The following is a 57,671-nucleotide window of genomic DNA, read 5'->3' on the forward strand; positions in this document are numbered from 1 at the left end:
GATTCGAACTGATTCCCCACGCCACCCGATTCCCTTCCTGTGGCGGCTGCCAAAAGCCTTGTTCAACCACTCATGAGTATTGCGAGCGAAGTGTTCGCGATCTTCCCATTCTAGGTCGTGCGGTACGCCTTAGCGTTTTGCTCAGGCGGGTTGGCTGCCGCGATTGTGGCAAACGCATGGAAGGCGGTCAGTTGGCTGGATCGCTATGCCCGCATGACGCGCCGCTTGGCCGATACGGTCATTCAGGCCTGCGAGCGCCTTCCCACTCTGCACGTAGCCCAGATGTTTGGGTTGCATTGGGACACCGTTCGGTTGCCTGGAGCGTCGTGCCTTGCAGGCGGTGTTGAGCGAGCTGCCAAAGGCGCAACCGCGACACCTGATTATGGACGAGTTCGCGTTGTTCAAAGGTCATCGTTACGCCAGCGTTGTGCTGGATGCCGATACACGACGAGTGCTGTGGATCGGTGAAGGCCGTAGCCGAGCGGCAGTCAGGCCGTTCTTCGAGGAGCTGGGGCCGGAGGGCTGCGCTCGAATCGAAGCGGTGGCGATGGACATGAATACTGCTTTTGATCTGGAGGTTCGCCAGCATTGCCCGAAAGCGCGAGTGGTCTACGACCTTTTCCATGTGGTGGCCAAATATGGCCGAGAGGTGATTGATCGGGTCCGCGTCGACGAGGCTAACCGGCTGCGTCATGACAAGCCGGCTCGCAAGGTCATCAAGCAGGCGCGATGGCTGTTACTGCGTAACCCGCAGAACCTGAAAACGCCGGAACAACAGGTCCATTTGCAGGATTTGCTGGCGGCCAACCAAGCGTTGATGACGGTCTATTTGATGAAGGCTGAACTCAAAACGCTCTGGACGCCGAGTGCTGCCTGGGCTTGGAGATCGGCCTGGAAGCAATGGCTGCGCCATGCACATGAAAGCGAAATACCGGCTCTGATCCAGTTTGCCAAACGGCTAAAAGCTTAACTGGCGGGGCATCGTCAGTCGGGTTCGCTGGCCGATGCACACCGGTCAGTTGGAAGGAATAAACAATCGAATAAAGGTCATCAAGCGGATGGCGTACGGTTACCGGGATAGCGAGTTCTTTTTCATGAAGATCAAGAGCGTCTTTCCCGGTAATCCGTGATGAACCATAAAAAAGCGCGCCACCCAATGGGTGGCGCGCTTTTTTTTATTGCGCCAGCGCTTAGCTGCCCGCAACTGTCATCCGTTCGATCAACACCGAACCGGTGCGAATGTTACTGCGCAGTTCCAGGTCATTACCCACGGCAATGATCTGCTTGAACATATCGCGCATGTTGCCTGCGATTGTCACTTCCTGGACCGCGAACTGGATTTCACCGTTCTCGACCCAGAAGCCCGCCGCGCCGCGAGAGTAGTCACCCGTGACCATGTTCAAACCCTGCCCCATCAATTCGGTCACCAGCAAGCCACGCCCCATGCGTCGCAACAGCGCCGCCTGGTCATCAAAGCCGTGGGTAACGAACAGATTGTGCACGCCACCGGCGTTAGCGGTGCTTGGCATGCCGAGTTTGCGTCCGGAATACGTACCCAGCACGTAAGACACCAACTCCCCCTTCTCGACGAACGGCTTGGCGTACGTCGCCAGACCATCGCCATCAAACGCCGAACTGCCCAAGGCGCGCATCAGATGCGGACGCTCATCGATAGTCAGCCATTCAGGGAACAGTTTCTGCCCCAGCGCGCCTTCGAGGAACGACGACTTGCGGTACAGATTGCCGCCCGAAATCGCGCCGAGGAAACTGCCGAACAAACCGCCCGCCAGTTCCGCGGAAAACAACACCGGCACTTCGCAGGTCGGCACCGGACGCGCGCCCAAGCGACTGGCTGCACGTTGCGCCGCACGCTGGCCAATGCTCACCGGATCGGCCAGCAAGTTACCCTGGCGATTGACGTCATACCAATAGTCGCGCTGCATCTGGCCGTCGGCTTCGGCGATCATCACGCAGCTCAGGCTGTGACGCGTCGACGCATAACCCCCGATAAAGCCATGGCTGTTGCCATAGACGCGGCAACCTTGGTGAGTGCTCAAGGTGGTGCCGTCGGCGTTCTTGATCCGGCTGTCGGTGGCGAACGCCGCCGCTTCACAGGCCAGCGCCCGCTCGATCGCTTGCTCAGGAGTGATGTCCCATTCGTGGAACAGATCGAAGTCCGGCAAGTCCTTGGCCATCAGCGCGGCGTCGGCCAGGCCCGAGTGTTCATCTTCGGAGGTGTGCCTGGCGATGGCCAACGCGGCGGCGACGGTTTCGCGAATGGCTTCGGGGCCACTGGCCGAGGTGCTGGCCGAGCCTTTGCGCTGGCCAACATACAAGGTGATGCCAAAACCCTGATCACGGTTGAACTCAACGGTTTCAACTTCCCGCTGACGCACCGTGGTCGACAGGCCTTGCTCCAGAGACACAGCCACTTCGCAGGCGCTGGCACCCTGACGCCTGGCTTCGGCGATGATCTGCTCGACTTGCTCTTGCAGTGCCGGCAACGCTTGTGGGCCGACGCTTTCAACTGCACTCATGCTGTTCTCCACTCAAATTCTGCTTTCGGTTAAGGTCATCGAGCGACCGGGCCGGACAAGCGGCCCCCGACTGGTTATCATGGCGGCGTTTCTTTGCGGACTGCCACCATGGTTGATTCTTACGACGACTCCCTCGACGGGGGAGAAAAAAGCAAATCCCAGGTCAAACGCGAGCTGCATGCTCTGGTTGACCTAGGCGAGCGCCTTACAACACTCAAGCCTGACTTGCTGGCAAAACTGCCGTTGACCGACGCCTTGCGCCGGGCTCTGGCCGACGCGCCCAAGCACACCGCGAACATCGCGCGTAAACGGCACCTGCAGTTCATCGGCAAGCTGATGCGTGATCAGGACACCAGCGCCATTTTGGTGCTGCTGGACCAACTCGATGCCTCCACTCGCCAGTACAACGAACGTTTCCACGGTCTGGAGCGCTGGCGGGATCGCTTGATCGCCGGCGACGATGCCGTACTGGAAAAGTTCGTCGTCGACTACCCGGAAGCGGATCGCCAGCAACTGCGCTCCATGATCCGTCAGGCCCAGCATGAGCTTGCCCAAAGCAAGCCTCCTGCTTCCAGCCGAAAAATCTTCAAGTACATCCGTGAGCTGGACGAGACTCAACGCGGTTTGCGTTAGTCTTCGACCGGGGTGTTCGGCCATGCCGCGCACCCCAGGCTCCATCCCTTACGCGCCCGTGCCACCCACGGTGATCGCGTCGATTTTCAGGGTTGGCTGGCCGACACCCACCGGCACCGACTGACCATCCTTGCCGCACGTCCCTACCCCACTGTCCAGCGCCAGATCGTTACCGACCATCGACACCCGGCTCATGGCTTCCGGACCGTTACCGATCAACGTTGCGCCTTTGACCGGCGCGGTAATCTTGCCGTCCTCGATCAGGTACGCCTCGCTGGTAGAGAACACGAACTTGCCGCTGGTGATGTCGACCTGACCACCGCCCAGGTTGGCGCAGTAGATACCCTTCTTCACCGAAGCAATGATTTCTGCCGGATCGCTTTCGCCGCCGAGCATGTACGTGTTGGTCATGCGCGGCATCGGCAGGTGCGCGTAAGACTCGCGACGACCGTTGCCGGTGCGTGCCAGGCCCATCAGGCGAGCATTGAGTTTGTCCTGCATGTAGCCCTTGAGCACGCCGTTTTCGATCAGCGTGGTGCACTCGGTCGGGGTGCCTTCGTCATCGATACTCAGCGATCCACGGCGACCGGCCAGTGTGCCGTCATCGACGATGGTGCAGAGTTTGGACGCAACCATTTCACCCATGCGGCCGCTGTACGCCGAACTGCCTTTACGGTTGAAGTCACCTTCCAGGCCATGGCCGACCGCTTCGTGCAGCAACACGCCGGACCAGCCCGACCCCAGAACCACCGGCAAGGTGCCCGCCGGCGCCGGAATGGCTTCGAGATTCACCAGCGCCTGGCGCAATGCCTCACGGGCGTAGCTCATGGCACGGTCTTCAGCCAGGAAATAGCGGTAATCGGTACGTCCGCCGCCGCCATGACCACCGCGTTCGCGGCGACCGTTCTGCTCGACGATCACGCTGACATTGAAGCGCACCAGCGGTCGCACATCCGCCGCCAGACCACCGTCGGTGGAGGCCACCAGAATCCGCTCCCAGACCCCGGCCATGCTCACCGTGACTTGCTGGATACGCGGATCGAGCGCGCGAGTGGCCACGTCGATACGCTTGAGCAGCTCGACTTTCTCGGCGCGGGTCATCACTTCCAGCGGGTTATCGGGCCCGTACAAACGGGCAACGTCCTGGGTACTGAACGCCTGCACCGTACCGTTTTGCCCGGCACGGGAGATAGAGCGCGCGGCACGGGCTGCCAGGCCCAGGGCTTCAAGGGTGATCGCATTGCTGTAGGCAAAACCGGTTTTTTCACCCGATTGCGCACGCACGCCGACACCCTGATCAAGGTTGAAGCTGCCTTCCTTGACGATACCGTCTTCGAGCGCCCAGGACTCGGAGATCTGTCCCTGGAAATACAGGTCGGCCGCATCAATGCCCGGGCCGGCCAGGTCACCCAATACGCTTTGCAGGTTCTCGATCGTCACGCCGCCCGGCGCAAGCAGATGTTCACTGACTGAGGACAACAACTCGCTCATAGGTTTTACGCCTTAATTCCACGTTCTGAGGCAGGTCGCTGCGCGCCCTGCGAGAAAAAGCGCCGGTGACTGGACACCGGCATCCGCGCCCGGATGGACGCCTGTTCGCTGCTATCGCGTTCGGCCAGCAGCACGGCCTCGCCTTGATCCTGTTCCGCCAGCACACGCCCCCACGGGTCAACAATCGCCGCATGGCCAAAGGTTTCACGCGGCCCCGGATGAGTTCCACCCTGAGCGGCCGCCAGTACGTAACACTGGGTTTCTATGGCCCGCGCGCGGATCAACACTTCCCAATGGGCCGCGCCTGTCACCGCCGTAAACGCTGACGGTGCAGTAATCAGTTCTGCTCCGGCGGCGCGCAATTCGCTGTACAGCTCCGGAAAGCGCAAGTCATAGCAAACCGTCAGGCCAACCCGACCGACCGGCGTATCGGCCACCACCACCTTACTGCCATGAGCATAGTCATCGGATTCACGGTAGCGTCCGCGATTGTCCGCCACATCGACATCGAACAAATGCAGCTTGTCGTAGCGCGCCACCGCTTCACCGTGCTCATCGATCAGTAACGAGCAGGCATTGGACTTCGCCTGCGGTTGATCCACCGGCGGTAACGGCAAGGTGCCGGCCACTATCCATAACTTGAGGTCACGAGCGGTCTGTTTCAACCAGGGCAGGATCGGGCCTTCGCCCAAGGCTTCGGCGCGACCGATGTCGGCGATGTCGCGACGGCCCATGGCCGCAAAGTTTTCCGGCAACACCGCCAGTCGCGCACCGCCCGCTGCCGCTTGCTCGAGCAGGTGCCGAGCCTGGATCAGGTTGGCCGGCACATCGCTCTGGCTGACCATTTGAATCACCGCAAGAGACATGACCCTTTCCTTATTTGATCTCTAATCGCTTTGCGTCTGCCTTGCAAATACCTGTAGCAGCCGGCGAAGCCAGCTGCCACAGGAAGCGTATGCAACGACATAAAAAAAGCGTACGGCCATGCTACTCCATAGGCTTGGAGAGTGCGTTCTGAAAAAGAGAGTCAAAAAGGTTTGTCGTAGGTGATTTTCGGCTCTTTCCACGGGCCTTTGATGGTGTATTTGACGCTGGCAAAGCGCGCCACGCGATCACCGATCAGCTTGTCGATCAGAAACAGTGCACCGCCTACCGCTGGCGCGCCGACGATCAGTGCGGCAATCGGCAGGTTGTTGGTCAACGGCAAGGTCACCAACAGATTTGCATCGACCCTGTCACCCACCAGGTCCAGCGTGCCGTTGAGCTCCAGGTTGCTCGACGGGCCAGTCATGATGATCGGCTCACGAGTGACGTAAACACCGTTGCTGGCCACCAACAGGCCCTTGACCCGGTCGTAACTCAGGCCTTTGCCGAACAGGTCGGAGAAGTCCAGACGCAAGCGACGGCCGATCGAGTTGAAGTTGAGCAGGCCAAACACCCGCAACGCCTGCGCCCCCCCTTCGACTTCGACGAACTGACCTTTGCGTAGCGTGGCATCCAGGCTACCGGAGTAACGCTTTGGTCCGACCCAGGCCGGCGAGCCAGGCCAACGGCCGTCGATGTCCATATGGAACTCTTCGCTGGTCACCGTCGGTGCGAACCCCCAGCCCTTGAGCACGTCACCGAGGTTCTTGCCCTCAATGCGTCCCTTGTACCAACTGCTGGTGGATCCCGGCACGCCTTCCCAGCCACCTGCGCCCTGCAACTGCATGCCCTTGAGGCCCAGATTCATGCTGTTGAAGGCAATGCCCTTGACGATCGGGCGGACCTTCAGCGACCAGGCACCTACCAGGTCAGGGCCCTGAAACAACTGGTCAATACTGATATCCAGTGCAGGAATTTTCGTTGGGTCGACCGACGCCAGCGGGTCTGGCGCATTCTCGTCGGCCTGCACCTTCGGATCAGGCGCCGGCAACCGCACGTATTGCAGGTTGATCGCAACCGGTGCGGACTTGGCGTCGGGAACCCCTACAGTGCCTTTGGCCTGCTGGCTATCGAGTTGCAACGCCCAGGCTGTCGGCTTGCGATCCAGTTGCAGGCGGGCCTGATCCAGCGTGGTACCAAACCCCGTGAGCGTGTCGACCTTGAAGTCTGCGCCACTGAGCAATTGCTTGGCACTACCGCCCGGATCCTGCCCGGCGTAACGATCAATCAGGGTTTTCCATGGCTCGACATCCAGCTCGGACAACACGCCCCGTATGCGCAGGCCTTTATCGCCCGGCAACTGCGCGCTGCCATTACCCAGGAACAACTCGCCACGGCCATCGGCAAAACTGCCGCTGGGTGCCGCGTAAGTGAAGTCCGCAAGATCACCATAGTCGAGCCAGTAGCGCCGCTCCGGCCCTTGCAGGGTCATACGGAACACCGTGTCGCGGCCTTGCGCGGCGGACATGCCGAACGGTGCCGGCAAGTCGACGGCTACGCCCTTGAGGCTGGAACTGACCATCAACTGGCTGTCGGGGCCATCGAGGTTGAGCTGCAACTGATAAGGGATCGTCCCGGAAACCGGCAATGGCTGAGTGACGCTCAGCCATTCAGTGAGTTTTTTCACCGCCACCTGGCCGTTGGCGGTGACCCGGGTGTTGAACTTGCCGGGACTGCCATCGGCATAGATCTGTGCACTGATCGGTCGCTCAAAGGCCTGTGCCGTAATGTTCTGACCACTGAGTCCCTTGGCGCTGTCAAAACGGAAATCACCTTTGAGCTGCGTCAGCTCAAGCACGGGATCACTCAACTTCAGACGCGACTTGGCGGTTTTGAAGTCGACCACAATCTTCGGCTCTTCGCCCTTGGCCAAGGGGATGTCCAGTTTCAGACTGCCCTGCAATTCACCCTCGCCCTGCCAACCGGCGAAGGTCGGACCGGTACCGATCGGGGCGTCCTGAAGAATCTTCAGGCCATCGCCCAGACCGCCGGCGAAAGTGCCGTCGAGGAACAAGTGAGGGTTCTGTCCGGCGGGCGCATGGGGAATGTTGACGTAGATATCGCGAACCTGGGTGTCGAGCAACTGGCCCTTGCTGGCCAGAATGCGCACACCACTGTCCTCGATGAACACATCGCCGCTGACCTTGCCGACATGCGGCCAACCCGGCTGGAAGGCCAGTTCGGCGTCATGCACTTTGAAAAACAGGCTGATGCTGCGCGCCGCGTCGACAGCATCGTGGTTCAGCGAACCCTGATACTGAAAGAAACCTTCATCCACCGCGCCTTTGAGAATCGCCGTGCGCAGCCACTCGTCGAGCGCGGGGCTCAAGACCTTGGGCAGGTACTTGGCAGTGTAGCGTCCATCACCTTCCAGCAGACCGACCCGCAGGTCCATATAGTCTTCCTGGGTGTGGTCGAAATGCAGGCGAATCAGGAAGTCACCAGCAATCTTGCCTTCTTCGCCCAGTACCTTCAGGTACGGCGCAATCAGGGTGAAACCTTGTTGATCGAGTTTCCAGGTCAGCCGGGCATTCGCCTGGATGTACTGCCATGGCTTGGCAAAGATCGGGTCCAGGTGCAGGGAAAAATCCTTGCTGTCCATGCGCAGCTCACCCTGACCGAGGTCACCGCTGATACTCCCGGAAACGTTACGCGCCGCCGGAGCACCGTGATAAGCATCAAACCCGACACGCTCCAGATTGGCGGCAAAGCTGAATTTGCTGTCATCGGTCGCCTCGGGCCGGACATCGATCAGCACGTTGCGCAACACGCCGGTGACCTTGAGCCGCTCGACTACGGTGGCAAAGTCTTTGGGCAGCGGCCCCAGGGCATTGAGCAAGGGTGTGATCGGAGTGAGGTCGAAGCGGTCGGCTTGCAGGTGCCAGAGCTCGGAGGTCGTTTCAGTGGTCGCGGTCTGCTGAAGTTGCAGACGGGTTTCCCAGCGGGTCTCCCCCAGGCTCATGGCCAGGGAATCGAAGGACACCTGGAAACCTTCGGTATTGCGCTGGAAATACCCATTGAGCGCCAGATTGTTGATCTGGATCGGCTTGCGCTCGGCGTAGGCACCGTTGAGTTGCGGCGCGTTGAGACGAACCGCGGCGCGCTGCAGGGCCCCCTTGCTCCAGTTAACCCAAAGCTCGCCACCGGCCTTGATCTCGGAAAAATTCCATTGCCCGGTCAGGCTCTCGGGTAACCATTTAGACCAATCACTTTGCGGCAAGCTCAGGTAGGCATCAATTTCAGCCTCTTTCCACTGACTGGCTTGAGTCCGGCTGCTCAGGCTCATGGCCAGCGGCTGGCCGTCAGGCAAGGTCAACCGGGCGTCGAGGCGCTGCTGGCTGATACCGGTTTTAAGATTCAGGCCAACATAGGTCAGGGTCAGCGGCACGTGGTCGTTCGGCAGCAAGGTGATCTGGCTGTCGAGTACCGACAGCTGCTCCACCATCTGCATGCGGTTGAGCAACTGCTCGGGGTCCAGCGGCTGATTTTCCTGCACCGGCAGGCCTTCGAGCGCCCATTGCCCCTGTGGGTCCTGCTTGAGGCTGATCTTCAGGCCGTTGAGCTCCAGGTGTTCGATCCGCACCGTGCGCGCCAGCAAGCTGGCCCAGACGTTCGGCACCACCCGTACCTGATCCAGGTGCAGGGCATTGGCACCCTCGCCGACCACCACGTCATGCGCCAGCAAAATCGGCGCCATGCCACTCCAGCGGCCCTCCAGGCTGCCGACGTGCAAGGGCATGCCCAGCGCTTCACGAGCCTTGGCTTCGACCTCCGCACGGTACTCGGCCACCAGCGGAATGAACTCACGACCGAGGCTGCCGTACAGCGCCGCCAGCACCAGCAATAACGCACAAAGCCCCAGCCCCCAGCGGGTCATTGTGGTCAATAGGCGGATCAGACGATCCATGTCAGTTGGCTCCCATGGCGAAATCGTGCAGCAAGCTGAGGCCGGCCGTTAGTAATGAAACACAGCGGATCAGAGCAGCACCACGTCGTATTGTTCCTGGGAGTACATGGTTTCGACCTGAAAACGAATGGTTCGCCCGATAAAACCTTCAAGTTCCGCGACATTACCCGACTCTTCGTCAAGCAACCGGTCAACCACTTTCTGGTTAGCCAGTACACGATAGCCTTCAGCCTGATAGGCGCGAGCTTCACGCAGAATCTCCCGGAAGATTTCATAACACACGGTTTCCGGGGTCTTGAGCTTGCCACGGCCCTGGCAACTGCTGCACGGTTCGCAGAGCACTTGCTCAAGACTTTCGCGCGTGCGCTTGCGCGTCATCTGTACCAGGCCCAACTCGGTGATACCGATGATGTTGGTCTTGGCGTGATCGCGCTCCAGCTGTTTCTCCAGCGTACGCAGCACCTGGCGCTGATGTTCCTCATCTTCCATGTCGATGAAATCGATGATGATGATCCCGCCCAGATTGCGCAGGCGCAACTGCCGGGCAATCGCGGTGGCCGCTTCCAGGTTGGTTTTGAAGATGGTTTCTTCAAGATTGCGGTGCCCGACAAAAGCGCCCGTGTTCACATCGATGGTGCTCATGGCCTCTGCCGGATCGACCACCAGATAGCCGCCGGACTTGAGCGGCACTTTGCGCTCCAGGGCCTTTTGAATTTCATCCTCGACGCCATACAGATCGAAAATCGGCCGCTCGCCCGGGTAGTGCTCCAGACGGTCAGCGATTTCCGGCATCAGTTCGGCAACGAACTGCGTGGTTTTCTGGAAGGTTTCCCGCGAGTCGATGCGGATTTTCTCGATCTTCGGGCTGACCAGATCGCGCAAGGTGCGCAGGGCCAGGCCGAGGTCTTCGTAGATTACATTCGGTGCGCTGACGGTCTTGATCTGCGTGCCAATCTGATCCCAGAGGCGGCGCAGGTAGCGAATGTCCATCAGGATCTCATCGGCACCGGCGCCTTCAGCCGCGGTGCGCAGAATAAAACCGCCGGCCTCCTTGATGCCTTCCTTCGCGACACAATCGGTGACCACTTGCTTGAGGCGTTCGCGCTCGGTTTCATCCTCGATTTTCAGCGAAATACCGACGTGAGCCGTGCGCGGCATGTACACCAGATACCGCGACGGAATCGACAGCTGGGTCGTCAGCCGCGCGCCCTTGGAGCCGATCGGATCCTTGGTGACCTGCACCACCAGGCTCTGGCCTTCATGCACCAGTGCGCTGATGCTTTCCACTGCCGGGCCTTCACGCTGGGAGATTTCCGAGGCGTGGATAAAGGCTGCCCGGTCCAGACCGATATCGACGAACGCCGCCTGCATGCCTGGCAGAACGCGAACGACCTTGCCTTTATAAATGTTGCCGACAATCCCGCGACGCTGGGTGCGCTCGACATGAACCTCTTGCAGGACACCGTTTTCGACCACCGCCACACGCGATTCCATCGGCGTGATGTTGATCAGAATCTCTTCACTCATGGCAAGGTCTCGTTCAGGCATATTCACGATTATGGCCGCATCAAGTCAGTACGGCGCTTGGCGCGCGATATGGTTTTGCCAACAGGGTATGCCGAAATGGCCGAGCAGTTCCGCGGTTTCGCACAGCGGCAGGCCAACCACGGCAGAGTAACTGCCGTTGAGTGCCGCGACAAATACCGCGCCAAGGCCCTGAATTCCGTAGCCGCCAGCCTTGTCTCGTGGCTCGCCGCTAGCCCAGTAGGCCGCTGCTTCTTTATGACTGATGAAGCGAAAACGTACCAGACTGCGCACCACGCGTGATTCGCAATATTGGCCATCAAGCACGGCGATGGCGGTCAGCACTTCATGTTCACGCCCCGACAGGCTCATCAACATGCTCAGCCCTTGCGCTTCGTCGAGCGGTTTGCCAAGAATCTGCCCATCGAGCACCACGGCCGTATCGGCACCCAGCACACAAATGGGCGCACCCGGCTGGTTGAGCGCCAGCAGCGCACGACCGGCCTCGGCCTTGTCGCGCGCCAGACGCTCGACATAGGCCGCTGGGGACTCGTTAGTCAGAGGGGTTTCATCGATGTCCGCGCTGATGGCGGTGAACGGCACGCCGATCTGCGTGAGCAGTTCACGCCGACGCGGCGAGCCTGAGGCGAGGTATAGCGGATTCATCAAGACATCTCCCTGTCGAGGTGCGGGCTAATGCCTGACCGAATAAATTAATTGATTTTGTAGCGGCGGCTCAACCCACGCAATCCGAAGCTGACCCAGGGCCAGAGCAAGGCGCTGATCAGTGCAGGCAAAAGTACGGCCAGCGTCTGACGATTACCGGTCAAGGCGCTAAGCCACAATTGCAGCAGTTGTGCGAGCCCCAGGATCACCAGGATCACCAGGCTTTGCTGCCACATCGGAAACATCCGCAAACGCGGTCGCAGCGTCATGATCAAAAAGGTGATCAGGGTCAGAATCAGCGCGTTGTGTCCCAGCAAGGTTCCGAACAGCACGTCTTGCGCCATGCCCAGACACCAGGCCGTGAGCATCCCGACTTTCTGCGGCACTTCCAATGCCCAATACGCCAACGGTAGCGCGAGGAACATCGGACGTAAAATCTCGACGTGCGGGAACGGTACGATACTGAGCAACAAGCCGATGACAAACGTCAGCCAGATCATCCAGCCATTACGAGAGCGGGTACTGGCCATTATTCTCTACCCTGAGTGGTGGCTTCAGGCGCCGCGGCAGGCGGTTTGGCCGCCGGCTTGACCACCGCTGCCGGTTTGACCGCTGCGGAATGCGCAGCAGGCTTGGCCGGGGTCGAAGGTTTGCTCACAGGCTTGGCCGCCGCGGGTGTTGCCGTTGCAGGCGCAACTGCCGTGGCGGCGGGCGCCGGGGCAACTGTGGCGGCAGGTTTTGGCACGGTGGCTGGCACGATTGCCGCACCGCCAGGGTGCTGCTCCGCATCCTGGGCCTGAGCGGCTTCGTTGGCGCGCTCTTCCGGGGTGCGGCTATCGCTGAACACCAGCAACATGTATCGACTGCGGTTGAGCGCCGCGGTCGGCACCGCACGCACGATGGCGAACGGCTGGCCGGAATCGTGGATCACTTCCTTGACGGTCGCCACCGGGTAACCGGCCGGGAAGCGCTGGCCGAGACCGGAACTCACCAGCAGGTCGCCTTCTTTAATGTCAGCCGTGTCCGCCACGTGACGCAACTCCAGACGTTCCGGGTTGCCGGTGCCACTGGCAATCGCCCGCAGACCGTTACGGTTCACTTGCACAGGAATGCTGTGGGTCGTGTCGGTCAGCAGCAACACCCGCGAGGTGTAGGGCATCAGCTCGACCACCTGCCCCATCAGACCACGGGCATCGAGCACCGGTTGGCCGAGTACCACACCGTCGCGCTCGCCTTTGTTGATGATGATGCGATGGGTGAACGGGTTGGGATCGACGCCGATCAACTCGGCCACTTCAACCTTCTCGTTAACCAGCGCCGACGAGTTGAGCAACTCGCGCAGCCGAACGTTCTGCTCGGTCAAGGCCGCAAGCTTTTGCATGCGCCCCTGCAGCAGCAGGTTTTCAGTCTTGAGTTTTTCGTTTTCGGCGACCAGCTCGGTACGGCTGCCAAACTGACTGCTCACACCCTCCCACAACCGCTCCGGCAGGTCAGTGATCCAATAGGCGTCCATCAAGACCAGCGACATCTGACTGCGCGCAGGCTTGAGCACTTCAAAACGGGCATCGACCACCATCAGCGCGACCGATAGCACGGCCAGCACCAGAAAGCGCACGCCCATTGAGGGGCCTTTGGCGAAAAGCGGTTTAATAAGCCGCTCCTCCCAGGCAAATGTTCTCTTTATTCATACGCCATCAAACCGGCCTGGATGCAGACTGACAGAAGATAAACGCCAACAGGCAGCACTGCAAAGTGCTGCCTGCGCGCGGAACAGCATAGAAGCATCCGGCGAAATTATTCGCTGGAGAGCAGGTCCATGGTGTGTTTATCCATCATTTCCAATGCACGGCCACCGCCGCGAGCAACGCAGGTCAGCGGGTCTTCGGCGACAATCACCGGCAGACCGGTTTCCTGGGCCAGCAACTTGTCGAGGTCACGCAGCAAGGCGCCACCACCGGTCAGGACCAGGCCACGCTCGGCGATATCCGACGCCAGTTCCGGCGGCGATTGCTCCAGCGCGCTTTTCACGGCCTGAACGATGGTTGCCAGGGACTCTTGCAGAGCTTCCAGCACTTCATTGGAGTTCAGGGTGAATGCGCGTGGAACGCCTTCAGCCAGGTTACGGCCGCGAACATCGACTTCGCGAACTTCACCGCCCGGGTAGGCCGTACCGATTTCCTGTTTGATGCGCTCGGCGGTGGATTCGCCGATCAGGCTGCCGTAGTTGCGACGCACGTAAGTGATGATCGCTTCGTCGAAGCGGTCGCCGCCAACCCGTACGGATTCGGCGTAAACCACACCGTTCAGGGAGATCAGTGCGATTTCAGTGGTACCACCACCGATATCGACGACCATCGAACCGCGCGCTTCTTCTACCGGCAGGCCGGCACCGATCGCAGCGGCCATTGGCTCTTCGATCAGGAATACTTCACGGGCACCGGCACCCAGCGCCGATTCGCGGATGGCACGACGCTCAACCTGAGTGGATTTGCATGGAACGCAGATCAGCACACGAGGGCTAGGCTGCAAAAAGCTGTTCTCGTGAACCTTGTTGATAAAATACTGCAGCATCTTTTCGCAGACGCTGAAGTCGGCAATAACACCGTCCTTCATCGGACGAATGGCAGCAATGTTGCCCGGTGTACGGCCGAGCATGCGCTTGGCCTCGGTGCCGACAGCAACGACACTTTTCTGATTACCGTGCGTCCGAATGGCCACAACCGATGGTTCATTCAGGACGATACCGCGCTCGCGCACGTAAATAAGGGTGTTGGCAGTGCCCAGGTCAATGGAAAGATCGCTGGAAAACATGCCACGCAGTTTCTTGAACATGGGAAAGGGACCCTAGGCAACGCGTGGGTAAAAAAGTGCGGCAAACTCTAACAACGACAGGGATTTTGGGCAAGGCGCCAATATGTTAAATTGGCCGCTTTTCTGTGCACCAACCCCCACAATCGCGGCCTTATGACCGTAGAAATGCGGTAGTGTTCCGACAATCTAACACACGGACAGCGTCCGTTCTGTTTTCCACTGGAGAATCCCATGGCGCTTGAACGCTCCGACGTGGAAAAAATCGCTCATCTGGCCAGCCTTGGCCTTAATGATGCCGATCTTCCACACATCACTTCGGCCCTGAACAGCATTCTCGGGCTGGTCGACGAAATGCAGGCGGTCAATACCGACGGTATCGAGCCTCTGGCCCACCCACTGGAAGCCAGTCAGCGCCTGCGTGCAGACGTCGTGACCGAGTCCAATCACCGCGAGGCCTATCAGTCCATCGCACCAGCGGTCGAAAACGGCCTGTATCTGGTTCCGAAAGTCATCGACTAAAGGGAAAGAGCCTGCAATGCATCAATTGACTCTGGCCGAGATCGCCCGCGGACTCGCCGACAAAAAGTTTTCTTCCGAAGAGCTGACCAAAGTGCTGCTGGCGCGTATCGCCCAGCTCGACCCTCAGCTCAACAGTTTCATCAGCCTCACCGAAGACCTGGCGCTCCAGCAGGCGAAAGCCGCTGACGTACGCCGGGCCAACGGTGAGAGCGGCGCCCTGCTCGGTGCGCCGATCGCTCACAAAGACCTGTTCTGCACCCTGGGCATCCGCACCAGCTGCGGCTCGAAGATGCTCGACAACTTCAAGGCGCCGTATGACGCCACCGTGGTCGCCAAGCTGGCCGCTGCCGGGGCTGTGACCCTGGGCAAGACCAACATGGACGAATTCGCCATGGGTTCGGCCAACGAGTCGAGCTACTACGGCGCGGTGAAAAACCCGTGGAACCTGGAGCACGTCCCTGGTGGTTCGTCCGGCGGTTCGGCGGCGGCCGTTGCCGCTCGTCTGTTGCCAGCAGCGACGGCCACCGACACCGGCGGTTCTATCCGACAGCCGGCCGCCTTCACCAACCTCACCGGCCTGAAACCGACGTACGGTCGTGTTTCGCGCTGGGGCATGATCGCTTACGCGTCCAGCCTCGATCAGGGAGGCCCATTGGCGCGCACCGCTGAAGACTGCGCGATCCTGCTGCAAGGGATGGCCGGTTTCGACCCGAAAGACTCCACCAGCATCGACGAACCCGTGCCGGATTACAGCGCCAGCCTCAACGGTTCGCTGCAAGGCCTGCGCATCGGCGTGCCGAAGGAATACTTCAGCGCAGGTCTCGACCCGCGTATCGCCGAGTTGATCCACAACAGCGTCAAGGAGCTGGAAAAGCTCGGCGCGGTGGTCAAGGAAATCAGCCTGCCGAACATGCAGCACGCGATTCCTGCGTACTACGTGATCGCCCCGGCCGAAGCCTCTTCCAACCTGTCGCGTTTCGACGGCGTGCGTTTCGGCTATCGCTGCGAAAACCCGAAAGACCTGACCGACCTCTACAAGCGTTCGCGCGGCGAAGGTTTCGGCCCGGAAGTGCAGCGCCGGATCATGGTCGGTGCCTACGCGCTGTCGGCCGGTTACTACGATGCCTACTACCTGAAGGCGCAAAAAATCCGCCGCCTGGTGAAAAACGATTTCATGGCAGCCTTTAATGAAGTCGACATCATCCTCGGCCCGACCACGCCGAACCCGGCCTGGAAACTCGGCGCCAAGAACAGCGACCCGGTCGCTGCGTACCTGGAAGACGTCTACACCATCACCGCCAACCTCGCGGGCCTGCCGGGCCTGTCGATGCCGGCCGGTTTCGTTGATGGTCTGCCGGTTGGCGTGCAATTGCTCGCCCCATATTTCCAGGAAGGCCGCTTGCTCAACGTTGCGCACCAGTACCAGTTGAACACCGACTGGCACACCCGCACCCCGACAGGCTTCTGAGGAGAAACACATGCAATGGGAAGTCGTGATCGGGCTGGAGATTCATACCCAGCTCGCCACCCAATCGAAGATATTCTCCGGCAGCGCCACCACATTCGGCTCTGAGCCCAATACCCAGGCCAGCCTGGTAGACCTGGGCATGCCCGGCGTGCTGCCGGTGCTGAACCAGGAAGCGGTGCGCATGGCGGTGATGTTCGGCCTGGCGATTGACGCCGAAATCGGCCAGCACAACGTGTTCGCCCGCAAGAACTACTTCTATCCGGACCTGCCGAAGGGCTACCAGATCAGCCAGATGGAATTGCCGATCGTCGGCAAGGGCCACCTGGACATCCCGCTGGAAGACGGCACGGTCAAACGCGTCGGCATCACCCGCGCGCACCTGGAAGAAGACGCCGGTAAAAGCCTGCACGAAGAATTCAACGGCGCCACCGGCATCGACCTGAACCGTGCCGGCACGCCGTTGCTCGAGATCGTTTCCGAACCGGACATGCGCAGCGCCAAGGAAGCCGTGGCCTACGTCAAGGCGATCCACGCGCTGGTGCGTTATCTGGGCATCTGCGACGGCAACATGGCCGAAGGTTCGCTGCGTTGCGACTGCAACGTGTCGGTCCGTCCAAAAGGCCAGGTCGAGTTCGGCACGCGCTGCGAGATCAAGAACGTCAACTCGTTCCGTTTCATCGAGAAGGCGATCAACACCGAAGTGCGTCGCCAGATCGAACTGATCGAAGATGGCGGCAAGGTGATCCAGCAGACGCGCCTGTACGACCCGAACAAAGACGAAACCCGCGCCATGCGCAGCAAAGAGGAAGCCAACGACTACCGTTACTTCCCCGATCCGGACCTGTTGCCGGTGGTCATCGAGGACTCGTTCCTCAATGACATCCGCGCCACCCTGCCGGAACTGCCACCGCAAAAACGCGAGCGCTTCCAGGAGCAGTTCGGCCTGTCGGTCTACGATGCCAGCGTATTGGCCTCGAGCCGCGAGCAGGCGGACTACTTCGAAAAAGTCGTGAGCATCGCCGGTGACGCCAAACTGGCGGCCAACTGGGTCATGGTCGAGCTGGGCAGCCTGTTGAACAAGCAAGGCCTGGAAATCGACGAAGCCCCAGTCTCGGCCGAACAGTTGGGCGGCATGCTGTTGCGTATCAAGGACAACACCATCTCCGGCAAAATCGCCAAGACCGTGTTCGAAGCCATGGCCAACGGCGAAGGCAGCGCAGACGAGATCATCGACAAGCGCGGCTTGAAGCAGGTCACCGACAGCGGCGCAATTTCGGCCGTACTCGATGAAATGCTCGCAGCCAACGCCGAACAGGTTGAACAGTACCGCGCGGCAGACGAAGCCAAACGCGGCAAGATGTTCGGCTTCTTCGTCGGCCAGGCAATGAAAGCCTCCAAAGGCAAAGCCAACCCGCAACAGGTCAACGAACTGCTGAAAAGCAAGCTCGAGGGCTGACCGCAATGGAGCCAGATTTAAAGCCTGGCTCACCCTCCTGTGGGAGCGAGCTTGTTGTGGCGAGCGGGCTTGCCCGCGCTGGGTTGCGAAGCAGCCCCAAAACCTGGATTGCGGTTGTATCTGACAAACCGCGACATCAAGTTTCGGGACTGCTGTGCAGTCCAACAGGGGCAAGCCCCCTCGCCACAACAGGCTCGCTCCCACAATTGTTTTGGGGACACCGTTAATGAAACGTCTACTTGGCGCGTGCGCCCTGCTCTCTCTGCTGGCCGGTTGCGCCAGCACGGATGTCATCGATCCACACGGCTACGACAAGACCGGCGTGGCCTCGTACTACGGCGCCAAACACCAGGGTAAACGGACCGCCAGTGGCGAGCGTTTCAACGCCAATTCCCTGACCGCTGCCCATCGCCAGTTGCCATTTGGTACACGGGTGAAGGTCACTAACCTCAATAACGATAAATCCTGTGTCGTGCGTATCAACGATCGCGGACCGCACACCCGCGGGCGCCTGATCGATCTGTCTCGCGAAGCGGCCCAGCGGTTGGGCATGCTGGGCAGTGGCACTGCGCGGGTTCGCGTGCAATCGCTCGACAACTGACAGACGGAGCCCAGGCCATTTTCGGACTTGCCGATTTACCACTGCTCAGCGTGCTTCAACTGTTCGGTGGCCTGGTCCTGCTGGTCGCCGGCGCCGAGTTACTGGTCCGCGCCGCCGTGCGCCTGGCCGCACGCTTGAAGGTGCGACCACTGATTATCGGCCTGACCGTCGTAGCCCTCGGCAGCAGCGCGCCGCAAATGGCGGTCAGCCTGCAAGCGACCCTGATGCAAAACACCGACATCGCCGTCGGTAGCGTGATTGGCAGCAACATCTTCAACATCCTGGTCACCCTCGGACTCTCGGCGCTGATCATCCCGTTGCGGGTCTCCCGGCAATTGGTGCGCCTGGATATTCCGCTGATGATCGGCGCCAGCCTGCTGGTGTACGCCCTCGCCTGGAATGAACGGCTGACACCGCTTGACGGCACGATTCTGTTAGCCGCGCTGGTGCTGTACCTCGGGTTGTTGCTGCATCAGTCACGGCACTCGGTGCGCCCGCACAACACTCCGGCGAGCGGCGACAACGCATCTGGCACGCCATGGTTGAGCAGTGTGTTGCTGATGCTCACGGGGCTGGCGTTGCTGGTGTTTGCCGGGCATCTACTGCTCAGCGCAGCAGTCGAGGTGGCGACCGAGCTCGGCCTGTCAGAACGCATCATCGGCCTGACTATCATTGCCGTCAGCACGTCGCTGCCGGAACTCGCCACCTCGCTGATCGCCGCCTTGCGTGGTCAGCGTGACATCGCCGTGGGCAACGTGATCGGCAGCAACCTGTTCAACCTGCTGGGCGTGCTGGGCGTCACCGCCCTGGTCGCGCCGACGCCGCTGTCGGTATCGCCCAATGCACTGGATTTCGACTTGCCGGTGCTGCTGGCGGTCAGCGTGCTGTGTTTGCCGATGTTCTATTCAGGCTATCGAATCACCCGCGCCGAAGGCCTGCTGTTTCTGGCTTTGTACCTGGCGTATGGGCTGCATGTCGTGTCGTTTACCACGGGCATGCCGCTGGCCGGCAAGCTTGAACACCTGATGCTGTTTTTCGTCCTGCCGGCGCTGGTGACGTTTTTGCTGTTTACGTCACTGCGCGCCTGGCGCCGCCAACACCACAAGAGGGAATCGCCATGACCGACATACCCGGCTCCAGCAAACCGACCGGCATTGAGGTGCGCCGCCAGGTCATGGGCGACGCCTTCGTCGACCGCTCCATGGGTAATGCCACCGAACTGACCCGGCCATTTCAGGAGTTCGTCAACGAACACGCCTGGGGCGCGGTATGGAACCGCGGTGGCCTGGAATTGAAGACCCGCAGCCTGATCACCCTCGCGGCCCTGACCTCGCTCAAGTGCCCGCAAGAACTCAAAGGCCACGTGCGCGGCGCGCTGAATAACGGCTGCACGGTCGACGAGATCCGCGAAACGCTGATGCACTGCGCGGTCTACGCCGGCGTACCAGCGGCGATGGAAGCCTTTCGGGCGGCGCAGGAAGTGATCGACGCGTATCAGCAACCGGAATAAATAGTCGGAGATCGCCATCGCGGGCAAGCCTTGCTCCTACAGAGTTCACATCCCGTAGGAGCAAGGCTTGCCCGCGATTGGCCCTGAAGGGCAATGAAGATCTATCGGCTAAATCCACCCGCCCCACTGCAACACAAAGATCCCAAGGTTGGTGGTGATCGCCGCCATCAACGTGGTGATGACGATGATCGCCGCCGCCAGTTCATGGTTGCCATTGGCCGCCCGGGCCATGACAAAACTGGCAGCGGCGGTCGGGCTGCCGAAGTACAGGAACAAAATCCCCAACTCCGCCCCGCGAAACCCCCAGAGCCAGGCCCCGAGCGTAGCCAGGATCGGCAAGCCGACCATCTTCACCAGACTTGAACTCAACGCCAAATCACCGCTCTTGCGCAACGCCGCCAGCGACAGCGTGCCGCCAATACAGATCAGCGCCAGCGGCAAAGTCATCTGCGCCAGGTAGTTGCCGGACGTCTCCAGCCAGCCAGGCAAGCCGATCTTGAAATAGGCGAACGGCGCGGCAGATATCACACTGATGATCAACGGATTGCTGAGCACGCTTTTGCAGATGCTCCATGGATCCGACTTGATCACCGGGCTGTACACCGCCAGCACGATGGTCGACAGCGTGTTGTAAAACAGGATCACCAGCGCCGCGAGAATCGCCCCGAGGGAAATCCCGTAGGCGCCGTACATGCTCGCCGCCAGCGCCAGGCCGATGACCCCGTTATTGCCGCGAAACGCGCCTTGGGTGTAGATCCCGCGATCCTCTTGCGGGCAACGCCAGATCGCCCAGCCCCAGGCAATGGCGAAACACGCCAGGGTCGCCAGTGCGAAGTAGATCAGCAGCGCCGGCTTCAAGGCCGCGTGCAGGTCGGCGTGCACGATCCCCAGAAACAGCAACGCCGGCATGGTGACGTTGAACACCAGTGCCGAGGCGGTGTGGATAAAGTCGTCGTTGATCCAGTTGATGCGTTTGAGCAGGACGCCCAAAAACAACATGGCAAAGACTGGCGCGGTGATGGTCAGCGTTTCGAGAAAGATTGCCAGCATGCCGGGTGAACCTTGAGGGGCGTCGTTAGGGGGCTAATGATAAGCCACTGAAGACGCTGGCGTCTGGTAGACCGCCATCGTCGGAGCGCCGCCCGGAGCAAGCTCGCTCCCACAAGGATGGCGCTGAACCTGTGGGAGCGAGCCTGCTCGCGATGAACGATAACGCGGTCCTACGTGATAGGTGCTGGGTTGAACAAGGTAATGTCGTTGTGCAGTTTGTGCTGCTCTGCCCAGGTGTGCTTCCTGCCGCTGGCCACGTCCAGGTAGAAGTGAAACAACTCCCAGCCCAACTCTTCGATGGAAGCGCGTCCCGTGGCTATCCGCCCGGCATCGATGTCGATCAAATCCGGCCAGCGCTGGGCCAGTTCGGTTCGGGTCGAGACCTTGACCACCGGCGCCATCGCCAGGCCATAAGGCGTGCCGCGCCCGGTGGTGAATACGTGCAGGTTCATCCCGGCCGCCAGTTGCAAGGTGCCGCAGACAAAATCACTGGCCGGCGTCGCACAAAAAATCAGCCCTTTGCGCTTGAACCGTTCGCCAGGTCCGAGCACGCCGTTGATCGCGCTGTTGCCGGATTTGACGATCGAGCCCAGGGATTTTTCGACAATGTTCGACAACCCGCCTTTCTTGTTGCCAGGCGTCGTGTTGGCACTGCGATCCGCTTCACCTTTGGCCAGGTAACGGTCGTACCAGTCCATTTCGCGTACCAGCTCTTGTGCGACTTCTTTGCTTTGCGCCCGCGAAGTCAGCAGATAGATCGCATCGCGCACTTCAGTGACTTCGGAAAACATCACCGTCGCCCCGGCTCTTAGCAACAAATCCGAGGCATAACCCAGCGCCGGGTTGGCGGTGATCCCGGAAAACGCATCACTGCCGCCGCACTGCATGCCGAGGATCAACTCGGACGCCGGTACGGTTTCGCGGCGGCGCTGATCGAGTTTCTTCAAACGGATTTCAGCCAACGCCATGATCTGCTCGATCATCTCGCTGAAACCATGACTGGAATCCTGCAAGCGATACAACCACGGCTCGCTGAGGTCCACCGAGCTGTCGTTCTCGTGCATCACCTGCCCGGCCTGCAATTTCTCGCAGCCCAGACTGATCACCAACGCTTCGCCGCCCAGGTTCGGGTTGCGCGCCAGGTTGCGCACAGTGCGGATCGGGATGTAGGCGTCGGTGGCGGTAATCGCCACGCCGCAGCCGTAACTGTGGGTCAACGCGATCACGTCATCGACGTGCGGGTACTTGGGCAGCAACTCATCCTTGATGCGCTTGACCGCATGGTCGAGCACCCCGGTTACGCATTGCACCGTGGTAGTAATCCCCAGGATATTGCGCGTACCGACGGTACCGTCGGCATTGCGATAACCCTCGAAGGTGAAACCTTCCAGCGGCGCTTGTGCAGCCGGCACCTCGGTGGACAGCGGCAGGCTGTCCAGCGGCGGCGCAGTGGGCATGCGCAGTTGATCTTCCTTGACCCAACTGCCACGCGCGATCGGCTGCAAGGCGTAACCGATGGTCTGGCCGTAACGAATCACCTGGCCGCCTTCGGGGATGTCCTCCAGCGTCACCTTGTGGCTCTGCGGCACGAACTCCACGGTCACCAATCCGTCCGGGAACTCGGTGCCGGCCGGTACGCCCTGGTCATTGACCACGATCACCACGTTGTCGCGCTCGTGCAGCCGGATGTAGCGCGGCGAATCGGAATGTTCAATCAACTGCATGACGCCGCTCCTCAGGAATGCGCTTGAGACAATTTGTTAGTCAGTTCGGAGCCATTGGCGGGTGGCTCTTTGAGTACCACGCGTTTGATCGGCCCGACGATCACCAGGTAGCTGAACACCGCGACCAGCGCGTTGCAGCCGACAAACACCAGCGCCCATTTGAACGACCCGGTGGTACTGATGATGTAGCCAATCACGATCGGTGTAGTGATCGACGCGATATTGCCGAACATGTTGAACAGCCCGCCACTCAAGCCCGCGATCTGTTTTGGCGACGTGTCGGAAACCACCGCCCAACCCAATGCGCCCACGCCTTTGCCGAAGAAGGCCAGGGCCATGAAGCCCACGACGATCCATTCGATGTCCACGTAGTTGCAGGCCACGATACTGGTCGACAGCAACAGCCCACCGATGATCGGCGCCTTGCGGGCAAACGTCAGCGAGTGGCCCTTGCGCAGCAAGTAGTCGGAAATGAGCCCGCCCAGCACCCCACCGATAAACCCGCAGATGGCCGGCAGCGAGGCAATGAAACCGGCTTTGAGAATGGTCATGCCGCGTTCCTGCACCAGGTACACCGGGAACCAGGTCAGGAAGAAATAAGTGATGCCGTTGATGCAGTACTGCCCCAGGTACACGCCCAGCATCATGCGATTGCTCAGCAATTGGCGCACGTAATCCCACTTTGGTCCGTCGCTGCGCTTGCCCTGATTCTGATCCATGTCGACCAGACCACCGTTGTCGGCGATGTGCTTGAACTCGGCGTCATTGATCATCGGGTGCTGGCGCGGGCTGTGGATAATTTTCAACCAGATCAGCGAGAACACGATGCCGATCCCGCCCATCACCATAAACACGTGCTGCCAGCCGAAGGTGTAAACGATCCAGCCCATCAGCGGCGCAAAGATCACCGTGGCGAAGTATTGCGCCGAGTTGAAGATCGCCGAGGCGGTGCCGCGTTCGGCGGTTGGAAACCAGGCTGCAACGATGCGTGCGTTACCGGGGAAGGATGGCGCTTCGGCCAGGCCCACCAGAAAGCGCAGCATGAACAGCGCGACGATGGCGGTGGAGACACCGAACTCACCGACATAGCCTTGCAGCACGGTGAACAGCGACCAGGTGAAGATGCTCAGGGCATAGACTTTTTTTGAACCGAAGCGGTCAAGCAGCCAGCCGCCAGGGATCTGACCGGCCACGTAGGCCCAACCGAATGCAGAGAAAATGTAGCCGAGGGTGACGGCGTCGATGCCCAGGTCCTTTTGCAGGCTGGAGCCGGCAATGGCGATGGTGGCACGGTCGGCGTAGTTGATCGTGGTCACCAGAAACAGCATGAGCAGGATTAAATAGCGGACGTGGGTCGGCTTGGTCGCTTGCATGTAGATGTACTCCCACTAATTATTTTTTTTGCGGGTAATCGTTTTATTTTTTGCTTTCTGTGGGAGCGAGCTTGCTCGCTCCCACAGAAGACAGTGGTGCGTGTTACGAACCGATATAGGAAGTCTTCACCACGGTGTAGAACTCCTGTGCATAGCGACCTTGCTCTCGCGACCCATAGGATGAACCTTTTCGGCCACCAAACGGCACGTGGTAATCCACACCGGCAGTCGGCAGATTGACCATCACCATCCCGGCCTGGGAGTGGCGCTTGAAGTGGTTGGCATACTTCAACGACGTGGTGGCGATACCCGCCGACAAACCGAATTCGGTGTCGTTGGCCATCGCCAGCGCCGCGTCGTAATCGGCCACCCGAACGATGTTCGCCACTGGGCCGAAGATCTCTTCGCGGCTGATACGCATGGCCGCTTCGCTGTCGGCAAACAGCGTAGGCGCCAGGTAATAGCCTTCGGTGTCGCAGGTCACCAGGCCACCGCCGCTGACCAGTCGCGCACCTTCGGACTGGCCGATGTCGATGTACTTCAGGTCCTGTTCCAGTTGTGCCTGGGAAACCACCGGGCCGATGTCGGTGCCGCTCTTCAAGGCATGCCCGACCTTGATCGACTTCATCCGCTCAGCCATGGCCTCGACGAATTTGTCGTGAATCCCGGCAGTGACGATCAAGCGGCTCGAGGCCGTGCAACGCTGGCCGGTGGAATAAAATGCACTCTGCACCGACAGCTCGACGGCTTGCTTGAGATCGGCGTCGTCGAGAATGATCTGCGGGTTCTTGCCACCCATTTCCAACTGAACCTTGGCCTGACGCGACACACAGTTGACCGCGATCTGCCGGCCTACGCCCACCGAGCCGGTGAAGCTGATGCCATCGACTTTCGGGCTGTTGACCATGGCGTCGCCGATCACTCGACCGCTGCCCATCACCAGGTTGAACACCCCGGCCGGGAAACCTGCCCGGGAAATGATTTCAGCCAGCGCCCAGGCGCAACCGGGCACCAGTTCTGCCGGCTTGAGCACCACGCAGTTGCCGTAGGCCAACGCCGGGGCGATCTTCCACGCCGGGATCGCAATCGGGAAGTTCCACGGCGTGATCAAGCCGACCACACCCAGGGCTTCGCGGGTGACTTCGACGTTGACGCCAGGACGCACCGACGGCAGGTAATCGCCGGACAGGCGCAGGCATTCACCGGCGAAAAACTTGAAGATGTTGCCGGCACGAGACACTTCGCCGATGGCCTCGGGCAGGGTCTTGCCCTCTTCCCGCGCCAGCAAGGTGCCGAGTTCTTCGCGACGCGCGAGGATTTCGCTGCCGACTTTATCCAGCGCATCGCTGCGTGCCTGAATGCCTGAAGTCGACCAGGCCGGGAATGCAGCACGAGCGGCATCAATGGCGGCGTTCACTTGGGCCAGATCAGCCTTGGCGTATTCGCCAATGACATCGGACAACTCGGACGGGTTGATATTGGCCGAGTACTCGGCACCCGCGCCCCATTGGCCGTCGATGTAGTTGTCGTATCGTTTTACGTCTGCCACAGCGCTTTCCCCTTAACAGAAGTCTTTACACAAAAAGCCGCCGATTGCTCAGCGGCCCTGATTGATTCAACGGGTTATTGCGCGCCTTGCTTGTCCATCAACGCCGCGAGCATTTCGAACTCTTCTGGCGTCAGGTCAGTCAGCGGGGTACGTACGGGACCGGCATCGTAGCCGGCGATTTTCGCGCCCGCCTTGACGATGCTCACCGCGTAACCGGCCTTGCGGTTACGGATGTCCAGGTAAGGCAGGAAGAAGTCATCGATCAGTTTGCCGACGGTAGCGTGATCGTCGCGGGCGATGGCGTGGTAGAAATCCATCGCCATTTTCGGCAGGAAGTTGAACACCGCCGAGGAATAGACCGGAACGCCCAGCGCCTTATAAGCCGCGGCATAGACTTCGGCAGTCGGCAGACCACCCAGGTAGCTGAAGCGATCACCGAGGCGGCGACGGATCGACACCATCAACTCGATATCGCCCAGGCCATCCTTGTAGCCGATCAGGTTCGGGCAGCGTTCAGCCAGGCGTTCCAACAGCGGCGCGGTCAGGCGGCAGACATTGCGGTTGTAAACCACCACACCGATCTTCACCGATTTGCACACGGCTTCAACGTGGGCGGCAACGCCGTCCTGACTGGCTTCAGTCAAGTAGTGCGGCAGCAGCAGCAAGCCTTTGGCGCCCAGGCGCTCGGCTTCTTGAGCGTATTCGATGGCCTGACGGGTAGAACCACCGACACCGGCCAGAATCGGCACGCTGCTGGCGCAGGTGTCGACCGCGGTCTTGATGATTTCCGAATATTCGCTGGCCGCCAGGGAAAAGAACTCACCGGTGCCGCCTGCGGCGAACAAAGCCGAAGCACCGTATGGGGCCAGCCATTCGAGACGTTTGATGTAGCCCGCGCGATGGAAATCGCCCTGAGCATTGAAATCGGTAACCGGGAAGGACAGCAAACCGGAGGAGAGGATGGACTTCAGTTCTTGTGGATTCATTATTCGAACACCCTGGACACACGTTGTGATGAGAAAACCCGCTCAGCTCTCGCCGAAGTTGTATGTCATCGTACAACTTAAAATACAACCGTCAACTGCATTTCATCGTCTGACGGAAAACCACATCGGCCCTGGTCGATTTACGCCGAGCTGAGCGAACGCTTCCAGCCGACGCTGGACGTGCCGGGTAACGGCACCTCACGGAACATCTCCCGTCAGTTGCGCGGCGGCTCACCGCAGCTGATCGGCTCGATCGACACGCACTCCACCCGCTTCATTGACCGTAATGCCTGATAAGGAAATCATCGATGACCATCAACCTGAAACTCGAACTGGCCTCGGGCCAATCCCTCAACGGCGCCCCGCTGGAATTGCTGGCCAACGGCGTACCGGTTGCTCGGGCGATTGTGGATGACAAGGGGCATGTGACGTTTGACGCCAAGCTCGGAGTAGGGAAACTGTTCGATCCTGAGGACTGGCTGAGGTTATTGCGAGATGGCTGCCGGCCCTTTCGCGAGCAAGCTCGCACACTAGATCGACGTTGTACTCAGATTCTGTGTACGGCAAAGAGCCAATGTGCGAGCTTGCTCGCGATGGCAGTCTGTCAGGCGACAAACTTCTTGCACGTGAACTCCAAAACCTACCCGCGCTGCGCCTGTGCCTCTTCATGGGCATGTCGCAGTCGTTCGCGGCTGTTGGTCAGGTGCAGGCGCATGGCTGCGCGGGCGGCGTCCGAATCCTGGCGGGCGATGGCGTCATAGATTTCTTCGTGCTCACGCGCCAGACGATTCATGTAGTGCTGCTGGTCATCGTGGGCCAAGCGTGCGGAATTGAGCCGGGTACGCGGAATGATGCTGGTGCCCAGGTGGGTCATGATGTCGGTGAAGTAGCGGTTGCCGGTGGCCAGGGCAATCTGCAAATGGAACTGGAAGTCCGACGCCACCGCATCACCGGCGTGGGCCGCGCTTTCGTTCAAGGCATCCAGTGCCGCGCGCATCAAGGCCAACTGCTCAGGGCTGCGGCGTTGCGCTGCCAAGCCTGCGGATTCCACCTCCAGACTGATGCGCAATTCCAGAATCGCCAGCACATCACGCAAGGTCACCACGGTCGCCGGATCGATGCGAAAGCCGCTTGGGCTCGGCGTATCGAGCACAAACGTGCCGATGCCGTGACGGGTTTCAACCTGCCCTGCCGCCTGCAAACGCGATATCGCCTCACGCACGACGGTGCGGCTGACGCCATGGGCTTCCATGATCGCCGACTCGGTGGGCAACTTGTCGCCACGCTTGAGCAGGCCGTCGCGAATCTGCTCGGACAGCACTGTGACCAGTTCCTGCGCCAGGCTGCGACGCTTACGGGGAAGACGAGGGGCGTCGATCGGGTTTTCCATGGTGAACATCAGTCTCAGGCAAACGGTTGAGAACGCATCATAGCGCAGCGCAGTTGTACGATCACTGTCTGAGAACACCATCCCCCTGTGGGAGCGAGCCTGCTCGCGATAGCGGAGTGTCAGACACCTTGATGCTGGATGTCAGACCGTCATCGCGAGCAGGCTCGCTCCCACAAGGGGTTCTGGTGTTTACGCGGTAACGGTCTGCTCCAGCAGATGGCCGCTGTCGATCCGCACATGCCGTGGATGGAAACGTTTCAGGCTGCTGCGATGGCCGACGCTGACGATGCTCAGGCCTGGCAAGTGATCGATCAGCGCCTGATACAGCGACGCTTCATCTTCTTCGTCCATCGCCGAAGTCGCTTCGTCCATGTACAGCCATTGCGGCGCATAGAGCAGCGCTCGGGCAAACGCCAGACGTTGCTGCTCGCCCGGTGAGAGCATTCGCTGCCAGTGATTGGCTTCGTCGAGACGGGAAACCAGATGCGGCAAACGACAGGTTTCCAGCACGCGCGCGTAGTGCTCGTGCGGGTAGGTGTCGCCGGCCTGTGGATAACTCAGGGCGTCACGCAGGCTGCCAATCGGCAGATACGGCTTTTGCGGGAGGAACAGATAACGCGCAGCTGGCAGTCGGATGTTGCCGTGCCCCGCAGGCCAAAGGTGCCCCATCGCCCGCAGCAAGGTGGATTTGCCGCTGCCGGAACGACCGCTGAGCATGACGCGCTCGCCTGCCTCTACCGTCATGTCGGCATTGGTCAGCAAGTGACGACCGTCGGCCAGGTCCAGGCCCAGGTTGTGGATTTTCAGCTCTGAGCCCTGATTCTGCACGTCGATGGCCGGCTGGCGCTCTTCGTTTTCGCTCATGGCCTGACGGAAACTCAGCAAACGGTCGCAGGTGGCGCGCCATGAGGCGAGGTCCTGGTACGCACTGATGAACCAGCTGAAACTCTCCTGCACGTTGCCGAAGGCCGAACTGATTTGCATCAGTTCACCGAGTTCGATCTTGCCGGCAAAGTAGCGCGGCGCGGCGACCATGAACGGGAAGATAATCGCGATCTGGCCGTAACCGGAGGTAAAGAAGGTCAGGCGCTTGGACACTTTCATGATGTCCCAGAAGTTGTGCCAGACCCTGCCAAACCGTGTGCTCAAGCGCTGATGTTCGTTCGGTTCGCCGTTGTACAGGGCGATACTCTCGGCGTTTTCACGCACCCGGACCATGGAAAAACGCAGGTCGGCTTCGAAGCGTTGTTGTTGGTTATTCAGACCGATCAAGCGGCGACCGATCAAATGCGTCAGCCAGCTACCAACCGCTGCATAGACCAGCACGCACCAGAACATGTAGCCGGGAACGGTCAAGCCGAACACTTCAATGCTGCCCGACACGCCCCACAGGATGACCGAGAACGACACCAGGTTGACGACATTGCGGATCAGGCCCAGCCCCAAAGCCAGGGTGTTGGACGTGAAGTTGTTAAGGTCTTCGGAAATCCGCTGATCCGGGTTATCAGTGTAACCGCCCTGCTCCAGCTGATAGTAATTCTTGTCGCCGAGCCAACGGGCGAAGTGCTTCTCGGTGAGCCAGGCCCGCCAGCGAATGGTCAGCATCTGGGTCAGGTAAAGCCGGTACACCGCACCGACAATCGCCACCGCGGCAATCGCGCTGAAATACAGGATCAGCTGCCAGAAGGCCGCTTCGTCCTTCTTTTGCAGGGCGTTGTAGAAGTCCTTGTACCAGGTGTTGAACCACACCGAGATCCCCACGCTGATCAGCGACAGCACGATCACCGCGATCAGCAGTGCCCAGGCCGTGCCCTTCTCTTCACTGCGCCAGTACGGCGTGATCATCTGCCAGACACGGCGAAAAAACTGCCCGCGCACACTGTCGTTGACCGCGGAATATTCAGCGTTCTGATTCATGGTTCAGACTCGATAAAGAAAAGAACAGGCACGAGCCGATCATAGATGATCGGCTCGGGTTGTCGCGAGGTCTGGCGATAACCGTTCAGCGCCGGTTCAGCGACGAACGGGACGCTTCTGCAGTTTGCGCTGCAGGGTGCGCCGGTGCATGCCCAAGGCGCGGGCAGTGGCGGAGATGTTGCCTTCGTGCTCGGTCAGCACGCGCTGGATGTGCTCCCATTGCAGGCGGTCCACCGACATCGGGTTTTCCGGCACCAGGGTGTCAAGGTCGGCGTGCTCTGAGAGCAAGGCGGCCAGCACGTCATCGGCGTCGGCCGGTTTGCACAGATAGTTGCAGGCGCCGCGCTTGATCGCCTCGACAGCGGTAGCAATGCTCGAGTAACCGGTGAGGATCACCACGCGCATTTCCGGGTCGAGCTCGAGCAGTTTTGGCAGCAGCACCAGGCCCGAATCGCCGTCCATTTTCAGGTCCAGCGCGGCATAGTCCGGCAGATCCTGCTGGGCGATGATCAGCCCCTCTTCGGCGGAACCTGCAGTGCTGACGCGAAAACCGCGACGGTTCATGGCGCGTGCCATCACGCGGGTGAACGTTGCGTCGTCGTCTACCAGCAACAAATGCGGCAGGTCTTCGCCTTCGACTTGAATCTCGTCACTCATGTTCGTCTCCTCGGGCGACACGGGGCAGGCGCAGCTCGGTGAGCGTACCGCCGTCCTCATGACTGTAGAGTTTCACTGAGCCGCCGGCGCGTGTCACGCTGGCCTTGCTCAAAAACAGGCCCAGGCCGAAACCTTTGCCCTTGGTGGTAAAAAACGGTTTGCCGATCTGTTCGGCAATCGCCAGCGGAACACCGGGGCCGTGGTCGCGAATGCTGATGGTCAACTCGAAGGCATCCCAGTTCAGCGTCACTTCCAGCCCTTCGGGGCAGGCATCGGCGGCGTTGTTCAGCAAATTCAGCAAGGCCTGGGTCAAGTCTGGCGGCGGCGCCAGACGCGGTTCATCGCCAAGCCCCAGGCGCCGCAAGCGATAGGTCGCTTCGGGACGCATCAGGTGCCAGCGGTTAAGCGCCTCATCGAGCCAGACGCTGACGCCCTGCATCTCTACCGCCAACCGGCGATTGGCTTCGGCGGCACGAACCAGCTGCTGCAAGGTCTCCTTGCACAGTTTTACCTGATCCTGCAGCACCCTCAAGTCATCTTGCAGCAGCGGGTCGTGATGGTCTTGCTGCATTTCCTTGAGCAGCACGCTCATGGTCGCCAGCGGTGTGCCCAATTCGTGAGCGGCGCCAGCGGCCTGGGTCGCCACGGCCAGCAGTTGCTGGTCGCGCAGGCCTTCTTCCCGGCGAATCGCCCGCAGTTCTTCCTGGCGGCGCAGCTCTTCGGCCATCCGCGCAGCAAAGAACGTGATCACCGCAGCCGCCAGGGCAAAACTCAGCCACATGCCGTAGATCTGCATCTTTTCCCGGTACATCGGGAATGTTTCCAGCGGGTAAAACTGCGCCAGCAACAAGGTGTACATCGCCAGCGCGATGCCCGAGAGAACCACCGAATAGCGCCACGGCAGCGTCACGGCGGCAATGGTCAGCGGCACCAGGTAATAGGAAACGAACGGGTTGGTCGAACCGCCGGAGAAATACAGCAGCGCACTGTGGATAAACAGGTCGCAGGCCAGTTGCACGGCGTATTCGAGCTCGGTCACCGGCCACGAAGTGCGCAAGCGGATCGCGGTAAAGGCACACAGCAGCATCGAGCAACCGAGGGTCGCCGCCAGTTGAAACCACGGCAGCGGCAGCAGGTTGAACCAGTAGGCGAGCCCCACCGAACCGGCCTGAGCGGCCAGCACCAGGGTGCGGATGAACGTCAGTCGCCAGAGGTTCTGGCGAGTCGCGGAAAGCAGTTGTACGGGGGCGAGCATGAGCTCTCCTGATGAGCGCTCCAGGCGGATCGCGTCGAGTATAACCAAGCGAGGGCCCCGACAGGCAAAAGTGCGGCAAAGCGCCACAGGACAGTAAAGATCCATTGTGGTGAGGGGGCAAGCCCCCTCACCACAAACGCTCTTCACCAAGGGGAACGGTATGCGGTGTGATCTGTATAGAAGTTGTAACCGGGTGAACCCGACAATAAAAGCTAGAGTCTGATGGATTCACGCAGGTTCGGACCACAACCCCTGCGCATCATCCAAGGAGACTTCATGAACACATTGCGCCGCAGCGCCGCCCTTCTCGCCCTCAGTGCCGGCACCGTCGCCAGCCTGCCGGCATTGGCCGCCGACGAACTTCACTACAACCAGATTTCCCTGCGCGCTGAAGTCAGTCAGGAAGTGGCCCGCGACCTGATGATCGTGACCCTCTACACCGAAGAACAAAACACCGACCCGGCCAAACTCGCCGCCGACGTCAGCACCACCATGAACAAGGCGCTGGCCCAGGCCAAACAGGTCAAGGACATCACCCTGCGTCAGGGCAGCCGCAACAGCTACCCGATCTACGACACCAAGGGTCAGAAAATTACCGGCTGGCGTGAACGCGCCGAACTGCGCCTGGAAAGCTCGAACTTCGCGGCGCTGTCCAAGCTCACCGGCGAACTGCTGACCGACCTGAAAATGGGCGGTATGGACTTCGCCATCGCCACCCCGACCCGCAAGGCCAGCGAAGACGCCCTGCTCAAAGAAGCCGTCACCGCCTTCAAGGCCCGCGCCCAACTGGCCACCGATGCACTGGGCGGCAAGGGTTACAAAATCGTCAACCTGAACCTCAACAGCAACGGCTATCCACAGCCTTACCTGCGCGCGCCAATGATGATGAAAGCCGCGGGCATGGACTCGGCACCGGTGACACCGGATGTCGAAGCCGGCACCAGCCAGGTCAGCATGACCGCCGATGGGGCAATTGAAGTGTTGATGCCTTAAGGCGGTGAATCAGTCCGGCCGGGGTTGACTGTGCCGGCGTCATCGCGAGCAAGCTCGCTCCCACATCTATGGTTTACCCCTTTTCTGCAATACTGTTTTTGATGCGTGTTTGGCTTGCTTTCATCTATCCGGGCGTCTGTGTGGGGTGGCAACCCCGCGCCTCGATGAGAATCGATGCCCGACGATTCCTAATTATTCGAACGGCCTTTCAGCCCGTGTGGGAGCTCAGGGTTGTCGTCAGGCCGGTTGGCCGTTCACGTCATCAGTTATCCAGCATCGCAAAACCAGGTGGGTGGTGCTCGGGTGACAGCAGGGGTCAGGCGTTCATCGGCGGCTGGCCCTGCATCGAATTCGGTGTGGGGGTGGGCCGGCAATCGCCCAGGCGATCCTCGCCAGCTTGTTGGCCAGCGCGCAGACCACATGGTTGGAGTGATGGTGGGCCAATAGCTGCCGGACCCAGTCCGCCAGCCAGCCTTTCTGTCGGTCCAGTTGCATCAGGTAAACACGGGCACATTGGACAAGCAGGCGCCGCTGGTTGCGATCACCTCGCTTGCTGATGCCCAGCAGGACGGTCTTGCCGCCCGTAGAATGCTGTTTGGGTATCAGCCCGATTGAGGCCGAATAGCCTCGGCCGCATTTGAACTGCTTGCCATCGCCCAATTCGGCAGCCAGGACGCTGGAGGTGATCGGGCCTACGCAGGGCATGGTCATCAAACGAGCCGCCAGATCATCTTCGGCGGCCTGGCATTCCACTTCCTTGTCCAGCGTCTTGATCTGCCCATCCAGATAGGTGAAGTGCTCCTGCAACCTCGTCAGAAGTTTTTTGATGGGCACAGGAATTGAACTCGCTTCAAGCCGAGCGGGCAGTTCTTTGATGGGCTTGAAGCCTGTGGCCAGACTGACGCCGACCTCCAAAAGCGCTGCGTGAATCCGATTGACGGTCGCGGTGCGCTCTTTGATGAACGAATCGCGTGTCGAGTTGAGCATGGCCAGCAGCTGCTGAGCCTGGGTTTTGGGGTGTACAAAGCGCATTGTTGGACGAGTCGCCGCCTCGCAGATCGCCTCGGCATCAGCGAAGTCGTTTTTGTTGCTTTTCACGTAAGGGCGTACGAGATGCGGGGCAATGAGCTTGGGCGTATGTCCCAGCTTCGCGACCTCCTGCGCCATGAAGTGGGCTCCGCCGCAGGCTTCCATCACAACGGTGCAGGGTTCGAGATTCATCAGGTGCTGCATGAGCGCCGCACGAGTAAACTTTTTGCGGTAAAGCTCATGACCACGATCATCTTGCGCGTGTAGATGGAAAGAGTGTTTTCCCAGATCGATGGCGGCAATAGCTACTTTGTTCATGGCAACGGTCTCCGATGAGCCCCCTGCGAAAGCTTAGTGGGCGATCACAGGGGGCGGCGGGGGTAGCCATTTCATTATTGGATCTGAGCCAGTCCATACATTGTGTGTACGGCACATAACCTGTGGGAGCGGCGGTGCGGCGATCCGACTTGCTCGCGATCGGGCCTTCCACTCAACAAATGCTCACCTGACACACCGCACTACAGATTGACCCGGTGCGCCTGATCTACCTGAACCGATTGCAATGTACAAAACGAGGAAAACTTGCTCTCCAGAGAGCTAGCATATATCAAACCATTCAATCCAGACACTAGTAGTTCTGATAGTTCTCAATAGCGATATTTAAGAGTAAACATAGCTCTCCCGACTTAATCCGAATCGGAATTGATGTTGCGTTCGCTTAACTCTACATCTCATTGTTTAAGCTTAACTATTGAGGAATCCCTATGCCTGACACTCCAGTGCCTGACCGTGAGCTTCGCAGCGACATAGCCACAATGTCCGTCGCCCCGAACACAACGGTGAGCATCACTCCCCAGTACACTAACGGGACTTGGAAAGTGGATTATGTGCCACCTGAATACCGCCCCCCTATTCCGGGCCCGAGCGTTCAGCCTTACCGCGACAGGCCGCCTACCGGCAATGCCGGCACTATTACTATCAAGGGTGAGTATAAGTCGCCAGTTCTTCACGATACGGATGCACCCCTCACTGTTGTTGCTGTCACGGAAACCAACCCCAGCTCCAAGGAAACTCATACGACATATATAAATGTAATAACCCAGAACATTCTTGTTTGGCCCGATGTTTTATTAGTGGATGGCGGTGGTTTCCCGAGAGAATTGGATATCGCCAAGTTGGCCACCGATGGCTGGGCATCATATGAAGCGTACATCAAAGACCCGGGCCCAGACAGTGGCGCACTTTCTTCGATAGATGAATCCTGGGGAAGGGTGACCTATACGCCTGGACCACATACTCCTGGTTTGTCGGAATTGTTCACAACAATTGATGAAGTACAGGTCAAGAATCGTCTGACCCAGAAAATCGGGTCCGCTTATCTGCCAATCCTACAAAACCTTGTTAACGCGCCGATACTCCTTAATCAGGGCCAATCATCCTTACCAGAAGGTAAAGCACAATTCGAGGTCCACGATAGGAACGAGCAGCCAATCAAGGGTTTGACGTGGCAAGTCAAGCACGGCCCTGGGTCGATTGATAGTAATGGTTTGTATTATGTGAACCCCAATGAGCGTCATCTGCATGGGACGGTGGTCATTACCTCATATTTACATTCTGACGGCCCACTTCCACGCATTAACTTCCTTGTTGTCATACCATTGTGGATCTTTCGTCCAAATGCTGGACTCTAACATCTCGCCCTAGAGTTAACTTAACCGGTAGCCCGTGATCCCAGTCCCTCACGGGCTACTCTACGTAATCAGACAAACATCTCTTAGAAACCTAATGTGTCTACACCTATCTGTCAAAACCAAAAAAAATAACAATATGCCATCCAACTCATACTTCGGGTCGATGATGATAGCCGCAGGTATGGACTCGGCAATGGTCACTCCGCAAGTCGAACTCGGCACCAGCCAGGTCAGCATGACGGCCGATGGGGCGATTGAAGTGTTGATGCCTTAACCGCACGTGGGAACGATCATCACCTCGCGCTACGGATTGACCCGGCACGCCTGATCCAGCGCTTTATCCACCAACAGCTTGCTCAATTCGATCATCTTATAAATCCCCAACACTACGCTGCGTTGCGAGTCTTCGAGATCGAAAGCCAGGTCGCAGGCGATGGCGTTCGCGCTGGCAAGTGTCTCGGAGGCGCTGGCCAAGAGCATTTCAGTGTCGAGGTCGCAGGCAACAGTGAAGATATTGACCGGCTGGGCATCAGGGCGTCGGGACTTGTCCAGTGGTGGCGCCAGGTAGTAATCAAGAGCTCTATCCACAGCGGCACGGTCCTTGAGCAGGTCTTCGGCACTCGCGGCGTCGGAAATGGGTGTTGTTTTATTGAAGGCTTTCTCTGGAATCATCTTGTCCATGTATACGCTCCTGATCTAAATGGAGCCGTCACTTGCCGTTATGGTGGTGAGGCTATGCCCCCTACTTGTTTTCAGGATCCCGCTCCTGATCGCTGAACCGCAGCGAGGGCCAAAGATTAGATACCCCTCCAAAACCAACGCAACCGCCAAAACTTGCCAGAAACTTCCTACAAACAACCTCGGCTGACAGCGCTTTCTGTAGGAGCAGCCTATGGCAACTTCTACAATTTGACTCCACACACCCCAACAGCGGTAATCTCGATTCCCAGCGTTTTCGTTTAAGCCGCTCAACCCGGCTATTCCCAGGGGACTCCATGGAAAGAATCGTCTTCAAACCGCTCCTGCTGGCGGCGGCACTGGCCACCTGCGTGCCGCTGGCTCAAGCCGCAACCACCCTGGTCTACTGCTCCGAAGCCAGCCCGGCCGGTTTCGACCCGAGCCAGTACACCAGCGGCACGGATTTCGATGCTTCGGCCGAAACCGTGTTCAACCGTCTCACGCAGTTCAAGCGCGGTGGCACTGAAGTGGAACCGGGCCTGGCAACAAGCTGGGATGTCTCCAAAGACGGTCTGACCTACACCTTCCACCTGCGTGAAGGTGTGAAATTCCACACCACCGACTATTTCAAGCCAACCCGCGACTTCAACGCCGACGACGCGCTGTTCACTTTTCAGCGTCTGCTCGACCCCGAAAATCCGTTTCGCAAGGCTTACCCGTCCGAGTCGCCCTACTTCACCGACATGGGCCTGAACACGACGATCAAGAGCATCGATAAAGTCGACGAACATACCGTCAGTTTCAAACTGAACAACGTCGACGCCGCCTTCGTGCAAAACCTGGCCATGAGCTTCGCCTCGGTCCAGTCCGCCGAATACGCCGCGCAGTTGCTTAAGGATGGCAAAGCCGCGGACATCAACCAGAAGCCCATCGGCACCGGGCCGTTTGTGTTCAAGCGTTATCAGAAAGACTCGCAGATCCGTTACAGCGCCAACACGGCGTATTGGAAACCCGAGGATGTGAAGCTCGACAACCTGATTTTCTCGATCACCCCGGATGCCTCCGTGCGCTTGCAGAAGCTCAAGGCCGGTGAGTGCCAGGTCAGCGGCTATCCGCGCCCGGCCGATATCGAAATCATGCAGCAGGATCCAAACCTGCGGGTGCTCAAGCAAGCCGGTTTCAACCTGGGTTTCCTCGCCTACAACGTGACTCACAAACCGCTGGATCAGCTCAAGGTCCGTCAGGCGCTGGACATGGCCATCGATAAGCCGGCGATCATCAAAGCCGTCTACCAAAGCGCCGGCCAGCTGGCGCAAAACGCCCTGCCTCCAGCGCAATGGTCCTATGACCCGAACATCAAAGACGCGCCCCACGATCCGGCAAAGGCCAAGGCGCTACTAAAAGAAGCAGGGGTTGCGCCAGGCACCAGCATCGACTTATGGGCAATGACCGTGCAGCGCGCCTCCAATCCCAACGCGCGGATGTCGGCGCAAATGATTCAGCAGGACTGGGCCAAGGTCGGGATCAAGGCCAATATCGTCAGCTATGAGTGGGGCGAGTACATCAAACGCGCCAAGAACGGCGAACACGACGCAATGATTTACGGCTGGACAGGCGACAACGGCGACCCGGACAACTGGCTCGGCGTGCTCTACAGCTGCGCCGCCGTGAAAGGTAGCAACTACGCCAAGTGGTGCGACCCTGCGTACGACAAGCTGGTTCAGCAGGCCAAGGTCTCCACTGACCGTGACGAGCGGGTCAAGCTTTATCAACAGGCACAAAAAATCCTTAAGCAACAAGTGCCTATCACACCGATCGCCAACTCGACGGTTTTTCAGCCTCTGCGCAAGGAAGTTTCCGACTTCAAGATCAGCCCGTTCGGCCTCACTCCGTTCTACGGGGTGGGTATAAATAAGTAACACCGCGCTCTCGCCGGGTGCGACAGGCGCCCAGGCTGCACCTCTATGGTGCGTAGTTTGCACCAAGGAAAACGACCGCAAACGGTCAAATGCGTCAACTTTTACACATATGCGACATTAAGGTACGTTCGTGCCACTGTTTAAGGCTTGTAGCCCCCCGACATCTTGCATTGGGTATGGGCCCTGCATAAGTATCCGCAGGTCGACTCACGAGGTCGTCCTCTAATTCCAAAAATGACAACAAATCATGAGGCCACCATGCTTAAACACGCGGTCATTCCGTTTTTAGTCGGCGCGAGCTTGTTAGCTAGCGCACCTTTCGCCCATGCGGCGACTAACCTGGTGTTTTGCTCCGAAGGGAGCCCGGCCGGTTTTGATCCTGGTCAGTACACCACCGGAACCGACTTCGACGCCTCTGCAGAAACCATGTTCAACCGTTTGAGCCAGTTCGAACGTGGCGGCACCGCCGTTGTTCCTGGCCTGGCCACCAGCTGGGACATTTCCCCGGATGGCCTGACTTACACCTTCCATCTTCGTGAAGGCGTCAAGTTCCACACCACCCCGTATTTCAAGCCAACTCGTGAGTTCAACGCCGACGACGTGCTGTTCACCTTCAATCGCATGATTAACAAGGATGATCCGTTCCGTAAGGCGTACCCGACCGAATTCCCGTACTTCACCGACATGGGGATGGACACCAACATCACCAAGATCGATAAAGTCGACGATCACACCGTCAAGTTCACCCTCAAGGAAGTTGATGCCGCGTTCATCCAGAACATGGCCATGAGCTTCGCTTCGGTCCAGTCGGCCGAGTACGCTGCCCAGTTGCTCAAGGAAGGCAAAGCCGCCGACATCAACCAGAAGCCGGTCGGCACTGGTCCGTTCGTGTTCAAGAGCTACCAGAAAGATTCCAACATCCGCTACACCGGGAACAAGGACTACTGGAAGCCTGACGACGTCAAGATCGACAACCTGATCTTCGCCATCACCACCGACCCGTCGGTGCGTATTCAGAAGCTGAAAAAGAACGAGTGCCAGATCACTCTGTTCCCACGCCCGGCCGACCTGAAGGCGCTGAAAGAAGACAAGACTCTGAAGGTGCCTGACCAGGCTGGTTTCAACCTGGGTTACATCGCCTACAACGTAATGGACAAGATCAAGGGCAGCGATCAGCCAAACCCGATGGCGCAACTGAAAGTGCGCCAGGCGCTGGACATGGCCGTCAACAAACAGCAGATCATCGACTCGGTTTACCAGGGTGCGGGTCAACTGGCGGTCAACGCCATGCCCCCAACCCAGTGGTCTTACGACACCACCATCAAGGATGCACCGTACAACCCTGAGAAAGCCCGCGAGCTGCTCAAGGAAGCCGGCATCAAGGAAGGCACCGAGATCAACCTGTGGGCAATGCCGGTGCAGCGTCCTTACAACCCGAACGCCAAACTGATGGCTGAAATGCTGCAGTCCGACTGGGCCAAGATCGGTATCAAGGCCAAGATCGTGACCTATGAGTGGGGCGAGTACATCAAGCGCTCCAAAGGCGGCGAAAACGGCGCAATGCTGATTGGCTGGAGCGGCGACAACGGTGACCCGGACAACTGGCTGAACGTGCTGTTTGGCTGCGATTCGCTGCAAGGCAACAACTTCTCCAAGTGGTGTGACAAGAAGTTTGACGGCATCGTGAAAGAAGCCAAGCGCACCACCGATCAGGCCAAGCGCACCGAACTGTACAAACAGGCGCAACACGTCCTCAAAGACGCCGTTCCAATGACACCTATCGCTCACTCAACGGTGTTCCAACCCATGCGCGACAACGTGCAGGACTTCAAGATCAGCCCGTTTGGCTTGAACTCCTTCTACGGCGTCAGCGTCAGCAAGTAAGGTTTTGCAACGGCGACGTTCTTGACGTCGCCGTTGCTCTATCTGCCATAACAGCTGGAATTCGCCTACTTCCCAAACCACTGCGGACTACTGCAGCGGGTTTAGGACGTGTCGCCTTTTCCTACCTGTTTTTCAGGCCATTCGCCTTTACCACCTGAACTTCGACCCCTACCGTCGAGGTCCGGTCGTGCTATCGCTGCGGCTGGCAACTGCTGAACCCATGGCATTGATTCAGTGATACCTGCGCGTCCCCGGAGGGGACGACGGCTCACTGTTACACCTAAAAAGAGAGGGAGCGCCATGCGCCATACCTTGGTTTTATCCGCATTGCTGGGCACCGGCCTGTTGGCCGCCACGTCAGTCAGTCAGGCCGCCAATAACAGCCTGGTGTTTTGCTCTGAAGGCAGCCCGGCGGGCTTCGACACCGCGCAGTACACCACTGCGACCGACAACGACGCCGCCGAACCGCTGTACAACCGGCTGGCCGAGTTCGAAAAAGGCGCTACCAGTGTCGTACCCGGCCTGGCTACCCGTTGGGATATTTCCGAGGATGGTCTCAAGTACACGTTCCACATGCGCGAAGGGGTGAAATTTCACACCACCCAGTACTTCACACCGAGCCGCGACTTCAACGCCGACGATGTGTTGTTCACCTTCAATCGCATGCTCGATACCGAGCATCCATTCCGCAAGGCTTACCCGACCGAGTTTCCGTACTTCAACGGGATGAGCCTGAACAAGAACATCGCCAAGGTCGAGAAAACCGGGCCGTTGACCGTGGTCATGACCTTGAACTCGGTAGACGCCGCGTTCATTCAGAACATCGCCATGAGTTTCGCCTCGATTCTCTCCGCCGAATACGCCGACCAGTTGCTCGCGTCCGGCAAGCCGAGCGAGATCAACCAGAAGCCGATCGGCACCGGGCCGTTCGTGTTCAAGAGCTACCAGAAAGACTCCAACATCCGTTACGTCGGCAACAAGCAGTACTGGGACCCGAGCCGGGTCAAGCTCGACCAACTGATTTTCGCCATCAACACCGATGCGTCGGTGCGTGTGCAGAAGCTCAAGAAAAACGAGTGCCAGATCACCCTGCACCCACGCCCGGCCGATGTCGACGCGTTGAAAAACGACCCCAAGCTGCAACTGATCGAGAAGCCCGGTTTCAACCTTGGCTACATCGCCTACAACGTGCGGCATAAACCCTTCGACCAGCTCGAAGTACGCCAGGCGCTGGACATGGCGGTGAACAAGCAAGGGATCCTCAAGGCCGTGTACCAGGGCGCCGGTCAACTGGCGGTCAACGCCATGCCACCGACCCAGTGGTCCTACGACGAAACGATCAAAGACGCCGCCTACAACCCGGAAAAAGCCAAGGAATTGCTCAAGGCTGTCAGCATCGACCAATAACTGATTAGCCAGAACCCTGAGGGCGATTTTCGCCCTCACGTGAAGGTGTTGCCTGAATTCGGCGAACACGCCAAATGCAAACGTTTGCGTTACGTAAATGAGTTCAAAACCAAATAGCCGGATCACCCAATAAAACCGGCATTAAAAAAAGAAAGAAAGGAGCTTCACCCATGAAACTGAGCAGCACCGCATTATTGGCCTTGGCCATCAGCAGCGTCACGGCCACGGCTTATGCTGAATCCCAAAGCCAGGAATTCACCCCGGTTACGGTCAACACCAGCAGCGCACAAGCCGCTGCAACAGGCTTTGTCGAAGGTCAGAAGATCGATGGCACCACGCGTAACTGGTACGCCAACGAACAACTGAAACGTGGCGGCAAGTTCACCTACCGTAAAGACGGTGTGGCGACGCCAACCGACCGCCGTATCAACTGGGTTCAGGGCACTATCGTCAAGTACAACTCCGGCTTCACTCAGGGCACTGTCGGTGTCAGCACTGAAGTGGCTGCCTACAACGCCGTTGCACTGGATCGTGATCACAAGGATCTGGCGTCCAACAACGGCGGTGCACCGGGCTCTCGTCCAGGCGCAGGCAACAACCGTACCCTGACCAAAGAAGGCGGCGATGCCCAAGGCCAGTGGAGCAAACTGGGTCTGGCCAACGTCAAGTTCCGCGTATCGAACACGACCCTGACCGCCGGTCGCCAGAACTTCAGCACCCCGATTGTCGACACCATCGGCAACCGTGCGTTGCCTTCGAGCTTTGAGGGCGTGAGCCTGCACAGCGAAGAGCTGAACAATCTGTCGTTCGATGCGGGTTCCTTCGACCGTGTATCCCCGCGGACCGAAGAGAGCCTGTCGAAATTCCGTACCGAGTACACAAACAACAAGGCCGAAACCGATCACGTGAACACCGCTGGCCTCAACTATCAGCCGTTCAAAAGCCTGAAAACCAGCCTGTACGTCGCAAACGTCGAAGACTTCTGGAATCAGTACTACTTCGGCGCCAGCCACGAACTGGGCGATAACTCGGTGCTGGGCCTGACCACCGGCCTGAACTACTACAAAACCCTCGACACCGGCAAAAAGGAAATGGGCAACATCAACAACGATGCCTATTCCCTGTCGTTCGGCCTGACCCACCAGGCTCATAGCCTGAGCTTCTCGTTCCAGCAAATTGCCGGTGACGAGTACTTCGACTACCTGCACGAAACCAACGGTATCTACCTGGCCAACTCCCTGCTCTCGGACTTCAACGGCCCGAACGAGAAGTCCTTCCAGATCGCCTATGGCCTGAACATGGCTGAATACGGCGTGCCAGGCCTGAAGTTCAACATCTATCAGGCTCGCGGCTGGGGCATCGACGGTACGCACTACACCGGCACTGCCTACGACGTGAAAAACATGGATGGCGAGCACCACTATGAATACGGCATCGGTGCTTCGTACGCCGTACAGAGCGGCCCACTCAAGGCCACCGCTATCCGCGCGACCTACACCGCGCACCGCGCCAGCGAAAACCAGGCTGACGGCAGCCTCAACGAGTTCCGTCTCGTGACCACCATCCCGTTCAACATTCTGTAAAAGCGCTGCCAAACGGCTGACTCACGATGAGTCGGCTGTCTGGTTTTTTCCTGTTCAACCGATTGCAGAGGGCTCTAGATGAAAATGCTTCCCCTACGAGCGGCCATCGCCGCTGCGTTGCTGAGTGTCGCTATCGGCGCCTCGGCCAAACCCTTGGTGGTCTGTACCGAAGCCAGCCCGGAAGGCTTCGATATGGTTCAGTACACGACTGCAGTCACAGCCGATGCGGTGGCCGAAACCATCTTCAACCGTCTGGCGGACTTCAAGCCCGGCACCACTGAAGTGATTCCGGCACTGGCCGACTCCTGGGACATCAGCGAGGATGGTCTGACCTACACGTTCCACCTGCGCAAAGGCGTCAAGTTTCATACCACCGATTACTTCAAGCCGACCCGCGACATGAATGCCGACGACGTGGTCTGGAGTTTCCAGCGTCAACTGGACCCGAACCACCCGTGGCACACCCAGTCGAGCGTGGGCTTCCCGTACTTTGAAAGCATGGGCTTCAAAGAGCTGCTCAACAGTGTCGAGAAGGTCGACGACAACACGGTCAAATTCACCCTGACCCGCCGTGAAGCACCGTTCCTGGCGGACATCGCCATGGCCTTCTCCTCGATCTACTCCGCCGAGTACGCCGACCAGTTGCTCAAGGCCGGCAAGACCGGCGACCTGAACAACAAACCCGTCGGTACCGGCCCGTTCATCTTCCAGCGTTACGCCAAGGATGCCCAGGTTCGCTTCAAGGCCAACCCGGAGTACTTCCGTGGCAAGCCACCGGCTGACGCGCTGATTCTGGCCATCGCCACCGACAACAACGTACGCCTGCAAAAGCTCAAGGCCAACGAGTGCCAGGTCGCGCTGTATCCCAAGCCCGATGACATCCCGAGCATCAGGAAAGACACCAACCTGAATGTCGATGAACTGGACGCGATGACCGTCTCGTACATCGCCATGAACACCACCCACAAGTACATGAGCGACGTGCGGGTGCGCAAAGCCATCGATATCGCGTTCGACAAGGAAGCCTACGTCAACGCGCTGTTCGGCAAAGGCAATGCCTCGGTAGCCGTGAACCCGTACCCACCGACCCTGCTGGGTTACAACAAGACCCTGAAAAACCCCAAACGTGACCTGGACAAGGCTCGCGCCCTGCTCAAGGAAGCCGGTGTTCCGGATGGCACCGTGTTCACCCTGTTCACCCGTAGCGGTAGCGGCCAGACCAACCCGAATCCGATGCTCGGTGCGCAGATGATGCAGGCCGACCTGGCCAAGGTCGGAATCAAGATCGACATTCGCGTCATGGAATGGGGCGAGATGCTCAAGCGCGCGAAAAACGGTGAACACGATATGGTGTCTGCCGGATGGGCGGGCGATAACGGCGACCCGGATAACTTCCTGACGCCTATGCTCAGTTGCGAGGCCGCCAAAAACGGCGAAAACTACGCCCGCTGGTGCAATGAGAAGTTCCAGACGCTGATCGATGAAGCCCGGGCTAAAGTAAACCCGGCCGAACGCGCAGCGCTCTATGAACAGGCGCAGGCTATTTTCAATCAGGACCAGCCATGGATCAGCATGGCGCACACCCGAATGTTTACGGCCATGCGCAATAACGTCGAGGGTTATCACATTAGCCCCCTGACCACTAACAACTTCGCCACCACCCAGGTGAAGTAGATAAGAAACTCCCGGCCTCCCTGATCCCAGGGAAGTCGGGCACGCCTAACCGGCTGATGAGGTACACCAGAAGATGTTTAGTTTTATTGCCCGCCGATTGGGATTATTGATCCCCACGTTCTTCGGCATCACCTTGCTGACTTTCGCGTTGATTCGCATGATTCCCGGCGACCCCGTGGAAGTCATGATGGGCGAACGTCGGGTCGATCCCGAAATGCATGCTCAGGCAATGGAACGCCTTGGTCTGAACAAGCCGTTGTATGCCCAATACCTGGACTACATCGGCAAACTGGCCCACGGCGACTTGGGTGAATCCCTGCGGACCCGTGAAAGCGTATGGACCGAGTTCACCTCGCTGTTCCCGGCAACCCTGGAACTGTCCTCGGCAGCCCTGCTGTTCGCTGGCGTTTTCGGTCTGTTGGCCGGGGTGATCGCGGCCTTGAAGCGAGGGTCCCTGTTCGACCATGGGGTCATGGGCATCTCCCTTGCCGGGTATTCGATGCCGATTTTCTGGTGGGGCCTGATCCTCATCATGTTCTTCTCGGTCTCCCTGGGCCTGACTCCGGTGTCCGGGCGGATCGACCTGCTATACGACATCGAGCCAAGAACCGGCTTCATGCTCATCGACACCCTGCTGGCCAATGACACCGGCGCGTTCTTCGACGCCCTGCACCACCTGATTCTTCCGGCCATTGTGCTCGGCACCATCCCGCTGGCGGTGATCGCCCGGATGACCCGTTCCTCGATGCTCGAAGTCCTGCGTGAAGACTACATCCGTACCGCCCGGGCCAAAGGCCTGTCGCCGTCGCGCGTGGTATTCGTTCACGGCCTGCGCAACGCCTTGATCCCGGTACTGACCGTGGTCGGCCTGCAAGTCGGCACATTGCTGGCCGGTGCGGTTCTGACCGAAACCATCTTCTCGTGGCCCGGTATCGGCAAATGGCTGATCGAAGCCATTGGCGCCCGGGACTATCCCGTGGTGCAAAACGGAATTCTGTTAATCGCCTGCCTGGTGATTCTGGTCAACTTTGTAGTGGATATTCTTTATGGCTTCGCAAACCCACGCATCCGTCACCAGCGCTGAGACCCTACGTATGAGTACTCCAACTACCGCCGTAGCAGTCGACCAAAGCCTGCTGTATCCGTCGCCGTACAAAGAGTTCTGGCAAGCGTTCTCCAAGAACAAGGGCGCCGTCGCCGGCCTGTTGTTCATGCTGCTGGTTATTTTTTGCGCGATTTTTGCCCCATGGGTTGCTCCGCATAACCCGAGCGAGCAGTTCCGCGACTTCCTGCTGACCCCGCCGGCCTGGCTGGCCAATGGGCAGATGCAATTCCTGCTCGGCACCGATGAACTGGGACGCGACCTGCTGTCGCGTCTGATCCATGGTTCGCGCCTGTCCTTGATGATCGGCTTGTCGTCGGTGGTCATGTCGCTGATTCCGGGGATCCTGCTGGGTCTGTTCGCCGGGTTCTTCCCGCGCCTGCTGGGCCCGACCATCATGCGTCTGATGGACATCATGCTGGCCCTGCCGTCCTTGCTGCTGGCTGTGGCGATCGTCGCCATCCTCGGCCCTGGCCTGATCAACACTGTGATCGCTATCGCCGTGGTGTCCCTGCCGGCCTACGTTCGTCTGACCCGCGCAGCGGTAATGGGCGAACTGAACCGCGACTACGTGACCGCCGCGCGCCTGGCCGGTGCCGGTCTGCCACGCCTGATGTTCATCACCGTGCTGCCCAACTGCATGGCGCCGCTGATCGTTCAGGCGACCCTGAGCTTCTCCTCGGCGATTCTCGATGCCGCGGCACTGGGCTTCCTCGGCCTTGGCGTACAACCGCCAACCCCTGAGTGGGGCACCATGCTGGCGTCGGCTCGCGACTACATCGAACGCGCCTGGTGGGTCGTCAGCCTGCCTGGCTTGACCATTTTGCTCAGCGTGCTGGCAATCAACCTGATGGGCGACGGCCTGCGCGATGCGCTGGACCCGAAACTCAAGAACGCCGCCTGAGGAGATTCAAATGTCACTGTTGGAAATCAAGAATCTCAACGTTCGCTTCGGCGACAAGAACGCCGTTCCGGTGGTCGACGGTCTCGACATTTCCGTGGACAAGGGCGAAGTCCTGGCCATCGTTGGCGAGTCGGGGTCCGGCAAGTCCGTGACCATGATGGCGCTGATGGGCCTGATCGAACATCCGGGGATCGTCACCGCTGACGCCCTGAATTTCGACGGCAAGAACATGCTCAAGCTCAGCAATCGTCAGCGTCGGAAAATCGTCGGCAAAGACCTGGCCATGGTCTTCCAGGACCCGATGACCGCACTGAACCCGAGCTACACCGTCGGCTTTCAGATCGAAGAAGTGCTGCGCCTGCACCTGAAAATGTCCAGCAAGGACGCCCGCAAGCGCGCCATCGAGTTGCTGGAAAAAGTCGAAATCCCGGGTGCCGCGAGCCGTATGGACGCCTACCCGCACCAACTGTCCGGCGGTATGAGCCAACGTGTGGCGATTGCCATGGCGATTGCTGGCGAGCCGAAACTGCTGATCGCCGACGAACCGACCACCGCGTTGGACGTGACGATTCAGGCGCAAATCATGGACCTGCTGCTGGCGCTGCAAAAAGAGCAGAACATGGGCCTGGTGCTGATCACTCACGACCTCGCCGTGGTAGCCGAAACCGCCCAGCGCGTGTGCGTGATGTATGCCGGCCAAGCGGTAGAAGTCGGTCAAGTGCCGCAGTTGTTCGACATCCCTGCACACCCGTACAGCGAAGCGCTGCTCAAGGCCATTCCCGAGCACAGCCTGGGTTCCTCGCGCCTGTCCACCCTGCCGGGTATCGTTCCCGGCCGTTATGACCGTCCGCAAGGCTGCCTGCTCTCGCCGCGCTGCCCGTACGTGCAGGACAGCTGCCGTCAACAACGTCCAGGCCTGGACCCGAAAAGCAACAGCCTCGCCCGCTGCTTCTATCCCTTGAATCAGGAGGTGGCGTAATGGCCGTCGTTCTCACCGCCCGTGACCTGACCCGTCACTACGAAGTCTCCCGCGGCCTGTTCAAAGGCACCGCGCTGGTACGCGCGCTCAACGGCGTGTCGTTCGAACTCGAGGCCGGCAAAACTCTCGCCGTGGTTGGCGAATCCGGCTGCGGCAAGTCGACCCTGGCCCGCGCCCTGACGCTGATCGAAGAGCCGTCTTCCGGCTCGTTGAAAATCGCCGGGCAAGAAGTCACCGGCGCCAACAAGGCCGAACGCAAACAGCTGCGCAAAGACGTGCAGATGGTGTTCCAGAGCCCTTACGCCTCGTTGAACCCACGGCAGAAAATCGGCGATCAGCTTGCAGAGCCACTCTTGATCAACACCAAACTTTCCGCGGCCGAACGCCGTGAAAAAGTCCAGGCGATGATGAAGCAGGTCGGCTTGCGTCCTGAGCACTATCAGCGTTATCCGCACATGTTCTCGGGTGGTCAGCGCCAGCGGATCGCCCTGGCTCGGGCCATGATGCTGCAACCCAAAGTGCTGGTCGCGGACGAACCGACCTCGGCGCTGGACGTGTCGATCCAGGCCCAGGTGCTGAACCTGTTCATGGACCTGCAGCAAGAGTTCAACACCGCGTACGTGTTCATCTCCCACAACCTGGCAGTGGTGCGTCACGTCGCCGATCAGGTGTTGGTGATGTACCTCGGCCGTCCGGTGGAAATGGGCCCGAAAGAAGACATCTACACCCGTCCCCTGCACCCGTACACCCAGGCTCTGCTGTCGGCCACACCAACGATCCACCCGGATCCGGACAAGCCGAAAATCAAGATCGTTGGCGAACTGCCGAACCCGCTGAACCCGCCGTCCGGCTGCGCCTTCCACAAGCGCTGCCCGTATGCAACCGAGCGGTGTAGCACCGAAGAGCCGGCGTTGCGCCAGCTCGACAGCCGCCAGGTGGCCTGCCATTACGCCGAGCAATTCGTCGTCTAAGCCGGGCATGAAAAAGCGCCCTCTCGGGGCGCTTTTTGGAACGCGTTGACCAACCCTCCTCCTGTCGGACTGCGCATCAGTCAGGCAGGAGGGGTTTTCTTTTGTCTGAATCCTTAAGCCTTAACCCTGGGTATCGTCTTCGGAATCGTCGGAGGATGGGTCCTCATCGCCTTTAGTGTCACTTTGACTCTGATCACCAGTGGCAACCATCAAGCCACTGCCGTGCACACTTTTTGCTGCCCAGAACCCCTGGTCCTGCACCACACCGCTGCTCGCCCACGCTGCCGAAGTGCCCACCGACAGCAGCACCAGCACTTTGATCAGTAAAACCATGCGTTGAAAAATGCTCATAGCTGATTCCATCCTTTCGTAGGTGAATCACGGGTAGCTACGGATCGTATGTCCAACGAGCGTAGCGCTGTCTGAAATTTAGTCTGGATATACAGGATTGACCAGATAGGACACTAACGATGGTCGCCAATTGCCTTTTGCCAAAAGACAGGTTTGGAATAATTGTTAGGTCGAATCGCTATTTAATTACCCCTGGGCACTGGTGGCGACTTGCCCAATAAAAAGCCCCGCAGCTTGCGCAACGGGGCTTGGTATACAACCGATCAGCCTGTAGGAGCTAAGCTTGCTCGCGATGGCAAATTCGAAATCGCCATCGCCGGCAAGCCGTGCTCCTACAAATTAATGATGCTCACGCGTCGCTCGGAATTTCACATCCGGCCAGCGCTCTTCCATCAGCGCCAGGTTGACCCGGGTCGGGGCCAGGTAGGTCAGGTGACCGCCGCCGTCGAGGGCGAGGTTTTCCACGGCCTTGACGCTGAACTCTTCAAGCTTCTTCTTATCGCTGCAATCGATCCAGCGTGCGGACCACACGGTGATCGGCTCGTAGGCGCATTCGACCTTGTATTCCTCTTTCAGGCGGCTGGCGACCACATCGAACTGCAGCACACCGACGGCGCCGAGGATGATGTCGTTGCTGCGCTCCGGGAAGAACACCTGGGTCGCGCCCTCTTCGGCCAGTTGCTGCAAGCCCTGGCGAAGTTGCTTGGATTTCAGCGGATCCTTCAGGCGTACGCGACGGAACAGTTCCGGGGCAAAGTGCGGGATACCGGTGAAGCCCAGGGTTTCGCCTTCGGTGAAGGTGTCGCCGATCTGGATGGTGCCGTGGTTGTGCAGACCGATGATGTCGCCGGCAAACGCTTCTTCCAGCTGCTCACGCTCGGAGGAGAAGAAGGTCAGCGCGTCGCCGATCCGAACATCTTTGCCGGTACGCACGTGGCGCATCTTCATGCCCTTTTCGTACTTGCCGGAGCAGATACGCATGAAGGCAATGCGGTCGCGGTGTTTCGGGTCCATGTTCGCCTGGATCTTGAACACGAAGCCGCTGAACTTCTCTTCCACCGGCTCCACGGTACGCTCGTTGGCGACACGGGCCAGCGGTTTCGGCGCCCAGTTGACCACGGCGTCGAGCACATGATCGACCCCGAAGTTGCCCAGCGCCGTACCGAAGAACACTGGCGTCAGTTGGCCGTCCATGAATTCCTGTTGATTGAATTCGTGGCAGGCACCTTGCACCAGTTCCAGCTGTTCGATGAAGCGCTCGTACTCGTCACCCAAATGCGCGCGGGCTTCATCGGAATCGAGCTTCTCGATGATTTTCACCTCGGTCCGCTCGTGGCCGTGGCCCGCGGTGTAGACGATGATGTAGTCGTCGGCGAGGTGATAGACGCCTTTGAAATCGCGGTAGCAACCGATCGGCCAGGTGATCGGCGCAGCCTTGATCTTCAGGACGGCTTCGATTTCGTCGAGCAGTTCGATCGGGTCGCGGATGTCACGGTCGAGTTTGTTGATGAAGCTGACGATCGGCGTGTCACGCAGACGGCAAACGTCCATCAGGGCGATGGTCCGTGGCTCTACACCCTTACCGCCGTCGAGGACCATCAATGCCGAGTCGACCGCCGTCAGGGTGCGGTAGGTGTCTTCGGAGAAATCTTCGTGGCCCGGGGTGTCGAGCAGGTTGATCATGTGATCGCGATACGGGAACTGCATGACCGACGTGGTAATGGAAATACCACGCTGCTTTTCCATTTCCATCCAGTCGGAGGTGGCATGGCGGTCGGATTTACGAGACTTCACCGTACCGGCAACCGCAATCGCCTTGCCCATCAGCAAGAGCTTCTCGGTGATGGTGGTCTTACCCGCATCGGGGTGGGAAATAATGGCGAAAGTGCGGCGTTTCGCGACTTCGGCGGCCTGTTTGGTCATGGGAAATCGCCTGGCAGGTGATTCAAAAAAGGGCGGCGAGTATAGCTCAAAACGACATCTACGGACCACCATTCGCCCTGTAGCAGCTGCCGAGCCCGCGAGGCTGCTACGGGATGTGAGGCGACCGGGGTGGAAAAATCCTGATCAACGGCGAAGACACCACCGACCTCGACGCCGTCACCCTGCGCCGCAACATCGGTTATGTGATCCAGCAGATCGGTCTGTCCCCGAACATAACCATCGAGGAAAACATCACCATCGTTGCGCGCCTGCTCGGCTGGGATAAACAGCAATGCCGCGCCCTCGCCGCCGACGCCCCGCTGCTGTTGATGGACGAACTCGACCGTCGTTATGTGGTGGTCACCTGCACCGACAACAAGGCCTTGGGTTAGGTGCGCCGCCGCGATCTGTACCGTCAGACCGGCTCCTGCGTGCAATACCTGCTCGAGTTCAACGCCACGGCAGCCTATAACGAGCACCTGCGAATCCTGTTGTCGCGCATGTACGAGTTCAACCGCTCGTGGCTGCCGGTGATGGACGCCGAGCGGGTATTGCTCGGTGAAGTGACGCAGGAGTCGATTGCCGAGTACCTGAGCTCCGGGCGCTCGCGGGGTGGCAGGACCAGCATTGTTTCGCCTGCCGAAACTGAATTGGCCTGACTGGCCCCTGTGGTGTGTGCGCTTCTGTGGCGAGGGGGCTTGTCGGAACGCCGCACCGCCCCGTTGGACCGCGTAGCGGTCCTGATACCGGCAACCGAGTAGTTTCAGGTACATCAAGGTCGCAGGTTTACGACTGCTACGCAGCCGAACAGGGCGGTGCGGCGTTCCGACAAGCCCCCTCGCCACAAAAGCCTTTCAAAGCCCCTCAAAATGCCCCTGTCGGGAAACATCAACCTGTCATCCGGGTCGGTTACACAAGTGACTGAGCGGGACCGCACGACGGATGCGTGTAAAAACGCGACATTTTTTGTTGATCTCAACGCCCTCACGCCCTAAAGTTCGCGCCGAACGTCCATGCTGGAAACGATCCATCCGGCTCAAGTACTGACGACGAGACAGCAAGGCCAAGGGAAGCACCATTTCCCATGGCCTTTTTGCTTTCGGCGACATGCCTTGGGAAGTAGGCGAACCAAAGTGGGGATACGGAGGACGTTCATTTGCACCCATTTATTTACGCTGTTTGCCAGTAGGAGCTCCCAGGTATGTCGATTCAGGTCGAAGACTATTTCGCGCGCGAAACCTTTCAGAAAATGAAGGCCTTCGCGGACAAACAAGAAACCCCGTTCGTGGTCATCGATACGGCGATGATTGCCCAGGCCTATGACGACCTGCGTGCCGGTTTCGAATTTGCCAAGGTTTACTACGCGGTCAAGGCCAACCCGGCCGTCGAGATCATCGACCTGCTCAAAGAAAAAGGCTCGAGCTTCGACATCGCCTCGATCTACGAGCTGGACAAAGTGCTGGGCCGCGGTGTCACCCCGGACCGCATCAGCTACGGCAACACCATCAAGAAATCCAAGGACATTCGCTACTTCTACGAGAAGGGCGTGCGTCTGTATGCCACCGACTCCGAAGCCGACCTGCGCAACATCGCCAAGGCTGCACCGGGTTCGAAAGTCTATGTGCGTATCCTGACCGAAGGCTCGACCACCGCTGACTGGCCTTTGTCGCGCAAATTCGGCTGCCAGACCGACATGGCCATGGACCTGCTGATCCTCGCCCGCGACCTGGGCCTGGTGCCTTACGGCATCTCCTTCCACGTCGGCTCGCAGCAGCGCGACATCAGCGTCTGGGATGCGGCAATCGCCAAGGTCAAAGTGATCTTCGAGCGCTTGAAAGAAGAAGACGGCATCCACCTCAAGCTGATCAACATGGGTGGCGGCTTCCCGGCCAACTACATCACCCGTACCAACAGCCTGGAAACCTACGCCGAAGAAATCATTCGTTTCCTCAAGGAAGACTTCGGTGACGACCTGCCGGAAATCATCCTTGAGCCAGGCCGTTCGCTGATCGCCAACGCCGGCATCCTGGTCAGCGAAGTGGTGTTGGTCGCACGAAAATCGCGCACCGCCGTCGAGCGTTGGGTATACACCGACGTGGGCAAATTCTCCGGTCTGATCGAAACCATGGACGAAGCCATCAAGTTCCCGATCTGGACCGAGAAGAAAGGCGAGATGGAAGAAGTGGTCATCGCCGGCCCGACGTGCGACAGCGCCGACATCATGTACGAGAACTACAAGTACGGCCTGCCACTGAACCTGGCCATCGGTGACCGCCTGTACTGGCTGTCCACCGGCGCGTATACCACCAGCTACAGCGCCGTTGAGTTCAATGGCTTCCCGCCGTTGAAGTCGTTCTACGTTTAAACGCAGATCGCTGTAAGCAAAAAGCCCATGACTCGTCATGGGCTTTTTTGTGTCTGAATGATCGTTCCCACGCTCCGCGTGGGAATGCCTCCATGGACGCTCTGCGTCCAATGTGACGCAGAGCGTCACGGGCTGCGTTACCACGCGGAGCGTGGGAACGATCCATACCTTAATCCGTCAACTCGGTCGCCCGTCGCTGATAATCCGTGGCCAATGCCCGGATTTGTGGATCGCTCGCACTCAACAGCGCCGTGCCTGCCACTTTCAAGAACTTCAAATTCCCACCCGCCAACGCCTCGTGCAGCCAGCTCAGCGCGGCCTCGATCTGCCCCTGGTCGGCCAGTACCGCCGCATAACTGAACTGCCCCCGAAAGTCCCCGCCCTCTGCCGAACGTCGATACCAATCCACTGCGGCCAGAGGATCCGCCGGGCAGAATCGCCCCTCTTCCAGATAGCTCCCCAGCAGGTTCATCGACTTGGCGTGGCCCAGTTCAGCGGCGCGGCGATAAAGATTCAGGGCTTGCGCCTGATCCTCGATCACACCACGTCCAGTGGCCAGCAGGTTGGCGTAGTTGTACATCGCCCAGTCCAGCCCGGCATCGGCGGCGCAGCGATAATGCCCCGCAGCAATCGTGGCATCGGCATTACAGCCCCAGCCATGTTCATGACAGCGGCCGAGCATGTTGCGCGCCATCAGATGCCCGCCGTTGGCGGCGATCTCGAACCAGCGCAGGGCCAACGCCTGATCCTTGGCGATGCCCTGCCCTTCGAGCAGGATTTGACCGAGCAAGGCCTGGCCGTCGAGGACCCCGGTCTTGGCAGCGATCAGGATTGCCTGGGCGGCACGGGCCGGGCTTTCGGCAAGCATTGCGCTGAGTTGATTGCCGTCGAGGACTTCCTCACGGTGCAGTCGATAGCTCACGGTTACACCTCGACCCAGCGACGCAACAGGTTGTGATAAGTGCCGGTCAGGCGGATCAGCGACGGGTGATCCGGCATGTCTCGGGTCAGTTGCTGGATCGCCTCGTCCATCTCGAACAGCAAGGCGCGCTGGCTGTCTTCTCGAACCAGGCTTTGGGTCCAGAAGAATGAGGCATACCGTGCACCACGAGTCACTGCGTTGACCTTGTGCAGGCTGGTGCCCGGATAGAGCACCAGGTCACCGGCCGGCAGCTTCACTCGCTGGGTGCCAAAGGTGTCCTGGATTTCCAGCTCGCCACCGTCGTACTCGTCCGGGTCGCTGAAGAACAACGTCGATGACAGGTCGGTGCGAACGCGCTCGATGCTGCCCTTGGGCTGACGCACGGCGTTGTCGATATGAAAGTCGAAGCTGCCCCCCGCCGTGTAGCAGTTGAGCAGTGGCGGAAAGACTTTGTGCGGTAACGCCGCTGACATGAATCGCGGATGTTTCCATAACCGCTCAAGCATCGCCGCGCCGATTTCCTGGGCCAGCGGGTGAGCTTCCGGCAGTTGCAGGTTGTGCTTGGCCTTGGCCGACTGAAAGCCTGCGGTGATCTTGCCGTCCGCCCAGTCAGCCTGCTCCAGAGCCTTGCGAATACGCTGCACCTCTTCGCGGGAGAACAAGCCGGGAATATGCAGCAGCATGGGGCGATACCTGGGGGCAAAGGGATGCCAATGGTATTGATTCTTATTGACTATGTAAAATCGCTCTGACGGATGAGTCCGCAAACCTCGTAAGAAAAAACTGTAAAGAATGTAAATTCAATGCAAATAGCAATATATCGCAATTGATACAAATACCTGTTTAGCCTATATTCCGCCGCCTCAAAACCCTGGGGAGGGGAATTCACAATGTCACGCCAACTTCCACAATCACCGGTCAGCTCACCGCGTCTACTCGCTTCTGCAATTGGCGTGGCGATCACTGCCAGCTCTGCAGCGCACATGGCATACGCGGCAGAAAAGACCGACGAAAAAGCGCCGCGCAATGCGATTGCCCTGGATGCCACCAGTGTCACCGGTGAAGCCCAGGACTCCACCTCCTATCAGGTCGAAAAAGCCTCTTCGCCCAAGTACACCGCGCCGCTGATTGATACCCCGCGTTCGGTGACCGTGATTCCACAGCAGGTCCTCAAGGACACTGGCGCCCTCAACATGCAGGATGCGCTGCGCACCGTCCCTGGCATCACTTTCGGTGCCGGTGAAGGCGGCAACCCGCAGGGCGACCGCCCGTTCATTCGTGGTTTCGACGCTCAGGGCGACACCTACCTGGATGGCGTGCGTGACACCGGCTCCCAGAGCCGTGAAATCTTCGCCGTTGAGTCGATCGAAGTCAGCAAAGGCCCGAACTCCGCGATTGGCGGGCGCGGCGCAGCGGGCGGCAGCATCAACCTGGTGAGCAAAAAAGCCCACCTGGGCGACTCGTTCAATGGCGGTTTCACCTGGGGCTCGGACCAGACCCAGCGCTACACCCTGGACAGCAACTACCAGTTCAGCGATACCGCCGCTGGCCGCCTGAACCTGTTGAGCCACGAAAGCAACGTCGCCGGCCGCGACAAAATCGACTACGACCGTTGGGGCATCGCGCCGTCGCTGGCCTTCGGCCTGGGCACCGACACCCGCGTCAACCTCGACTACTATCATCTGCAAAGCAACGACTTGCCGGATTCGGGTATTCCGTACACCGTACCGGCTTCGGGCAAGACCGCTGATCGCACCAAGAGCAACCCGGACAAGCCTTACGCTGGCGGCGACAGCAGCAACTTCTATGGCTTGACCGACCGCGACTTCCGCAAAACCCGTACCGACACTGCAACCTTCGCCATCGAGCACGACTTGAGCGATGCGCTGACCATCAAGAACACCCTGCGCCACGGCACCAGCATGCAGGATTACATCCTGACCCAGCCGGACGACAGCAAGGGCAACGTGAACAACGGCAGCGTCTGGCGTCGTGCCAACACCCGTGTCAGCAACGTGGCGACCACCACCAACCAGACCGATCTGTTTGGCAATTTCTACATCGCCGGCTTCAAGAACAGCTTCTCCACCGGTGTCGAATTCACCCGTGAAGAAGGCGAAAAATCCTCGTACAACGTGAACACCGATACCACGCCAGGATCGCCGGCGACATCGAGCACCAATTGCACGCCATCGATGATCGGCGCGTCCAGCGGCTACAACTGCACCTCGCTGGCCAACCCAAACCCGAACGATCCGTGGAACGGGGCGATTTCGCGTAACTACGCGGGCACCGACACCACCGCCAACACCCGTGCCCTGTACGTGTTCGACACCCTGGAACTGTCGCCGCAATGGCTGGTGAACATGGGCCTGCGTTACGATCACTTCGACACCCAATACAAGACCTTCACCGCAGCCGGTGCTACCACTGCCAAAGGCGCTGACACCAGCGAGTTCGTCACCGGTCAGCTGGGCGTCGTTTACAAACCGGCTGAAAACGGCAGCATCTATGCCTCTTATGCCACCTCCGCCACACCACCGGGTAACACCCTGGGCGAAGGCATGGACGGCAACCCGCTATCGGGCACCACGGATCGCAACGGCAATCTGCTGAGCAGCGACATGGAGCCGGAAACCACCAAGAACTACGAAGTCGGCACCAAATGGGACCTGCTCAACGATCGCCTGTCGTTGACCGCCGCCGTGTTCCGTACCGAGAAAGAGAACGCTCGCGTTCAGGTTGATACCACTTCCTACGCAAACGTCGGCAAAACCCGCGTTCAAGGGATCGAGCTGTCGGCCAGCGGCAAGATCACCGACCAATGGCAAGTCTTCGCCGGCTACGCCTACATGGACAGCGAGCAAGTCGATGGCGGCCCGCTGAACCACGCCACCGATGGCAACCAATTGCCTAACACCCCGAAAAACAGCGCCAGCCTGTGGTCGACTTACAACGTCACGCCGAAGCTGACCTTGGGTGGCGGCGCGTTCTATGTCGATGACGTGTTCGGCAGCGTGGCCAACACCACCATGGTCAATTCCTACGTTCGTTACGACGCGATGGCGAGCTACAAGTTGACCAAAAACGTCGACCTGCAACTGAACCTGCAGAACCTGACCGACGTGACCTACTACGACAAGGCCTTCGCCACCCACTTCGCCAATCAGGCGCCGGGCCGTACGGCATTGCTGAGCACCAACTTCCACTTCTGATAAAGAACGCAGTCGCCAAGCCCCGCTCATCCCGATGAGTGGGGCTTTTACGTGTAAAAAGGAATGTTTCTCGACAACTCTCGGCATAATGCGCGCCGTGACGTTTCTTATTGAACAAACAGTTTTTAGACGA

The 57,671-nt window shown here is 59.3% G+C and carries 42 protein-coding genes and 5 pseudogenes; 23 read left to right on the forward strand and 24 right to left on the reverse strand.

What is annotated here, in order from left to right; genetic code table 11:
* A pseudogene (locus tag HK44_RS30665) lies at positions 1 to 1,130 on the forward strand (ISL3 family transposase); the annotation flags it as partial.
* Between the two features lie 60 nt (positions 1,131 to 1,190).
* Here the strand turns inward: HK44_RS30665 and pmbA are convergent.
* The gene (pmbA, locus tag HK44_RS21555) at positions 1,191 to 2,537 is read right to left on the reverse strand and encodes a metalloprotease PmbA (protein ID WP_019691889.1); all 1,347 of its coding nucleotides are present in this window, start codon (positions 2,535 to 2,537) and stop codon (positions 1,191 to 1,193) included.
* Between the two features lie 108 nt (positions 2,538 to 2,645).
* Between pmbA and yjgA the strand changes: the two genes are divergently transcribed.
* A complete protein-coding gene (gene yjgA, locus HK44_RS21560) occupies positions 2,646 to 3,170 on the forward strand; it encodes a ribosome biogenesis factor YjgA (RefSeq protein ID WP_019691888.1) in 525 nt (174 codons plus the stop codon).
* Between the two features lie 48 nt (positions 3,171 to 3,218).
* Here yjgA and tldD read toward each other — a convergent pair whose 3' ends face one another.
* The 8 genes from tldD to mreB all read right to left on the reverse strand — a co-directional run bounded on the left by tldD (position 3,219) and on the right by mreB (position 14,514).
* Positions 3,219 to 4,661, reverse strand: a complete 1,443-nt coding sequence (gene tldD, locus HK44_RS21565; protein WP_019691887.1) for a metalloprotease TldD — start codon at positions 4,659 to 4,661, stop codon at positions 3,219 to 3,221.
* A gap of 5 nt (positions 4,662 to 4,666) precedes the next feature.
* Complete coding sequence (locus HK44_RS21570) at positions 4,667 to 5,527, reverse strand: carbon-nitrogen hydrolase family protein (RefSeq protein ID WP_019691886.1); 861 nt, start codon at positions 5,525 to 5,527, stop codon at positions 4,667 to 4,669.
* A 161-nt stretch (positions 5,528 to 5,688) separates the two neighbouring features.
* On the reverse strand, positions 5,689 to 9,492 hold the full coding sequence (locus HK44_RS21575) for a YhdP family protein (protein ID WP_019691885.1): 3,804 nt from the start codon (positions 9,490 to 9,492) through the stop codon (positions 5,689 to 5,691).
* Between the two features lie 69 nt (positions 9,493 to 9,561).
* A complete protein-coding gene (gene rng, locus HK44_RS21580; protein WP_019691884.1) occupies positions 9,562 to 11,019 on the reverse strand; it encodes a ribonuclease G in 1,458 nt (485 codons plus the stop codon).
* A gap of 45 nt (positions 11,020 to 11,064) precedes the next feature.
* Entirely contained in the window at positions 11,065 to 11,682 is a 618-nt protein-coding gene (locus tag HK44_RS21585) for a Maf family protein (RefSeq protein WP_019691883.1), read from the reverse strand.
* A gap of 47 nt (positions 11,683 to 11,729) precedes the next feature.
* Positions 11,730 to 12,212 carry a rod shape-determining protein MreD gene (gene mreD, locus HK44_RS21590; RefSeq protein ID WP_019691882.1) on the reverse strand — a complete coding sequence of 161 codons (483 nt, stop codon included), beginning with the start codon at positions 12,210 to 12,212 and terminating at the stop codon, positions 11,730 to 11,732.
* Positions 12,212 to 13,333 carry a rod shape-determining protein MreC gene (mreC, locus tag HK44_RS21595; RefSeq protein ID WP_277884169.1) on the reverse strand — a complete coding sequence of 374 codons (1,122 nt, stop codon included), beginning with the start codon at positions 13,331 to 13,333 and terminating at the stop codon, positions 12,212 to 12,214. The genes mreD and mreC overlap by 1 nt, the downstream gene beginning before the upstream one ends.
* A gap of 143 nt (positions 13,334 to 13,476) precedes the next feature.
* Positions 13,477 to 14,514, reverse strand: coding sequence for a rod shape-determining protein MreB (gene mreB / locus HK44_RS21600; RefSeq protein WP_002555108.1), 1,038 nt, complete (start codon positions 14,512 to 14,514; stop codon positions 13,477 to 13,479).
* 210 nt (positions 14,515 to 14,724) lie between these two features.
* Between mreB and gatC the strand changes: the two genes are divergently transcribed.
* The 6 genes from gatC (at position 14,725) to HK44_RS21630 (ending at position 20,047) form a co-directional block, all read left to right on the forward strand.
* On the forward strand, positions 14,725 to 15,012 hold the full coding sequence (gatC, locus tag HK44_RS21605; RefSeq protein ID WP_019691880.1) for an Asp-tRNA(Asn)/Glu-tRNA(Gln) amidotransferase subunit GatC: 288 nt from the start codon (positions 14,725 to 14,727) through the stop codon (positions 15,010 to 15,012).
* A gap of 16 nt (positions 15,013 to 15,028) precedes the next feature.
* A complete protein-coding gene (gene gatA, locus HK44_RS21610; RefSeq protein ID WP_019691879.1) occupies positions 15,029 to 16,480 on the forward strand; it encodes an Asp-tRNA(Asn)/Glu-tRNA(Gln) amidotransferase subunit GatA in 1,452 nt (483 codons plus the stop codon).
* A 10-nt stretch (positions 16,481 to 16,490) separates the two neighbouring features.
* A complete protein-coding gene (gatB, locus tag HK44_RS21615; protein WP_019691878.1) occupies positions 16,491 to 17,936 on the forward strand; it encodes an Asp-tRNA(Asn)/Glu-tRNA(Gln) amidotransferase subunit GatB in 1,446 nt (481 codons plus the stop codon).
* Positions 17,937 to 18,162: 226 nt separating this feature from the next.
* Entirely contained in the window at positions 18,163 to 18,537 is a 375-nt protein-coding gene (locus tag HK44_RS21620; protein ID WP_019691877.1) for a septal ring lytic transglycosylase RlpA family protein, read from the forward strand.
* 50 nt (positions 18,538 to 18,587) lie between these two features.
* Complete coding sequence (locus HK44_RS21625; RefSeq protein ID WP_019691876.1) at positions 18,588 to 19,658, forward strand: calcium/sodium antiporter; 1,071 nt, start codon at positions 18,588 to 18,590, stop codon at positions 19,656 to 19,658.
* Positions 19,655 to 20,047 carry a carboxymuconolactone decarboxylase family protein gene (locus HK44_RS21630; RefSeq protein WP_019691875.1) on the forward strand — a complete coding sequence of 131 codons (393 nt, stop codon included), beginning with the start codon at positions 19,655 to 19,657 and terminating at the stop codon, positions 20,045 to 20,047. The genes HK44_RS21625 and HK44_RS21630 overlap by 4 nt, the downstream gene beginning before the upstream one ends.
* Before the next feature lie 108 nt (positions 20,048 to 20,155).
* Here HK44_RS21630 and HK44_RS21635 read toward each other — a convergent pair whose 3' ends face one another.
* The 9 genes from HK44_RS21635 to HK44_RS21675 form a co-directional block, all read right to left on the reverse strand.
* Positions 20,156 to 21,097: an AEC family transporter gene (locus tag HK44_RS21635; RefSeq protein ID WP_019691874.1), complete on the reverse strand. Its 942-nt coding sequence runs from the start codon at positions 21,095 to 21,097 to the stop codon at positions 20,156 to 20,158.
* A 170-nt stretch (positions 21,098 to 21,267) separates the two neighbouring features.
* The gene (garD, locus tag HK44_RS21640; protein ID WP_019691873.1) at positions 21,268 to 22,821 is read right to left on the reverse strand and encodes a galactarate dehydratase; all 1,554 of its coding nucleotides are present in this window, start codon (positions 22,819 to 22,821) and stop codon (positions 21,268 to 21,270) included.
* A gap of 11 nt (positions 22,822 to 22,832) precedes the next feature.
* Entirely contained in the window at positions 22,833 to 24,194 is a 1,362-nt protein-coding gene (locus tag HK44_RS21645) for an MFS transporter (RefSeq protein ID WP_019691872.1), read from the reverse strand.
* A 103-nt stretch (positions 24,195 to 24,297) separates the two neighbouring features.
* Entirely contained in the window at positions 24,298 to 25,743 is a 1,446-nt protein-coding gene (locus tag HK44_RS21650) for an aldehyde dehydrogenase family protein (RefSeq protein WP_019691871.1), read from the reverse strand.
* A 74-nt stretch (positions 25,744 to 25,817) separates the two neighbouring features.
* On the reverse strand, positions 25,818 to 26,729 hold the full coding sequence (kdgD, locus tag HK44_RS21655) for a 5-dehydro-4-deoxyglucarate dehydratase (protein WP_019691870.1): 912 nt from the start codon (positions 26,727 to 26,729) through the stop codon (positions 25,818 to 25,820).
* A gap of 640 nt (positions 26,730 to 27,369) precedes the next feature.
* On the reverse strand, positions 27,370 to 28,119 hold the full coding sequence (locus tag HK44_RS21660; protein ID WP_024265120.1) for a FadR/GntR family transcriptional regulator: 750 nt from the start codon (positions 28,117 to 28,119) through the stop codon (positions 27,370 to 27,372).
* Positions 28,120 to 28,308: 189 nt separating this feature from the next.
* Positions 28,309 to 30,036: an ABC transporter ATP-binding protein/permease gene (locus HK44_RS21665; protein WP_019691867.1), complete on the reverse strand. Its 1,728-nt coding sequence runs from the start codon at positions 30,034 to 30,036 to the stop codon at positions 28,309 to 28,311.
* A gap of 96 nt (positions 30,037 to 30,132) precedes the next feature.
* On the reverse strand, positions 30,133 to 30,693 hold the full coding sequence (locus tag HK44_RS21670; protein WP_019691866.1) for a response regulator transcription factor: 561 nt from the start codon (positions 30,691 to 30,693) through the stop codon (positions 30,133 to 30,135).
* Complete coding sequence (locus HK44_RS21675) at positions 30,686 to 31,948, reverse strand: ATP-binding protein (protein ID WP_019691865.1); 1,263 nt, start codon at positions 31,946 to 31,948, stop codon at positions 30,686 to 30,688. Before HK44_RS21675 ends, HK44_RS21670 begins: the two co-directional genes overlap by 8 nt.
* Positions 31,949 to 32,224: 276 nt before the next feature.
* Between HK44_RS21675 and HK44_RS21680 the strand changes: the two genes are divergently transcribed.
* Positions 32,225 to 32,941 (forward strand): SIMPL domain-containing protein, encoded by a 717-nt coding sequence (locus HK44_RS21680; RefSeq protein WP_019691864.1) that lies wholly within the window; start codon positions 32,225 to 32,227, stop codon positions 32,939 to 32,941.
* A gap of 266 nt (positions 32,942 to 33,207) precedes the next feature.
* Here the strand turns inward: HK44_RS21680 and HK44_RS21685 are convergent.
* Positions 33,208 to 34,288, reverse strand: a pseudogene (locus HK44_RS21685) (IS110 family transposase).
* 446 nt (positions 34,289 to 34,734) lie between these two features.
* Between HK44_RS21685 and HK44_RS21690 the strand changes: the two are divergent.
* Positions 34,735 to 35,661 (forward strand): hypothetical protein, encoded by a 927-nt coding sequence (locus HK44_RS21690; RefSeq protein ID WP_019691863.1) that lies wholly within the window; start codon positions 34,735 to 34,737, stop codon positions 35,659 to 35,661.
* A 163-nt stretch (positions 35,662 to 35,824) separates the two neighbouring features.
* A pseudogene (locus tag HK44_RS21695) lies at positions 35,825 to 35,935 on the forward strand (SIMPL domain-containing protein); the annotation flags it as partial.
* A gap of 29 nt (positions 35,936 to 35,964) precedes the next feature.
* On the opposite strand, the gene HK44_RS21700 reads toward HK44_RS21695, so the two are convergent.
* Positions 35,965 to 36,342, reverse strand: a complete 378-nt coding sequence (locus HK44_RS21700; RefSeq protein WP_019691862.1) for a DUF6124 family protein — start codon at positions 36,340 to 36,342, stop codon at positions 35,965 to 35,967.
* A 314-nt stretch (positions 36,343 to 36,656) separates the two neighbouring features.
* On the opposite strand from HK44_RS21700, the gene HK44_RS21705 reads away from it, so the two are divergent.
* The 9 genes and pseudogenes from HK44_RS21705 to HK44_RS21745 all read left to right on the forward strand — a co-directional run bounded on the left by HK44_RS21705 (position 36,657) and on the right by HK44_RS21745 (position 48,762).
* The gene (locus tag HK44_RS21705; protein WP_019691861.1) at positions 36,657 to 38,258 is read left to right on the forward strand and encodes an ABC transporter substrate-binding protein; all 1,602 of its coding nucleotides are present in this window, start codon (positions 36,657 to 36,659) and stop codon (positions 38,256 to 38,258) included.
* A gap of 258 nt (positions 38,259 to 38,516) precedes the next feature.
* Positions 38,517 to 40,142 (forward strand): ABC transporter substrate-binding protein, encoded by a 1,626-nt coding sequence (locus tag HK44_RS21710; RefSeq protein ID WP_019691860.1) that lies wholly within the window; start codon positions 38,517 to 38,519, stop codon positions 40,140 to 40,142.
* 300 nt (positions 40,143 to 40,442) lie between these two features.
* Positions 40,443 to 41,546: pseudogene (locus HK44_RS21715) on the forward strand (ABC transporter substrate-binding protein); the annotation flags it as partial.
* Positions 41,547 to 41,719: 173 nt separating this feature from the next.
* The gene (locus tag HK44_RS21720) at positions 41,720 to 43,132 is read left to right on the forward strand and encodes an OprD family porin (protein ID WP_019691858.1); all 1,413 of its coding nucleotides are present in this window, start codon (positions 41,720 to 41,722) and stop codon (positions 43,130 to 43,132) included.
* A 78-nt stretch (positions 43,133 to 43,210) separates the two neighbouring features.
* Positions 43,211 to 44,806, forward strand: a complete 1,596-nt coding sequence (locus HK44_RS21725) for an ABC transporter substrate-binding protein (protein ID WP_019691857.1) — start codon at positions 43,211 to 43,213, stop codon at positions 44,804 to 44,806.
* Positions 44,807 to 44,879: 73 nt separating this feature from the next.
* Positions 44,880 to 45,890, forward strand: a complete 1,011-nt coding sequence (locus tag HK44_RS21730; RefSeq protein ID WP_019691856.1) for an ABC transporter permease subunit — start codon at positions 44,880 to 44,882, stop codon at positions 45,888 to 45,890.
* A gap of 10 nt (positions 45,891 to 45,900) precedes the next feature.
* Positions 45,901 to 46,812, forward strand: a complete 912-nt coding sequence (locus HK44_RS21735) for an ABC transporter permease subunit (RefSeq protein WP_019691855.1) — start codon at positions 45,901 to 45,903, stop codon at positions 46,810 to 46,812.
* Positions 46,813 to 46,822: 10 nt separating this feature from the next.
* Positions 46,823 to 47,791 carry an ABC transporter ATP-binding protein gene (locus HK44_RS21740; protein WP_019691854.1) on the forward strand — a complete coding sequence of 323 codons (969 nt, stop codon included), beginning with the start codon at positions 46,823 to 46,825 and terminating at the stop codon, positions 47,789 to 47,791.
* A complete protein-coding gene (locus HK44_RS21745; protein ID WP_019691853.1) occupies positions 47,791 to 48,762 on the forward strand; it encodes a peptide ABC transporter ATP-binding protein in 972 nt (323 codons plus the stop codon). The genes HK44_RS21740 and HK44_RS21745 overlap by 1 nt, the downstream gene beginning before the upstream one ends.
* A 120-nt stretch (positions 48,763 to 48,882) precedes the next feature.
* On the opposite strand, the gene HK44_RS21750 is transcribed toward HK44_RS21745, so the two are convergent.
* Positions 48,883 to 49,125 carry a hypothetical protein gene (locus tag HK44_RS21750; RefSeq protein ID WP_019691852.1) on the reverse strand — a complete coding sequence of 81 codons (243 nt, stop codon included), beginning with the start codon at positions 49,123 to 49,125 and terminating at the stop codon, positions 48,883 to 48,885.
* Positions 49,126 to 49,452: 327 nt separating this feature from the next.
* A complete protein-coding gene (locus tag HK44_RS21755) occupies positions 49,453 to 51,036 on the reverse strand; it encodes a peptide chain release factor 3 (RefSeq protein WP_019691851.1) in 1,584 nt (527 codons plus the stop codon).
* A gap of 131 nt (positions 51,037 to 51,167) precedes the next feature.
* On the opposite strand from HK44_RS21755, the pseudogene HK44_RS21760 reads away from it, so the two are divergent.
* Positions 51,168 to 51,695, forward strand: a pseudogene (locus tag HK44_RS21760) (hypothetical protein); the annotation flags it as partial.
* Between the two features lie 542 nt (positions 51,696 to 52,237).
* Positions 52,238 to 53,401 carry a type III PLP-dependent enzyme gene (locus HK44_RS21765; RefSeq protein WP_019691848.1) on the forward strand — a complete coding sequence of 388 codons (1,164 nt, stop codon included), beginning with the start codon at positions 52,238 to 52,240 and terminating at the stop codon, positions 53,399 to 53,401.
* A gap of 169 nt (positions 53,402 to 53,570) precedes the next feature.
* On the opposite strand, the gene HK44_RS21770 is transcribed toward HK44_RS21765, so the two are convergent.
* Together HK44_RS21770 and HK44_RS21775 are read right to left on the reverse strand one after the other, a co-directional pair.
* Positions 53,571 to 54,323: a tetratricopeptide repeat protein gene (locus HK44_RS21770; protein WP_019691847.1), complete on the reverse strand. Its 753-nt coding sequence runs from the start codon at positions 54,321 to 54,323 to the stop codon at positions 53,571 to 53,573.
* A gap of 2 nt (positions 54,324 to 54,325) precedes the next feature.
* The gene (locus tag HK44_RS21775) at positions 54,326 to 55,006 is read right to left on the reverse strand and encodes a Fe2+-dependent dioxygenase (RefSeq protein WP_019691846.1); all 681 of its coding nucleotides are present in this window, start codon (positions 55,004 to 55,006) and stop codon (positions 54,326 to 54,328) included.
* A gap of 207 nt (positions 55,007 to 55,213) precedes the next feature.
* Between HK44_RS21775 and HK44_RS21780 the strand changes: the two genes are divergently transcribed.
* Complete coding sequence (locus HK44_RS21780; protein WP_019691845.1) at positions 55,214 to 57,538, forward strand: TonB-dependent receptor; 2,325 nt, start codon at positions 55,214 to 55,216, stop codon at positions 57,536 to 57,538.
* Positions 57,539 to 57,671 lie beyond the last annotated feature (133 nt).

Source organism: Pseudomonas fluorescens HK44 (assembly GCF_000217955.3).
GTDB classification, from domain to species: Bacteria; Pseudomonadota; Gammaproteobacteria; order Pseudomonadales; family Pseudomonadaceae; genus Aquipseudomonas; species Aquipseudomonas fluorescens_AQ.

Excerpts from the sequence above, each read along its gene's own strand:
- HK44_RS21745 (WP_019691853.1), top strand. The coding sequence starts at position 47,791 with ATGGCCGTCGTTCTCACCGCCCGTGACCTGACCCGTCACTACGAAGTC.
- HK44_RS21775 (WP_019691846.1), bottom strand. The coding sequence starts at position 55,006 with ATGCTGCTGCATATTCCCGGCTTGTTCTCCCGCGAAGAGGTGCAGCGT.
- gatB (WP_019691878.1), top strand. The coding sequence starts at position 16,491 with ATGCAATGGGAAGTCGTGATCGGGCTGGAGATTCATACCCAGCTCGCC.
- HK44_RS21575 (WP_019691885.1), bottom strand. The coding sequence starts at position 9,492 with ATGGATCGTCTGATCCGCCTATTGACCACAATGACCCGCTGGGGGCTG.
- HK44_RS21740 (WP_019691854.1), top strand. The coding sequence starts at position 46,823 with ATGTCACTGTTGGAAATCAAGAATCTCAACGTTCGCTTCGGCGACAAG.
- HK44_RS21690 (WP_019691863.1), top strand. The coding sequence starts at position 34,735 with ATGCCTGACACTCCAGTGCCTGACCGTGAGCTTCGCAGCGACATAGCC.
- mreD (WP_019691882.1), bottom strand. The coding sequence starts at position 12,212 with ATGGCCAGTACCCGCTCTCGTAATGGCTGGATGATCTGGCTGACGTTT.
- rng (WP_019691884.1), bottom strand. The coding sequence starts at position 11,019 with ATGAGTGAAGAGATTCTGATCAACATCACGCCGATGGAATCGCGTGTG.
- HK44_RS21570 (WP_019691886.1), bottom strand. The coding sequence starts at position 5,527 with ATGTCTCTTGCGGTGATTCAAATGGTCAGCCAGAGCGATGTGCCGGCC.
- tldD (WP_019691887.1), bottom strand. The coding sequence starts at position 4,661 with ATGAGCGAGTTGTTGTCCTCAGTCAGTGAACATCTGCTTGCGCCGGGC.
- garD (WP_019691873.1), bottom strand. The coding sequence starts at position 22,821 with ATGCAGTTGATTGAACATTCCGATTCGCCGCGCTACATCCGGCTGCAC.
- HK44_RS21720 (WP_019691858.1), top strand. The coding sequence starts at position 41,720 with ATGAAACTGAGCAGCACCGCATTATTGGCCTTGGCCATCAGCAGCGTC.
- HK44_RS21635 (WP_019691874.1), bottom strand. The coding sequence starts at position 21,097 with ATGCTGGCAATCTTTCTCGAAACGCTGACCATCACCGCGCCAGTCTTT.
- HK44_RS21730 (WP_019691856.1), top strand. The coding sequence starts at position 44,880 with ATGTTTAGTTTTATTGCCCGCCGATTGGGATTATTGATCCCCACGTTC.
- HK44_RS21645 (WP_019691872.1), bottom strand. The coding sequence starts at position 24,194 with ATGCAAGCGACCAAGCCGACCCACGTCCGCTATTTAATCCTGCTCATG.
- yjgA (WP_019691888.1), top strand. The coding sequence starts at position 2,646 with ATGGTTGATTCTTACGACGACTCCCTCGACGGGGGAGAAAAAAGCAAA.
- HK44_RS21630 (WP_019691875.1), top strand. The coding sequence starts at position 19,655 with ATGACCGACATACCCGGCTCCAGCAAACCGACCGGCATTGAGGTGCGC.
- gatA (WP_019691879.1), top strand. The coding sequence starts at position 15,029 with ATGCATCAATTGACTCTGGCCGAGATCGCCCGCGGACTCGCCGACAAA.
- HK44_RS21755 (WP_019691851.1), bottom strand. The coding sequence starts at position 51,036 with ATGACCAAACAGGCCGCCGAAGTCGCGAAACGCCGCACTTTCGCCATT.
- HK44_RS21725 (WP_019691857.1), top strand. The coding sequence starts at position 43,211 with ATGAAAATGCTTCCCCTACGAGCGGCCATCGCCGCTGCGTTGCTGAGT.
- HK44_RS21700 (WP_019691862.1), bottom strand. The coding sequence starts at position 36,342 with ATGGACAAGATGATTCCAGAGAAAGCCTTCAATAAAACAACACCCATT.
- mreB (WP_002555108.1), bottom strand. The coding sequence starts at position 14,514 with ATGTTCAAGAAACTGCGTGGCATGTTTTCCAGCGATCTTTCCATTGAC.
- gatC (WP_019691880.1), top strand. The coding sequence starts at position 14,725 with ATGGCGCTTGAACGCTCCGACGTGGAAAAAATCGCTCATCTGGCCAGC.
- HK44_RS21780 (WP_019691845.1), top strand. The coding sequence starts at position 55,214 with ATGTCACGCCAACTTCCACAATCACCGGTCAGCTCACCGCGTCTACTC.
- HK44_RS21665 (WP_019691867.1), bottom strand. The coding sequence starts at position 30,036 with ATGAATCAGAACGCTGAATATTCCGCGGTCAACGACAGTGTGCGCGGG.
- HK44_RS21680 (WP_019691864.1), top strand. The coding sequence starts at position 32,225 with ATGAACACATTGCGCCGCAGCGCCGCCCTTCTCGCCCTCAGTGCCGGC.
- HK44_RS21620 (WP_019691877.1), top strand. The coding sequence starts at position 18,163 with ATGAAACGTCTACTTGGCGCGTGCGCCCTGCTCTCTCTGCTGGCCGGT.
- kdgD (WP_019691870.1), bottom strand. The coding sequence starts at position 26,729 with ATGAATCCACAAGAACTGAAGTCCATCCTCTCCTCCGGTTTGCTGTCC.
- HK44_RS21675 (WP_019691865.1), bottom strand. The coding sequence starts at position 31,948 with ATGCTCGCCCCCGTACAACTGCTTTCCGCGACTCGCCAGAACCTCTGG.
- HK44_RS21750 (WP_019691852.1), bottom strand. The coding sequence starts at position 49,125 with ATGGAATCAGCTATGAGCATTTTTCAACGCATGGTTTTACTGATCAAA.
- HK44_RS21765 (WP_019691848.1), top strand. The coding sequence starts at position 52,238 with ATGTCGATTCAGGTCGAAGACTATTTCGCGCGCGAAACCTTTCAGAAA.
- HK44_RS21710 (WP_019691860.1), top strand. The coding sequence starts at position 38,517 with ATGCTTAAACACGCGGTCATTCCGTTTTTAGTCGGCGCGAGCTTGTTA.
- HK44_RS21735 (WP_019691855.1), top strand. The coding sequence starts at position 45,901 with ATGAGTACTCCAACTACCGCCGTAGCAGTCGACCAAAGCCTGCTGTAT.
- HK44_RS21670 (WP_019691866.1), bottom strand. The coding sequence starts at position 30,693 with ATGAGTGACGAGATTCAAGTCGAAGGCGAAGACCTGCCGCATTTGTTG.
- pmbA (WP_019691889.1), bottom strand. The coding sequence starts at position 2,537 with ATGAGTGCAGTTGAAAGCGTCGGCCCACAAGCGTTGCCGGCACTGCAA.
- HK44_RS21705 (WP_019691861.1), top strand. The coding sequence starts at position 36,657 with ATGGAAAGAATCGTCTTCAAACCGCTCCTGCTGGCGGCGGCACTGGCC.
- HK44_RS21660 (WP_024265120.1), bottom strand. The coding sequence starts at position 28,119 with ATGGAAAACCCGATCGACGCCCCTCGTCTTCCCCGTAAGCGTCGCAGC.
- HK44_RS21585 (WP_019691883.1), bottom strand. The coding sequence starts at position 11,682 with ATGAATCCGCTATACCTCGCCTCAGGCTCGCCGCGTCGGCGTGAACTG.